General features: G+C 61.7%; 46 protein-coding genes and 1 tRNA gene (1 of these 47 running past the window's edge). 29 read left to right on the plus strand and 18 right to left on the minus strand.

The genetic code is table 11. From position 1 onward, the window contains the following. The first annotated feature begins 183 nt into the window (after positions 1-183). From ACLEJR_RS23390 to pgaD, 6 genes are all read left to right on the plus strand, one after another. Positions 184-819 carry an NADH:ubiquinone oxidoreductase subunit N gene (locus ACLEJR_RS23390; protein ID WP_440798954.1) on the plus strand — a complete coding sequence of 212 codons (636 nt, stop codon included), beginning with the start codon at positions 184-186 and terminating at the stop codon, positions 817-819. Positions 820-975: 156 nt separating this feature from the next. Then, on the plus strand, positions 976-2,481 hold the full coding sequence (locus ACLEJR_RS23395) for a YdgA family protein (protein ID WP_440816818.1): 1,506 nt from the start codon (positions 976-978) through the stop codon (positions 2,479-2,481). A gap of 241 nt (positions 2,482-2,722) precedes the next feature. After that, complete coding sequence (pgaA, locus tag ACLEJR_RS23400; RefSeq protein WP_440816820.1) at positions 2,723-5,203, plus strand: poly-beta-1,6 N-acetyl-D-glucosamine export porin PgaA; 2,481 nt, start codon at positions 2,723-2,725, stop codon at positions 5,201-5,203. A 12-nt stretch (positions 5,204-5,215) separates the two neighbouring features. Beyond that, positions 5,216-7,213 carry a poly-beta-1,6-N-acetyl-D-glucosamine N-deacetylase PgaB gene (gene pgaB, locus ACLEJR_RS23405; protein ID WP_440816822.1) on the plus strand — a complete coding sequence of 666 codons (1,998 nt, stop codon included), beginning with the start codon at positions 5,216-5,218 and terminating at the stop codon, positions 7,211-7,213. 1 nt (position 7,214) lies between these two features. Continuing rightward, positions 7,215-8,570, plus strand: a complete 1,356-nt coding sequence (pgaC, locus tag ACLEJR_RS23410) for a poly-beta-1,6-N-acetyl-D-glucosamine synthase (protein ID WP_440798962.1) — start codon at positions 7,215-7,217, stop codon at positions 8,568-8,570. Beyond that, a complete protein-coding gene (gene pgaD / locus ACLEJR_RS23415) occupies positions 8,567-9,070 on the plus strand; it encodes a poly-beta-1,6-N-acetyl-D-glucosamine biosynthesis protein PgaD (protein WP_440816824.1) in 504 nt (167 codons plus the stop codon). Before pgaC ends, pgaD begins: the two co-directional genes overlap by 4 nt. Before the next feature lie 144 nt (positions 9,071-9,214). On the opposite strand, the gene ACLEJR_RS23420 is transcribed toward pgaD, so the two are convergent. Next, entirely contained in the window at positions 9,215-10,750 is a 1,536-nt protein-coding gene (locus tag ACLEJR_RS23420; protein ID WP_440816826.1) for an FAD-dependent oxidoreductase, read from the minus strand. 138 nt (positions 10,751-10,888) lie between these two features. On the opposite strand from ACLEJR_RS23420, the gene ACLEJR_RS23425 reads away from it, so the two are divergent. The 3 genes from ACLEJR_RS23425 (at position 10,889) to ACLEJR_RS23435 (ending at position 13,135) form a co-directional block, all read left to right on the plus strand. After that, on the plus strand, positions 10,889-11,449 hold the full coding sequence (locus tag ACLEJR_RS23425) for a YbhB/YbcL family Raf kinase inhibitor-like protein (protein WP_440816828.1): 561 nt from the start codon (positions 10,889-10,891) through the stop codon (positions 11,447-11,449). Between the two features lie 162 nt (positions 11,450-11,611). Further along, positions 11,612-11,785: a hypothetical protein gene (locus tag ACLEJR_RS23430; RefSeq protein WP_440816829.1), complete on the plus strand. Its 174-nt coding sequence runs from the start codon at positions 11,612-11,614 to the stop codon at positions 11,783-11,785. 36 nt (positions 11,786-11,821) lie between these two features. Next, positions 11,822-13,135, plus strand: coding sequence for an MFS transporter (locus ACLEJR_RS23435; RefSeq protein ID WP_440816831.1), 1,314 nt, complete (start codon positions 11,822-11,824; stop codon positions 13,133-13,135). 25 nt (positions 13,136-13,160) lie between these two features. On the opposite strand, the gene ACLEJR_RS23440 is transcribed toward ACLEJR_RS23435, so the two are convergent. Next, complete coding sequence (locus ACLEJR_RS23440) at positions 13,161-14,051, minus strand: LysR family transcriptional regulator (protein ID WP_440816834.1); 891 nt, start codon at positions 14,049-14,051, stop codon at positions 13,161-13,163. Positions 14,052-14,158: 107 nt separating this feature from the next. On the opposite strand from ACLEJR_RS23440, the gene ACLEJR_RS23445 reads away from it, so the two are divergent. The 4 genes from ACLEJR_RS23445 to ACLEJR_RS23460 all read left to right on the plus strand — a co-directional run bounded on the left by ACLEJR_RS23445 (position 14,159) and on the right by ACLEJR_RS23460 (position 18,405). Next, positions 14,159-15,160 (plus strand): zinc-dependent alcohol dehydrogenase family protein, encoded by a 1,002-nt coding sequence (locus ACLEJR_RS23445; RefSeq protein ID WP_440816837.1) that lies wholly within the window; start codon positions 14,159-14,161, stop codon positions 15,158-15,160. Positions 15,161-15,361: 201 nt separating this feature from the next. Next, positions 15,362-17,032 carry a vWA domain-containing protein gene (locus ACLEJR_RS23450; RefSeq protein WP_440816838.1) on the plus strand — a complete coding sequence of 557 codons (1,671 nt, stop codon included), beginning with the start codon at positions 15,362-15,364 and terminating at the stop codon, positions 17,030-17,032. Positions 17,033-17,200: 168 nt separating this feature from the next. Then, positions 17,201-17,773 carry an RNA polymerase sigma factor gene (locus ACLEJR_RS23455; protein ID WP_440816841.1) on the plus strand — a complete coding sequence of 191 codons (573 nt, stop codon included), beginning with the start codon at positions 17,201-17,203 and terminating at the stop codon, positions 17,771-17,773. After that, positions 17,770-18,405 carry a hypothetical protein gene (locus tag ACLEJR_RS23460; protein WP_440816843.1) on the plus strand — a complete coding sequence of 212 codons (636 nt, stop codon included), beginning with the start codon at positions 17,770-17,772 and terminating at the stop codon, positions 18,403-18,405. The genes ACLEJR_RS23455 and ACLEJR_RS23460 overlap by 4 nt, the downstream gene beginning before the upstream one ends. Before the next feature lie 61 nt (positions 18,406-18,466). Here ACLEJR_RS23460 and ACLEJR_RS23465 read toward each other — a convergent pair. Further along, positions 18,467-18,543 (minus strand) — tRNA-Arg (locus tag ACLEJR_RS23465). Positions 18,544-18,892: 349 nt separating this feature from the next. Between ACLEJR_RS23465 and gabD the strand changes: the two genes are divergently transcribed. From gabD to ACLEJR_RS23480, 3 genes are all read left to right on the plus strand, one after another. Beyond that, positions 18,893-20,335, plus strand: a complete 1,443-nt coding sequence (gene gabD, locus ACLEJR_RS23470) for an NADP-dependent succinate-semialdehyde dehydrogenase (RefSeq protein WP_440798984.1) — start codon at positions 18,893-18,895, stop codon at positions 20,333-20,335. Between the two features lie 174 nt (positions 20,336-20,509). Continuing rightward, positions 20,510-21,787, plus strand: coding sequence for a 4-aminobutyrate--2-oxoglutarate transaminase (gene gabT, locus ACLEJR_RS23475; RefSeq protein WP_440798986.1), 1,278 nt, complete (start codon positions 20,510-20,512; stop codon positions 21,785-21,787). A 132-nt stretch (positions 21,788-21,919) separates the two neighbouring features. Further along, entirely contained in the window at positions 21,920-23,137 is a 1,218-nt protein-coding gene (locus tag ACLEJR_RS23480; RefSeq protein ID WP_440816846.1) for an HDOD domain-containing protein, read from the plus strand. A 137-nt stretch (positions 23,138-23,274) separates the two neighbouring features. Here the strand turns inward: ACLEJR_RS23480 and ACLEJR_RS23485 are convergent, their stop codons facing one another. Both ACLEJR_RS23485 and desA read right to left on the minus strand, forming a co-directional pair. Further along, positions 23,275-24,264, minus strand: coding sequence for a GGDEF domain-containing protein (locus ACLEJR_RS23485; RefSeq protein ID WP_440798990.1), 990 nt, complete (start codon positions 24,262-24,264; stop codon positions 23,275-23,277). A gap of 312 nt (positions 24,265-24,576) precedes the next feature. Next, on the minus strand, positions 24,577-25,761 hold the full coding sequence (desA, locus tag ACLEJR_RS23490; RefSeq protein ID WP_440816849.1) for a delta-9 fatty acid desaturase DesA: 1,185 nt from the start codon (positions 25,759-25,761) through the stop codon (positions 24,577-24,579). 146 nt (positions 25,762-25,907) lie between these two features. On the opposite strand from desA, the gene dibA reads away from it, so the two are divergent. Further along, entirely contained in the window at positions 25,908-27,815 is a 1,908-nt protein-coding gene (gene dibA / locus ACLEJR_RS23495) for a phosphodiesterase DibA (protein WP_440798994.1), read from the plus strand. Positions 27,816-27,916: 101 nt separating this feature from the next. Here dibA and ACLEJR_RS23500 read toward each other — a convergent pair whose 3' ends face one another. From ACLEJR_RS23500 to ACLEJR_RS23510, 3 genes are read right to left on the minus strand one after another with little or no spacing between them, the layout of a single operon-like run. Further along, a complete protein-coding gene (locus ACLEJR_RS23500) occupies positions 27,917-28,660 on the minus strand; it encodes a hypothetical protein (RefSeq protein ID WP_440816852.1) in 744 nt (247 codons plus the stop codon). Next, the gene (locus tag ACLEJR_RS23505) at positions 28,657-30,063 is read right to left on the minus strand and encodes a PAAR domain-containing protein (RefSeq protein WP_440816855.1); all 1,407 of its coding nucleotides are present in this window, start codon (positions 30,061-30,063) and stop codon (positions 28,657-28,659) included. The genes ACLEJR_RS23500 and ACLEJR_RS23505 overlap by 4 nt, the downstream gene beginning before the upstream one ends. Then, positions 30,060-30,593, minus strand: a complete 534-nt coding sequence (locus tag ACLEJR_RS23510) for a hypothetical protein (RefSeq protein WP_440799000.1) — start codon at positions 30,591-30,593, stop codon at positions 30,060-30,062. The genes ACLEJR_RS23505 and ACLEJR_RS23510 overlap by 4 nt, the downstream gene beginning before the upstream one ends. Positions 30,594-31,003: 410 nt before the next feature. Here ACLEJR_RS23510 and oscA point away from each other — a divergent pair, with 410 nt between their 5' ends. From oscA to ACLEJR_RS23550, 8 genes are all read left to right on the plus strand, one after another. Continuing rightward, positions 31,004-31,186: a sulfur starvation response protein OscA gene (gene oscA / locus ACLEJR_RS23515; RefSeq protein WP_042732574.1), complete on the plus strand. Its 183-nt coding sequence runs from the start codon at positions 31,004-31,006 to the stop codon at positions 31,184-31,186. A 170-nt stretch (positions 31,187-31,356) separates the two neighbouring features. After that, positions 31,357-32,370 (plus strand): sulfate ABC transporter substrate-binding protein, encoded by a 1,014-nt coding sequence (locus ACLEJR_RS23520; protein ID WP_440799003.1) that lies wholly within the window; start codon positions 31,357-31,359, stop codon positions 32,368-32,370. A 193-nt stretch (positions 32,371-32,563) separates the two neighbouring features. Further along, positions 32,564-33,382 carry a sulfate ABC transporter permease subunit CysT gene (cysT, locus tag ACLEJR_RS23525; RefSeq protein ID WP_003186964.1) on the plus strand — a complete coding sequence of 273 codons (819 nt, stop codon included), beginning with the start codon at positions 32,564-32,566 and terminating at the stop codon, positions 33,380-33,382. Positions 33,383-33,395: 13 nt separating this feature from the next. Beyond that, positions 33,396-34,265, plus strand: a complete 870-nt coding sequence (cysW, locus tag ACLEJR_RS23530) for a sulfate ABC transporter permease subunit CysW (RefSeq protein WP_440799005.1) — start codon at positions 33,396-33,398, stop codon at positions 34,263-34,265. Between the two features lie 3 nt (positions 34,266-34,268). Further along, positions 34,269-35,258, plus strand: coding sequence for a sulfate/molybdate ABC transporter ATP-binding protein (locus tag ACLEJR_RS23535; RefSeq protein WP_440799007.1), 990 nt, complete (start codon positions 34,269-34,271; stop codon positions 35,256-35,258). A gap of 283 nt (positions 35,259-35,541) precedes the next feature. Next, complete coding sequence (locus ACLEJR_RS23540) at positions 35,542-36,903, plus strand: cytochrome C (RefSeq protein ID WP_440816857.1); 1,362 nt, start codon at positions 35,542-35,544, stop codon at positions 36,901-36,903. Continuing rightward, on the plus strand, positions 36,900-37,412 hold the full coding sequence (locus ACLEJR_RS23545) for a sorbitol dehydrogenase (protein WP_440799011.1): 513 nt from the start codon (positions 36,900-36,902) through the stop codon (positions 37,410-37,412). The genes ACLEJR_RS23540 and ACLEJR_RS23545 overlap by 4 nt, the downstream gene beginning before the upstream one ends. Next, the gene (locus ACLEJR_RS23550; protein WP_440816858.1) at positions 37,409-39,628 is read left to right on the plus strand and encodes a GMC oxidoreductase; all 2,220 of its coding nucleotides are present in this window, start codon (positions 37,409-37,411) and stop codon (positions 39,626-39,628) included. Before ACLEJR_RS23545 ends, ACLEJR_RS23550 begins: the two co-directional genes overlap by 4 nt. Positions 39,629-39,791: 163 nt before the next feature. On the opposite strand, the gene ACLEJR_RS23555 is transcribed toward ACLEJR_RS23550, so the two are convergent. Beyond that, the gene (locus ACLEJR_RS23555) at positions 39,792-40,316 is read right to left on the minus strand and encodes an Mpo1 family 2-hydroxy fatty acid dioxygenase (RefSeq protein ID WP_440816861.1); all 525 of its coding nucleotides are present in this window, start codon (positions 40,314-40,316) and stop codon (positions 39,792-39,794) included. A gap of 86 nt (positions 40,317-40,402) precedes the next feature. Between ACLEJR_RS23555 and ACLEJR_RS23560 the strand changes: the two genes are divergently transcribed. Next, positions 40,403-41,089, plus strand: coding sequence for a Crp/Fnr family transcriptional regulator (locus ACLEJR_RS23560; RefSeq protein ID WP_440816863.1), 687 nt, complete (start codon positions 40,403-40,405; stop codon positions 41,087-41,089). A gap of 232 nt (positions 41,090-41,321) precedes the next feature. Here the strand turns inward: ACLEJR_RS23560 and ACLEJR_RS23565 are convergent, their stop codons facing one another. Continuing rightward, entirely contained in the window at positions 41,322-42,326 is a 1,005-nt protein-coding gene (locus ACLEJR_RS23565; protein WP_440799019.1) for an AraC family transcriptional regulator, read from the minus strand. Positions 42,327-42,426: 100 nt separating this feature from the next. Between ACLEJR_RS23565 and ACLEJR_RS23570 the strand changes: the two genes are divergently transcribed. Next, on the plus strand, positions 42,427-43,503 hold the full coding sequence (locus tag ACLEJR_RS23570; RefSeq protein ID WP_440816864.1) for a fatty acid desaturase: 1,077 nt from the start codon (positions 42,427-42,429) through the stop codon (positions 43,501-43,503). A 51-nt stretch (positions 43,504-43,554) separates the two neighbouring features. On the opposite strand, the gene ACLEJR_RS23575 is transcribed toward ACLEJR_RS23570, so the two are convergent. From ACLEJR_RS23575 to ACLEJR_RS23585, 3 genes are all read right to left on the minus strand, one after another. Next, positions 43,555-46,059, minus strand: a complete 2,505-nt coding sequence (locus tag ACLEJR_RS23575; RefSeq protein ID WP_440816867.1) for a TonB-dependent siderophore receptor — start codon at positions 46,057-46,059, stop codon at positions 43,555-43,557. Positions 46,060-46,144: 85 nt separating this feature from the next. Next, positions 46,145-47,146: a FecR domain-containing protein gene (locus tag ACLEJR_RS23580; protein WP_440816869.1), complete on the minus strand. Its 1,002-nt coding sequence runs from the start codon at positions 47,144-47,146 to the stop codon at positions 46,145-46,147. Next, positions 47,136-47,636: a sigma-70 family RNA polymerase sigma factor gene (locus ACLEJR_RS23585; protein ID WP_440816871.1), complete on the minus strand. Its 501-nt coding sequence runs from the start codon at positions 47,634-47,636 to the stop codon at positions 47,136-47,138. Before ACLEJR_RS23585 ends, ACLEJR_RS23580 begins: the two co-directional genes overlap by 11 nt. Before the next feature lie 250 nt (positions 47,637-47,886). Between ACLEJR_RS23585 and ACLEJR_RS23590 the strand changes: the two genes are divergently transcribed. After that, positions 47,887-49,767 carry a methyl-accepting chemotaxis protein gene (locus tag ACLEJR_RS23590; RefSeq protein WP_440816872.1) on the plus strand — a complete coding sequence of 627 codons (1,881 nt, stop codon included), beginning with the start codon at positions 47,887-47,889 and terminating at the stop codon, positions 49,765-49,767. Between the two features lie 375 nt (positions 49,768-50,142). Here the strand turns inward: ACLEJR_RS23590 and ACLEJR_RS23595 are convergent, their stop codons facing one another. The 5 genes from ACLEJR_RS23595 to ACLEJR_RS23615 form a co-directional block, all read right to left on the minus strand. Then, positions 50,143-50,607 (minus strand): SRPBCC family protein, encoded by a 465-nt coding sequence (locus tag ACLEJR_RS23595; protein WP_440799031.1) that lies wholly within the window; start codon positions 50,605-50,607, stop codon positions 50,143-50,145. A 32-nt stretch (positions 50,608-50,639) separates the two neighbouring features. Beyond that, on the minus strand, positions 50,640-54,164 hold the full coding sequence (locus ACLEJR_RS23600; protein ID WP_440816874.1) for an amino acid adenylation domain-containing protein: 3,525 nt from the start codon (positions 54,162-54,164) through the stop codon (positions 50,640-50,642). Positions 54,165-54,174: 10 nt separating this feature from the next. Next, positions 54,175-55,107, minus strand: a complete 933-nt coding sequence (locus ACLEJR_RS23605; protein ID WP_440816876.1) for a diiron oxygenase — start codon at positions 55,105-55,107, stop codon at positions 54,175-54,177. After that, positions 55,104-55,880, minus strand: coding sequence for a DUF3050 domain-containing protein (locus tag ACLEJR_RS23610; RefSeq protein WP_440799037.1), 777 nt, complete (start codon positions 55,878-55,880; stop codon positions 55,104-55,106). The genes ACLEJR_RS23605 and ACLEJR_RS23610 overlap by 4 nt, the downstream gene beginning before the upstream one ends. Positions 55,881-56,564: 684 nt before the next feature. Then, entirely contained in the window at positions 56,565-57,257 is a 693-nt protein-coding gene (locus ACLEJR_RS23615; RefSeq protein WP_440799039.1) for a GntR family transcriptional regulator, read from the minus strand. A 202-nt stretch (positions 57,258-57,459) separates the two neighbouring features. Here ACLEJR_RS23615 and lapG point away from each other — a divergent pair, with 202 nt between their 5' ends. Then, positions 57,460-57,671: the beginning of a cysteine protease LapG gene (gene lapG, locus ACLEJR_RS23620; RefSeq protein ID WP_440799041.1), read on the plus strand. The gene runs 481 nt beyond the window's last position; the window shows 212 of its 693 coding nt (coding positions 1-212); its start codon is at positions 57,460-57,462; its stop codon lies off the right edge, out of view.

Below are 57,671 nucleotides of genomic sequence, written 5' to 3' on the forward strand. Positions count from 1 at the left end.
GAATTCCCAGAACCCCTGTCTGCCTCAGCAGACAGGGGTTCTGTCGTTTTGGGCCGGTAATCGGATCGCTCCTCTGATTGATGGAACTCTGCGGCAAACCGTGACGCCATTGCTATGCTTTGGTAGTCGGGGCACTGGTGAACAGAGGAGCCTGCGACGTCACTGGTCATGGGGATTCCAATAATGAAAAACCCTTATGCTCCCGGCTTCTGGTGCGCCATTGCAGCGCTGATCTTGCTTTCGGCCACCTATTTCTACGGCGTGATGCTCACTCATCAGATCGACAGGGCGTTGCTGTTTCTGGACAGCGCAGCCGCCTTGATCGGTGTGATATCCATCGCGGTCGTGGCTTGCGCGACACTTCAAGGCCAACGCATCAAGAAAAAACACCTCGAACAAGGCAAGACCCTGGTGCTGATCTGGGATACCAAGGTGGCTTTGCGGAGGGTCGAAACAGTCTTTGATCGTTATTTCTGGGGCAGTTATTGGCAGCCGGGTCGTACGTTCCAGGAAGTCATGGGGGAACTCACCGGTACGCCGTTAGAAAAAAGCCTTGAGGCCCTGAAAACCCAATGTGCAGCCTTGGACAAGCAAGTAACCCAGGATGGTTGGCACTGGCTGAACAACGCTCGTGAGCTGTGCGATGTGGCTAATGCCATGGCCCGAGAGCGTTACCAACTGGACTTTTGCGATTCACGTGCGGATTCACCGGGTTCGGCGGTGATCAATCGTGATTTCGAGGTGCTGGTGTACACCTGGACCGCTCGACTCAAGACTTTCGACCACCAGCTCGATGAGATAGAAGTCGAATATTCGTAGACCACCTCTCAAGAAAACGTTTTCCCCCCTTTAAACATTGGGCGTGCGGGTGTGCCTGATGGTAATCTCGCCCCACTTCACGGCGTCGAGCCACACCCCTTGCGGGTCAGGGAAGACGACGGCTTTCTTCAACCATGGATATCAATCGGGTCACTCATGAATAAATCAGCAAGCGTACTCCTGGGAATCGTAGTGGCAGTCGGTGCAATCAGCGCGGGTGGCGCGTGGTACACCGGCACCAAACTCGAAGGAGTGTTGAAAGACGCTATTGCCGATAGCAACAAACAGATGCAAGTAGCCTTGGCCGGCTCCAACAGCACATCCAGCCTGGAGCTGATTTCCCTGGAGCGTGGCACGTTCAGCAGTACTGCTCACTACCGCCTCAAAGGTGAAGGCGAGATGTTCGGTGGCGAGCCGGTTGAGCTGCTGCTCGTTGACCGCATCGAGCACGGCCCGCTGCCGTTCTCGCGCTTGGTAACGCTCAAGTGGCTGCCAGTCATGGCAACCAGTCACACCGAGCTTGAGCGCAACCCGCTGACCGATAAATGGTTTGCCGCCACCGATGGCAAATCCCCGCTCAAAGGTATCACCAACCTGGGTTATGACGAATCCATCAATGGTACCTACGAGCTGCTGCCGCTGGACACCAAGCTGGATGAGCAATCCCAACTGACGTTCTCCGGCTTGAAAGTCGACCTGGCCGCCAGCGCCCAAGGGCAGAAGGTCAAGGCCGACGGCTATATGGACAGCTTCAAGATCACCACCGTTTCGGAAGAACAGACTCCAGTGCAGGTTGAAGTCAATGGCCTGACCCTGGCCAGCAACCTGAGCAAGAGCACCTATGGTTACTACATGGGTGATAACACCGTGCTGCTGAGCAATACCAAGGTCACGTTTGGTGAGCCCAAGTCGGTATTGAGCCTGAAGAACTTCGAGATGAAGAACAACAGCTCCGAGAACGGTACTAGCGCTTCGGGACGTGCCGACTACAAGATCGGTGAATTGGCGTTCAACGACAAAGTGATCGGTTCTGCGCAGATGGCGGTAAGCCTGAAAAATCTCGATATCCCTGCCACGATGTCGTTGATGCAAATTTACCAGACCAAACTGCAACCTTACGAAAAAGCCGCAGCCGAGGCCGCTGCCGCCGGCGAACCCGCTCCAGAGTTGAACCTGACCGAAGCCGAAGAAGCACAGGTCAAGGCTGATCTGGAAAAACTCCTGGCTGGCGCTCCTCAGATCGCCCTGGAAAATCTGTCGTTCAATACTGCCAACGGCGAAAGCCGCGCCAACCTGGTCGTTGACCTGGCCAAGCCGCAGTCCATGGACCTGCCGCCGGATGAGCTGGCCCGTCAGCTGCTCGCCCTGCTGGATTTCAACCTCAAGGTTTCCAAGCCGATGCTGGTGGACCTGATGACCGTGCAAGCACAGATGGAAGGCCAGACCGACGCCAAGCTGATCGCCGACCAGGCCACTGCCACCAGCGATATGTTCAGCGCCATGGCCGTCGGTACTCAGCTGGCGACCCTGGAAGGCAATGATGTTGTCACCAAATTGCATTACGCCAACAATCAGGTCGACTTCAATGGCCAGAAAATGACCGTCGAGCAATTCTCGCAGTTTGTGATGAACAAGCTGGGTGGGGGCGTCGCCATCCAGTAACTCGTCCAGGCAACACCCAAACCCGGTCCGTGCGATGCACTGGCCGGGTTTTTTTATGCCCGTCGTTTTTCCCCCCACCAAATCTGAAGAGATTCTGAAGAATTATTGCGTTCCGAAAGATGACCTGTCCGAGAGTGCAAGACTAAGCCCATTAGAGCTTGGCCGGACTCCATGATCCGGCTTCCTGTTTGATGGGCAAGGGGGCACTGCGACCCGGCTGGCCATGTAAGGATACTGACGAATGCCGCGTACTGTGGGTCCCTTTATTCAACGTGGTCTGCGCCCGCTGTTTCGCGCCGCGCTGTGCAGCCAATTGTGCTGGCCGGCGCTGGCGATGGCGGACACTGCTTATGACCAGATGGTGCTTGATGCCCGCGCTGGCCATTACACGCCGGCCTTGAGCGCACTGCGCAAAGTGCCGAGCGCTCAGGCGAGCGCTGCGCAGATCAGCGACCATTTGCAGATCGCCAGCTGGGCCGGCCTCGATGCCGAGGTGGTCCAAGTTTATGAAACCCAAGGACGCCATCGCGACCTGCCGGTGCAGGCATTGGCGGCAACGGCCCGCGCCTATCGCAACCTCAAGCGCTGGGATTCGGCAGCCGAACTGTATCGCCAGGCATTGCTGATCGATCCGCGAAATCCAGACCTGCAACTGGGCCTCGCCTTGACCCAGGCCGATGCCGGCAAGCCCGACGAAGCCGTCAGCCGCGCCCGAGCCCTGGTAGCCGCCAAGCCGGCAGATCCGATGCGGCGTATGGCGCTGGGCTACGCCCTGACCCGCGCCAACAGCCCTCACGAAGCGCTGTTCGAATATGACCAGGCGTTTTACCGCGCCGGCAATCAGCCTGAGGTGGCACGCGAATATGTCATCGCTCTGCAACGGGCCAGGTTGCCCGAGCCGGCGTTGCGCCTGGCGCGTCTACAGCCTGGGCTGATCGATCGTGGCGTACAACGACGATTGGAAGGCGACGTTGCCGCCGAACGAGTCCGTCTGTCGGACATGGCCAGCCGTAGCGAACAGGAGCGCTTCGTCATTGCCGACCGTGCCCTGGCCGATTACGACAAATTGCTCGCTACCTGGACGCCCGTGGAGGAGGCCCACGGCGACGTGCTGCGCTGGCGTATCGATCGCATGGGCGCCCTCAACGCCCGCGCGCGTCGGGCTGAGGTGATTGCCGAATACCAGAAACTGATCGCCGAAGGCGTGAGCATCCCGACCTATGCCCTGCGCTGGGTGGCGTCTTCCTACCTGGAGCAGCGGGAGCCGGAAATCGCTGTCGATCTGTACCGTCGGGTGTTGACGGCGCCGGATGCCGACCCGGCTGATCGCTTCGAAGACAACACCGCGCTCTACTACGCACTGCTGGAAAGCGAAAAGTCCGAAGAGGCACGAGCGCTGGCCGAAGACATGGCCAAGTCCCAGCGCCCGCGTATCGAACTCAAGGGCCTGCCGATCGGCAACCCCAACGATGAATGGATGGATGCCCAGCAGCTCGCCGCACAAGCCGGTACCTATGGCGCCGATCTGCCTTCTGCCGAGACTCGCCTGCAAGCGCTCGTCGCTCAAGGCCCCGGCAACACCGGCATGCGCCTGGCCCAGGCCGATCTCTACCAGGCCCGGGACTGGCCGCGCCGCTCGGAAAGCCTGCTCAAGGAAGTCGAGGCCACGATCCCGCGCAATCGCGACCTGGAAATTGCCCAGGCCCGTGCCGCGATGGACTTGCAGGAATGGCGGCAACTGGATGCCCTGACCGATGACGTGGTTGCCCGTTACCCGGAAAATGCCCATGTCAAACGCCTGCAACGCCAGCGCGACGTACACGATATGGCCGAACTGCGCATCGAAGCCTACACCGGGAAAAGCTATGGCGGCGGCAACGGCGACGCCGGCGCGGTCACTGGCAGCCGGGATTTCGGTATCGAAACGTTGCTCTACAGCCCGCCCGTCGATGAGGATTGGCGGCTGTTCGGCGGCGCAGGCTACGCCACCGGTGACTTTGAAGAGGGCACTGGCCATCACCGCTGGCAGCGCCTCGGGGTGGAGCGCCGTACGCGGGACATGACGCTGGAGGCCGAGGTCTCCAATCACGCTTACGGTTCCGGCGACAAGCAAGGCGCCCGCGTGGCCGTGGCCCGGGACATCAACGACCACTGGCAGTACGGCGGCAGCCTGGATTACCTCTCGGCCAACACCCCGTTGCGGGCACTCAACAGCGGCATCCGGGCCAATGGCGGTAGCGGTTTCGTGCGCTGGCGCGCCAACGAAAGTCGCGAGTGGCGGCTGGCCGTCAGCCCGTCCCATTTCAGCGACGGCAACAACCGCCTCGAGACCCTGCTGACGGGCCGTGAAGGCCTTTACAGCGCGCCGCGCCTGCAAGTGGAACTGGGTCTGGAAGTGGGCGCCAGTCGCAACAGCGGGTCCGACGAGGTGCCCTACTTCAATCCCAAGTCGGACTTCAGCGTCATGCCCACGGTTAGCGCGAACCACGTACTGCATCGCCGCTACGAAACCACCTGGAGCCAGCAATTCCAGATCGGTGCCGGCAGCTACAGCCAGCGCGACCACGGCACTGGCGCCATGGGGCTGTTCAGCTACGGGCAACGCGTCATCTGGAACGACGTCCTCGAGGCCGGCGCCGCGCTGAGTTGGCTCAACCGCCCTTACGACGGCGATCGCGAAAGCGATCTGCGCTTGCTTGTCGACCTCACCTACCGCTTCTAGAAGAGTTTGAAGATGCCCGTCATTTCGCGATTCATTCTGCTGCTGGGGGTCTTGCTGATCAGCGCGTGCGCCCAGCAAGCCCCGGCGTTCACGCCGCCCTCGGAGCGTCCTATAGCGGCCAACGAGGCACCGTGGCCGAAGAACCATGTACTCGGCATTGCCTACCACGATGTCGAAGATCTTGACCCGGACCAGGCACTGGTGGCCGTGCGCACCGAACGGCTGATCGAGCAATTGGCGTGGCTGCGGGAAAACCATTACCAGCCGGTCACCGTGGACCAGATCATCGCTGCCCGCAACGGTGGCCCGGATTTGCCGCCGCGCGCGGTGCTGTTGAGTTTCGACGACGGCTATTCAAGCTTTTACACCCGGGTGATGCCGATCTTGCGCGCCTATAACTGGCCGGCGATCCTGGCCCCGGTCGGCAGTTGGGTCGATACGCCGCAGAACCAGACCGTGGATTTCGCCGGTGTGCCGCGCAAACGCTCCGAGTTCCTGACCTGGGAGCAGGTTCGCGAGGTTGCCCACTCGGGCCTGGTGGAAATCGCCGCCCACACCGACGCCAACCACAAAGGCATACTCGCCAACCCCCAGGGCAACCAGCAGCCTGCAGCGACCACCCGGCGCTACGATCCGGCCACCGGCCGCTACGAAACCGAGGCGGATTTCCAAGCGCGCCTGCGCCAGGACGTCGTGGCGATTTCCGAGAAAATCCGCAAGGTCGCCGGCTACAGTCCGCGGGTCTGGGTCTGGCCTTACGGCGAAGCCGACGGCACGGCGTTGCAGGTCATCGGCAGCGAAGGCTACCAGATGGCCCTCACCCTGGAGGACGGCCTCGACAGCCTCGATAACCTGATGAGTGGCCCACGCTTTCTGGTGGCTTCCGATCCGGATGGCGCGCACTTCGCCGAGAGCATCGTCTCCGTGCAGACGATGGACCCGATGCGCGTCGTCCACGTCGATCTGGATTACGTCTATGATCCGGATCCGGCGCAGCAGGAAGCCAACGTCGGCAAGCTGATCCAGCGCATTTCCGACCTGGGCGCCAACACCGTGTTCCTGCAGGCCTTCGCTGATCCGCAAGGCGACGGCCTGGTGCATTCGCTGTACTTCCCCAACCGTCACCTGCCCGTTCGGGCCGATCTGTTCGACCGGGTGGCGTGGCAATTGCGCACCCGGGCCAACGCCAAGGTCTATGCCTGGATGCCGGTGCTCAGTTTCGCCCTCGACGCCAAGCTTTCACGGGTACAGCGTTGGGACCCTCGGACCGGCAAGATCGGTGTCGCCCCCGACCAATACGTGCGCCTGTCGCCGTTCGATCCGAACGTGCGCAAGGTCATCGGCGAAATCTACGAAGACCTGGCGCGGATGAGCTCGGTGGACGGCGTTCTCTATCATGACGACGCGGTGTTTTCCGACTTCGAGGACGCCAGTCCCGCCGCCCTGAAAGTCTATGCCGCCCACGGTCTGCCCACGTCCATTGCGGCCCTGCGCGACGACCCGGCGACGATGCAGCGCTGGACCCGTTTCAAGAGTCGCTACCTGATCGACTTCACCCATGAGCTGACCGCCAAGGTCAGGGCGATTCGCGGCCCGCAAGTGCTGACGGCGCGCAATATTTTCGCCGAGCCGATGCTCAATCCCGAAAGCGAAGCCTGGTTCGCCCAGAATCTCGACGACTTCCTCGGTGCCTACGACTGGACGGCACCGATGGCCATGCCGTTGATGGAAAAACAGCCTCTGGAGCAATCCGGCCCTTGGCTTGAGCGCCTGGTGGACACCGTCAAGGCTCGTCCCGGTGCGCTCAAGCGCACGGTGTTCGAATTGCAGGCGCGGGATTGGGACAGCCAACCGGCCCGCGACATCGACGGCGAACGACTGGCCGATTGGATGGGGCGCCTCAAGCGTAAGGGCGTGACCAGTTTCGGCTACTACCCGGACAACTTCATCGACGACCAGCCTGCCGTCAAGACCGTGCGGCCGGCGCTCTCCAACAAGTGGAATCCTTGACATGCTCGACAGACTGCTCGCCCTGCTGGTGCTGGCGATCGTCCTTGGGGTGCCCCTGGGTCTGATCTTCCTGGTCACTGGGCAATTCCTGATGGACTTCGTGTTCTTTTACCCGCTGTTCATGTCCGGGTTGTGGATCGCCGGTGGCCTGTATTTCTGGCTGCACTGGGAACGCCACTGGCCGTGGAAGGACGACACGCTGCCGCCGTCCCTGGCCGGCGAGCCGCTGATCAGTATCCTGGTCCCGTGTTTCAACGAGGGCGACAACGTCGCCGACACCATCCACGCAGCGCTGGGCCAGCATTACCCGAATATCGAAGTCATTGCGATCAATGATGGCTCCAAGGACAACACCGCCCAGGTGCTCGACCAGTTGGCGGCCCATGACCCACGCCTGCGCGTACTGCACCTCGCGGAAAATCAGGGCAAGGCGGTGGCCCTGCGCATGGGGGCCATCGCCGCACGCAGCGAATACCTGGTGTGCATCGACGGTGACGCGCTGCTGGCACCCAATACCTGCGCCTATCTGGTCGCCCCCATGCTCGACAACGCCCGCCTCGGCGCGGTGACCGGCAACCCGCGCATCCGCACCCGTTCGACGCTGGTGGGGCGGGTCCAGGTCGGCGAGTTTTCTTCGATCATCGGCCTAATCAAGCGCACCCAGCGGGTGTTCGGACGGATCTTCACCGTCTCCGGCGTGATCGTCGCGTTCCGCCGCACCGCCCTGCATCGGGTCGGCTACTGGAGCCCGGATATGATCACCGAAGACATCGACATCAGCTGGAAGCTGCAATTGGACCACTGGAGCATCTTCTACGAACCCCGGGCGTTGTGCTGGATCCTGATGCCCGAAACCCTGCGCGGCCTGTGGCGGCAGCGGCTGCGTTGGGCCCAGGGCGGCGCCGAAGTGTTGTTCAAGAACATCCGTGGCATCTGGCAATACCGCCATCGCTACCTGTGGCCGCTGTTGTTCGAGTACTGCCTGTCCACCGGTTGGGCGTTCACCTTCCTGTTGTCGGTGATTTTCTGGGGCACGGGCAAGTTCGTCGAGATGCCGGCGGCCATCGCGGTCGACCATCTGATGCCACCGGCCTTCACCGGATTGTTGTTGGCAGCGGTGTGCCTGATGCAGTTCGCGGTGAGCATCCTGATCGACCGTCGCTACGAAAAAGGCCTATGGCACATCATGTTCTGGGTGGTCTGGTATCCGCTGGTGTTCTGGCTGATCAGTCTGTTCACCACCCTGGTGAGCTTTCCCAAAGTGCTGTTCGGGCAGCATCAGAAACGGGCGCGTTGGATCAGCCCGGATCGCGGCATCAAGCCGATCGATGATCAGGAAGAGGAAGTGATCGGATGAAAATTATCAGGACCCGCCAACGACCTTTTCTGGTGGTCATCGATGTGCTGTTCACCGTGTTCGCGTGGATCGGCCTGTTGTACCTGCTGATCAACGGCTTGTGGCCGTTGTTCGATAGCCATGCCGGTCCGCGGCTCGGTGGCTCGGCGTTCGAGACCCTCGGCACCTTGCAGATCTACGGCTGGGTGGCACTGGTCAACGCAGTGGTACTGATTGCCTGGGCGCGTTATCAGCAACGCAAGAGCCGCAGCTTCGCCCAGCGCCGACTGCCCGCGCCGGTAGTGGACGACCAAGGCTTGAGCGAAAGCTTCAAATTGACCGACGGGCGCCTGGACACCTTGCGCCAACCCGGCTCGAAGATTATCCACAACAATCAGGAGGGTGACATCAGCCAGGTGGTGCCGCATTTCCATGTGCTCAGTCCTGAAATGCAGCCCCCGCCGCTGGCGCCGTTGGAGCGTCCACGAGTCATTCACCTGCCGGTCGATAACACCGTGTAAAAAAACTCGTCCAACTGTGGGAGCGAGCCTGCTCGCGATAGCGGTGTGTCAGGCAACATCGATTCAAGCTGTGCCGGCCAATCGCGAGCAGGCTCGCTCCCACATCCGATCCAGGTTGGCCTTGCCCTGTGTGGGGCTGTCTTGTCAGAAAGATGAGAAATCCCGAACCAAGCGCCACGCCTGATCCATCGGTAACGGCTGTTTCATGCGCTGGGCCAGTGCCGCCATGGCTCGGCCTTCATCGCAGGCCACGGCGGCCGCGACCAGGCCTTCTTTGCCCAACAGGGCGATAAAGGGTGGATGCTCGGGCGTGCCCTTGAACTCCACCTCGTCCCAGTGCTCGGCGTGACCGAGATAGTCATAGCGTTTGCCGAAGTGATAGGTCCAAAAAAACGGCACGTCCAGGTACTGCTCATCACCCCCGAGCATGTTCGCGGCGGCGATGCGCGCTTGCTGCTGGGCCAGGCGCCAGTGCTCGATTCGCCGAGGCTGGCCGTTGAGCGGGAAGGTCGCGATATCACCGACGGCCCATACACCATCGGTCACGCGCATGCCGGCGTCGGTCGCCAGCGATTCGTCCTGCTCCCGTGGCAAGTCCGCAAACGGCTCGGTGGCCGGGCGCACGCCAATGCCGACGATGACAAGGTCCGCAGCAAAGCGTTGGCCGTTATCCAGCACCACCGCTTCGACCTTGCCGGTGCCCTCGATCCGCGCCGCTTCACCGTCGGTGTGATAAACCACACCGTTGGCCCGATGCCGAGCCAGAATGGCCTGACCGACGTTCTCACCGAACTGGGCGGCGAACGGTACCGGATGGCGGGCCAGGACGGTCACGCTCAGATCGCGTTTGCGCAAGGCCGAGGCTGCTTCCATGGCGATGAAGCTGTCGCCGATGAGGACTGCCCGCTGCCCCGGTCGGGCCTTGGCAAGGATCCGCCGGGTGTGGGCGATCGAGCGCAGCACGAAGACCTGCGGCAAATCGATGCCAGGCAGGTCCGGCATCCTGGGCACTGCGCCGGTGGCGATGAGCAGTGCGTTGTAGCTCAGGTCCTGGCCGTCGGCGAGTCGGATTCGCCGGGCGTTGGGGTCCAGCCGCGTGACTTCGCCACGGACCCTTTCGATGCGTTGTCGGGTGAAATAACTTTCATCGCGCAGCGGCGGCGTCTCGTCGACCGCCATGTCGCCGGCCAACACATATTTGCTCAGCACCGTGCGGTCGTACCCGGCCTCGGTTTCGCGGTCGATCAGCTGGATCCGCCCGCCGAAGCCTTTATCCCGCAACGCCGCAGCACACGCGGTGCCGGCCGCGCCCGCCCCGATGATGACAAACGTGCGCGGATCGTCGGCCGGGGGGATTTTCTGCGCCGGGAGTGGTTGGTCATCGACCCAGACATCCTCGCCGCGCACCTCGACGTGATAGCGCTGCAGACTGTCGAGGGCCGGGGGCTCGCACAGGGCGCCGTCTTCGGCGCGGAAGCCGGCCTTGTGCCAAGGGCAGATCAGCCGTCCGTGACACACCGCGCCCTTGGCCAATGGCGCGCCGGCATGTGGGCACTTGCCCTGGAAGGCCCGCACTTGACCGCCTGCACGCAGCAGTACGATGGAGGTGTCGTTGATGCTCACTTCAAGGCCGCGGTCCTCGCGCACATCAGCGAAGCGGGCGACGTTATGCATAGGCATGGTCGATCTCCGTCAGGCGTTTCCCGTTGGAGTCGATGGTTCGGAACGAGGTTCAGCGTAATTGTCACTGCAACCGGGTGGGCGCTGCGGCTATAGTTCGCAGGCCGTCCATGGCCTGATCCACATAAGGTGCCCGGTATGACCCGATTGAACTCTCTCGCCCCCTGGCTGGCAGCCGTTGCCCTGGTGCTCTGTGCACAAGGGGCCGCCCGGGCCGAGGACCGTTTCACCCTCAACATTCCTGGCGTGTCGGACGACCGCCTGTTCACCGCGGCGGCTGCCAGTGACGCCAACAATTGTGGCGGCAAGAATATTTCCCCGGCGCTGAGCTGGAACGCCGGCCCGCCCGGTACGCTCAGTTATGCCATCGTCATGCTCGACCCGGACGGCCAGCGCGGTCAGGGTGTCGATCACTGGGTGCATTATGGGATCAAGGCCAGCACGCGGCAGATTCCGGCGGGGGCGGGCACCAAGTCCTCCCTGGAAGGCATGAGCGGCATCAATAGCAAGGACACCCACGGCTACATCGGGCCATGTCCGCCTATTGGTGACAGCGCCCATCACTACCTGATCCAGCTTTTCGCCCTGGACTTGCCGCCGGAAGCCTTGCCGGCCGGCCTGACCCGCGCCCAGCTGATGGAAAAGATCAAAGGCCACGTATTGCGCAACAGCAGCGTTGTTCGCCGCTACCACCGTTGAGAAGCCGGTGGGCAAGGGCTGGCGCGGACTCCTGCCCCCACAAATCCCCGTGGCGAGGAGCTTGCTCCCGCCAGGTTGCCCGGCAACCCCAACCACACCATTGGCATCACGCGTCAAAGCGAGCACTATCGAGCCCCTGTTCACTCATGCCGGAGGATGACGATGACGCAGAAATTCGACGGCATCGCCCGCCTCTTGAACTGCCCCACCAAGGGCGACGAAATCCGCCGGGCCATTGCCCGAAGCCGTAAGGACTACCTGCCTGCCGACGCGGCCGACGATGCCGCGCCAGGCCAACCACCGGCCGAGCCTGTGGATAACGACCGCGACGCCTGAGTCGTGGGCTTTTAAAACTCATCTGCATATGTGCCTATGACTGCCCAAACCCATCTGCCAGGCGACCGATTCAGCCGCTCCGATTACAAGACCTTGGGCCTCGCGGCCCTGGGCGGCGCGCTGGAGATCTACGATTTCATCATCTTCGTCTTCTTTGCCCTGACCCTCAGTCAGTTGTTCTTCCCCCCGGAAATGCCCGATTGGCTGCGCTTGCTGCAAAGCTTCGGGATTTTCGCCACCGGTTACCTGGCCCGGCCATTGGGCGGCATCCTCATGGCGCACTTCGCCGATCGCCTGGGGCGCAAACGGGTGTTCAGCCTGAGCATCCTGATGATGGCCTTGCCCTGCCTGCTCATCGGTGTAATGCCGACCTATGCCCAGATCGGCTATTTCGCCCCACTGCTGCTCTTGGCGTTGCGCATCCTCCAGGGCGCGGCGGTAGGCGGCGAGGTGCCCAGCGCCTGGGTATTCGTGGCTGAACATGCACCGTTGCATCACCGGGGCTACGCCCTGGGCTTTCTCCAGGCTGGCCTGACCTTCGGCTACTTGCTGGGCGCGCTGACCGCAACCGCGCTGGCGCGCATCTACACGCCTGAGGAAATCCTCGATTACGCCTGGCGCCTGCCGTTCCTGCTGGGCGGGGTATTTGGCGTGATTGGCGTCTGGCTGCGTCGCTGGTTGAGCGAAACGCCTATCTTCGTGGCCCTGCAAGCCAATCGCGAAGGTGCCGCTGAGCTGCCGTTGCGCACGGTTCTGCGCGACTACCGACACGCCTTGCTGCCGGCCGTCATCCTGACCTGCGTGCTGACCTCCGCGGTGGTGGTGTTCGTGGTCATCACTCCAACCGTGATGCAAAAAAGCTTCGGCATGAGCCCCGGCCACACCTTCGCCCTGAGCAGCCTGGGCATCGTCTTCCTGAACATCGGCTGCGTCCTGGCCGGCCTGGTCGTCGACCGCATCGGCGCATGGCGCACCGTCCTGCTCTACAGCCTGCTGCTGCCGGTGGGCATTGCGCTGCTCTATGCCAGCCTGATCAGCGGCGGCGCCTGGCTGGGCCTGGCCTACGCCGTGGCCGGCCTGGGCTGCGGCGTGGTCGGCGCGGTGCCGTCGGTGATGGTCAACCTGTTCCCGCCAAAGATCCGCGTGTCCGGCATCTCGTTCACCTACAACATTGCCTATGCACTGTGGGCGAGCATGACGCCGCTGGTGTTGATTGCGCTGGTGCCTTGGAGTCCGTGGGTATGCGTGGGGTATTGCGTGGTGATGGGGGCAGTCGGGGTAGGGGCGGCGCTGTATTTTCCAGTCCGCCACACAAAAGCAGCGCAGCCTTCATTGGCCTGCGAGTCTTGACCTGGCTGTATAGCCCCGTACCCGGTCAGGTCTGATGGGCCAGGCGTTCGCGCAGGAAGTCGACAAACGCACGGGTTCGGGCCGAGCGCCTTCGGTCGTGGTTGAACACCGCGCTGATGGGCAGGGCCGCCGGCTGGTAATCGAGCAGCAGGGCGGATACGGCTCCCTGGCGCAGATCGGCGGCGAACAACCACTGCGGCGAGAGTGAAATCCCCAGCCCGCTGAGCACCATCTCCCGGATGGCCTCGCTGCTGTTGCTGGTGACATTACCCTTGATGTTCACCCGATGCTGAGCGCCCTCGCGCTCAAATCGCCAGACGTCGTAATGCTCCAACAACGTGAAGCCCAGGCAGTTATGCCCGGCCAGATCGGCCGGCTCAAGCGGCGTGCCGTGTTGTTGCAGGTAAACCGGGGAGGCATATACCTGGCGAGGGCTGTCGCCGAGGGAAACAGCCACCAGCCCTTCGTTTTTCACCGCGCCGATACGAATGGCGACGTCGATGTTTTCCTTGAGTAGATCCTCATTGTGATCGCCCAGCCTCAGGTCGATCAGGACCTTCGGGTGGCGCGCCAGGAAATCACCGATCAACGGTGCGATGCACAATCGCCCGAAACTCACGGGCGCCGCAACGCGCAGGGGCCCGGCAATCGCTTCCTGGCCGCTGGCAAAATTGAGCCGGGCGCTGTCCAGGCTGGCGAGGATTTCCTTGCTTTCGACGTAGAAGCGCTGGCCTTGGTCGGTCAACGCGAGTTGCCGGGTGCTACGGACAAGCAATGCTCCGCCAAGTTGTCGCTCCAATGCGCGGATCTGCTTGCTCACCGCCGGTTGGCCCAGGTTCATCTCCCTGGCGACAGCCGAGAACGAGCCACGCTCGACCACCCGCACGAATATCTGCATTGCCTCGAACAGATCCATAGGGATTTGGCCTTCGTTTGGAATAAATCCTATCCATTGTTGCTTACTTATCGGAATGCGCCATGACTCGCAATATGAACCTACCCACTCATTGGAGATTTGCCGTCATGACCCACACTATGTTCGCCGCCGTTGCCGAGACCGCCCAGGCTCCGCTGGTTATCCGCCATCTCTCAAGACCTGTTCCCGGTCAAGGGCAGGTCCTGATCAAGGTGCATGCCGCTGGCATCAATCCGCTTGATACCAAGATCGCGACCGGAGGCGGCGCCCATGCCCGCCAGCCGCTACCGGCAGTGCTGGGTATCGATCTGGCCGGGACGGTGGTCGAGTTGGGCAAAGGGGTAGACGACTTCGCCCCAGGCGATGAGGTATTTGGCATGGCCGGCGGGATCGGCGGGGCTCAAGGCGCCCTGGCCGAATACATCGCCGTCGATGCGCGTTTGATCGCGCTCAAGCCCCGCTCCTTGAGCATGCGCGAAGCAGCGGCGTTGCCGCTGGTGTTCATTACGGCCTGGGAAGGTTTGGTGGATCGCGCCAACGTACGAGCTGACCAGCAAGTGCTGATCCACGGCGGCGCCGGCGGTGTCGGCCAGATGGCCGTGCAGATCGCCAAGGCTCGTGGTGCCGATGTGTATGCCACGGGTTCGGCCACCAGCCTGGACTTCATCCGTGAACTGGGGGCGATCGCCATCGATTACCGGGCCCAGGATGTCGAGAGCTACGTGCGCCTGCACACCGCTGGCGAGGGTTTCGACATTGTCTATGACACCGTAGGCGGTTCGACCCTGGATGCTTCATTCAATGCGGTGAAGACCTATACCGGTCACGTCTTGAGTTGCCTTGGCTGGGGCCAGCACAGCCTGGCGCCATTGTCGTTCCGGGGCGCGAGTTATTCCGGGGTGTTTACCTTGATGCCACTGTTGACCGGCAAGGGCCGCGAGCACCACGGCCAGATCTTGCGGGAGGCGGCGACTCTGGTCGAAGCCGGGCAATTACGGATCAAGGTCGACCGGCACCGGTTTGGTCTGGCAGACGTCAACGAGGCGTTCGACCTGGTAGCCAAGGGGCGTGGCGAAGGAAAAACGGTGGTGGAAATCGTTGGGTCGTGAGTTGCGATGATTGCCTGGCCATTGCCGATGATCTGCGGACCATTCCGTCCCGCTAGTCTACCTGCCTGAACCGCCTGGCCTCCTTGAGTGGCCAGGCTCGGTTTTTCAAGTCCATGAAAAAAAGTTCCGGTCGTTAACCCGAACCATGAAAGTCTCTCGTCCAAGCTTGTGAACGGATCATCCACTCACGAGGTTCAGCCCATGTCCCGCCCGCTTCCATTCCTACGCCCCGCTGCCCAGGGCTTCGCCGCGACCCTGCTGGTGGCGCTGGCCGGTTGTAGCCAGCCGTACGGGGAAACCGCCAAGCCGGGCGAGCCGGTAGCTGCGGCGCCCAGCTCTGAGCTTAAGGGCGAGGTAGCTTATATGGCCCAGCCTGCGGTACAGCGCATGAGTGCGCCGGCACCGATGGCCTCCTCGAAGATGATGAACGACTCGATCATTGGGGACTATCGCTCCGAGCCGCGGGAGCAATACGAAAAACTACCGGACAACCCCATCCACAGCGTGGCCGAAACGCCGGTCTCCACCTTCAGCGTCGATGTCGACACCGGCAGCTACGCCAATGTGCGACGTTTCCTCAACCAGGGTAGCCTGCCGCCCGAAGGCGCTGTACGACTGGAGGAAATGGTCAATTACTTTCCTTACAACTACGCGTTGCCCACCGACGGATCGCCGTTCGGCGTGACCACCGAACTGGCTCCGTCGCCATGGAACCCGCACACCCGCCTGCTGCGCATCGGTATCAAGGCGTCCGACCGTGCGGTGGCGGACCTGGCGCCGGCCAACCTGGTTTTCTTGGTGGACGTGTCCGGGTCCATGAATCGCCGTGAAGGCTTGCCGCTGGTCCAAAGCACGCTGAAGTTGTTGGTGGACCAATTGCGCGACCAGGACCGGGTGTCCCTGGTGGTTTATGCCGGCGAATCACGGGTAGTGCTCAAGCCCACCTCGGGTCGTGACAAGGAGAAGATCCGCAACGCCATCGATCAACTGACCGCTGGGGGGGCTACGGCCGGTGCCTCGGGCATCGAGCTGGCGTACCAGATGGCCCGGGAAAGCTATATCGACAAGGGCATCAACCGCATCCTGCTGGCCACCGACGGCGATTTCAACGTCGGCATCAGTGACTTCGACAGCCTCAAGCAAATGGCAGCGGACCAACGTAAAAGCGGCGTGTCGCTGACGACGTTAGGCTTCGGTGTGGACAACTACAATGAACACCTGATGGAACAACTGGCCGACGCAGGCGACGGCAACTATGCCTACATCGATAATCTGCTCGAAGCGCGCAAGGTGCTGGTCGACCAACTCAGCTCGACCCTGGCGGTGGTGGCGCGGGATGTGAAGTTGCAAGTGGAGTTCAATCCCACCGAAGTCAGTGAGTATCGCCTGCTGGGGTACGAAAATCGTGCGCTGAAGCGTGAGGATTTCAACAACGACAAGGTCGACGCGGGCGAAATCGGCGCCGGGCATACGGTGACGGCGTTGTACGAAGTTGTTCCCAAGGGCGAAAAAGGTTGGCTGGAGCCGTTGCGCTACACCAGCACGCCCAAGCAGGACGGCAAGGCCGGGGAGCTGGCGATGTTGCGGGTGCGCTACAAGCCTGCCGAGGGCGGCAGCAGCCGGCTGATCGAGCATCCGATCAGCAGCGCGCAGAGCGAAGGCAAGGCCAGCGACGACCTGCGCTTCTCGGCTGCCGTCGCCGCGTTCGCCCAGCAGCTCAAGGGCGATGGGCGCTACACTGGCGAGATGACCCTGAAGGACACTGCCCAATTGGCCCGCTCCGCCCGCGGCGAAGACCCGTTCGGGCTGCGCGCCGAGTTTGTGCAGATGGTCGAGCTGGCCCAGAGCCTCAAGCCTGTGGCCAAGCACTGATCCCAAGCACAACGGGGATTAACTGTGGGAGCGAGCCTGCTCGCGATAGCGTCGGATCAGTCGACGACACTGTTGGCTGATCCATCGCCATCGCGAGCAGGCTCGCTCCCACAGTGGGCCCTTGTTGTTTGCAAGACCGTGTTCACACGAAAGGAGTTCGTCCCCCAAATGCCCGCGCCGATGGATCCCCCCTGCGACGAATCATTGCTGGCCCGTTATCGCCACGGCGACGGTGCTGCCTTTGAAGCCCTGTACGCCCGTCATCGGCAAGGGCTTTACCGCTTCCTGCTGTCGCTGAGCAACAAGGCTGAGCTGGCTGAGGAAATCTTCCAGGACACCTGGCTCAGCCTGATCCGCAGCGCCAGCCAGCCACAAGGACGGGCGAGTTTTCGTACGTGGCTGTTCCAGATTGCCCGCAATCGTTTGATCGATCACTGGCGCAAACACCGTGTCCACAACCCGTTGCATGACAGCTACGACGAGCAGCTTCACGTCCAGCCCGATGACCGTGGCAGCCCCGAGCAGCAGTTGAGCCTGAGTCGCGACCAGGCGCGCCTGGACGCTGCGTTGCAGGCGTTGCCCGAGGACCAGCGGGAGGTTTTCCTGCTGCGCCTGCACGGCGATCTTGAGCTGCCGCAGATCGCTGCCCTGACTGGCGTCCCACTGGAAACAGTGAAAAGCCGCTTGCGTTACGCCCAGCAGAAATTGCACCGCCTGCTGGCCGAGGAGGTACCCGCATGATCGACTCCCAACACAATTCGGATCCGGCGGACGACGCGGTGATCGAACATTTCCGTCAACATGCCCATGGCGAACCGCCCGCGTCGCTGGACGCCTTCATCCTGGCTACCGCACAGCGCGAAGCCCCGGCGCCCGAACCAAGTCTGTGGCAACGCTGGCTTCAGGCCTGCCAACGGCCGCGTTGGCAAGTGGCATTCGCCACGGTGGCGGGTGTGGCACTGATGATCGGCCTGGTGCTGCGCTCACCACTGCCCCACGATGAGTCGCCCCGCGACGAGCTGGCCGCGCCGGCCTCGCTGGATTATTCCGCCGACCGCCAGGCGCCGGTCATTGTCGCCGCGCCAGCACCCGCCACGCCGGCGCCCGCGCCGATGGCCCGTATGGCGCCCCAGGCTGAGATGGCCTTTGCTCCGGATAACCTCGCCGGCCAAATCCAGGCGGATAAGCCTGCTGCGAAAATGAGCAAACGCACACCCGTCGCGCAGCCGTCGTTGGAGGAAGAATTATCGGATGTCCTGCGCCTGCGCCAAGCGGGGGAGGCCCGGGCGGCAGATGAAAAGCTGCTGGCGCTGCACAAGCGTTTTCCCAAGGAGGATTTGCCAGCGCGGTTGGAGGCGTTGCGCAAGCGTTGAGAAAAAACATCGCCCACAAAAAAGCCCCAGGTCTTACGACTCGGGGCTTTTCGACTGTATATGGCGCACCAGGCGGGATTCGAACCCACGACCCCTGCCTTCGGAGGGCAGTACTCTATCCAGCTGAGCTACTGGTGCAACGCGGGCGCCATGATACTCATAAGCATAGCGGGCGTCCATGCTGCTGATTCGCCGGTGTTTTCCTGACCTTGGGCGGGCATGGGCTACGCTGATCAGGAAAAACGGGCAAATACGGGTTTTTCGTTCTTTTTTTCGAACAGCCTATTGTCCTTCACCCCCATCGGCCCTAGGATTCGTTTGAGATTTCAAACGCTCTTGTCTGGGTGCTGAACCGCACGTCTATGCTTATGTGCGTTATTTCTGTGCTTCAGCCCGGTGAATGATTTCCCTGACGGCAGCCCATAAGGCGCCTTTCTACAACTCTAATTCGCTCCGCGTGCGCGCGGTGCTGTTAAGGAAAGCCGACATGCAGCTTAAAGACACCCAGTTGTTCCGCCAGCAAGCCTTTATCGATGGCGCTTGGGTCGATGCGGACAACGGTCAGACGATCAAGGTCACCAACCCGGCAACGGGCGAAGTGCTGGGCACCGTGCCGAAAATGGGCGCTGCCGAAACCCGTCGTGCAATCGAAGCCGCTGACAAGGCGCTGCCGGCCTGGCGTGCGTTGACCGCCAAGGAGCGCGCCAACAAGCTGCGCCGCTGGTACGAATTGCTGATCGAGAACCAGGACGACCTGGGTCGCCTGATGACCCTGGAACAGGGCAAGCCGCTGGCCGAAGCCAAGGGCGAGATCGCCTACGCCGCATCGTTCATCGAGTGGTTCGCCGAAGAAGCCAAGCGCATCTACGGCGACGTGATCCCCGGCCACCAGCCCGACAAGCGCCTGATCGTGATCAAGCAGCCGATCGGCGTGACCGCAGCCATTACCCCATGGAACTTCCCGGCGGCGATGATTACTCGCAAGGCCGGCCCGGCCCTGGCCGCCGGTTGCACCATGGTCATCAAGCCGGCGTCGCAAACCCCCTTCTCGGCCCTGGCCCTGGTGGAACTGGCGCACCGTGCCGGTATTCCTCAAGGCGTGCTGAGCGTGGTCACCGGCAGCGCCGGCGATATCGGCGGCGAGCTGACCAGCAACCCGATCGTGCGCAAGTTGTCGTTCACCGGCTCCACCGAGATCGGTCGCCAGTTGATGGCCGAATGCGCCAAGGACATCAAGAAAGTCTCCCTGGAACTGGGCGGCAACGCGCCGTTCATCGTGTTCGACGACGCGGACCTGGATAAGGCCGTCGAGGGTGCGATCATCTCCAAGTACCGTAATAACGGCCAGACCTGCGTCTGTGCCAACCGCCTGTACATCCAGGATTCGGTGTATGACGCCTTCGCCGAGAAACTCAAGGCGGCGGTGGCCAAGCTCAAGATCGGCAACGGTCTGGAAGAGGGCACCACCACCGGTCCGCTGATCGATGAGAAAGCCGTGGCCAAGGTCCAGGAGCACATCGCCGATGCGGTCGGCAAAGGGGCGACCGTGCTGACCGGTGGCAAGCCGATGGAAGGCAACTTCTTCGAGCCGACCATCCTGACCAACGTGCCGAAAGACGCCGCTGTGGCGAAGGAAGAAACCTTCGGCCCGCTGGCGCCGCTGTTCCGCTTCAAAGACGAAGCCGAAGTGATCGCGATGTCCAACGACACCGAGTTCGGCCTGGCCTCGTACTTCTATGCCCGCGATCTGGGCCGTGTGTTCCGCGTGGCCGAAGCCCTGGAATACGGCATGGTCGGCGTCAACACCGGGTTGATTTCCAACGAGGTCGCGCCGTTCGGCGGCATCAAGGCTTCGGGCCTGGGCCGTGAGGGCTCCAAGTACGGCATCGAGGATTACCTGGAAATCAAATACCTCTGCCTGGGTATCTGATCCTGCTGCAAGCGCGAAGGGCACGAGAGCGCTGTCCCTTTGCGCCGTTTCAAAACGTAATTTCTTTGCGGCCGGGAACGCCGTGGCAGTCGATCATCGCATGCTGCCGCCGTTGACTTCCCGCCGTGTAATCCTTGACCCACGCCGACCGATGAGCGGCGAATGAGGACTGTAATGAGCAAGACTAACGCTGATCTGATGGCCCGCCGTACCGCCGCTGTTCCACGCGGTGTTGGCCAGATTCACCCGATCTTCGCCGAGTCGGCGAAGAACGCCACGGTAACCGACGTCGAAGGTCGTGAATTCATCGACTTCGCGGGCGGCATCGCCGTGCTGAACACCGGCCACGTGCATCCGAAAATCATCGCGGCCGTGACCGAACAGTTGAACAAGCTGACTCACACCTGCTTCCAGGTCCTGGCCTATGAGCCCTACGTGGAACTGTGCGAAAAAATCAACGCCAAGGTGCCGGGCGATTTCGCCAAGAAAACCCTGCTGGTCACCACCGGTTCCGAAGCGGTGGAAAACGCCGTGAAGATCGCTCGCGCCGCCACTGGCCGTGCTGGTGTGATTGCCTTCACCGGTGCCTACCACGGCCGCACCATGATGACCCTGGGCCTGACCGGCAAGGTCGTGCCGTACTCGGCGGGCATGGGCTTGATGCCGGGTGGCATCTTCCGTGCGCTGTACCCGAACGAACTGCATGGCGTGAGCATCGATGATTCGATCGCCAGCATCGAGCGCATCTTCAAGAACGACGCCGAGCCGCGTGACATCGCCGCGATCATCATCGAGCCGGTGCAGGGCGAGGGTGGTTTCTACGTAGCGCCGAAGGAGTTCATGAAACGCCTGCGTGCCCTGTGCGACCAGCACGGGATTCTGCTGATCGCTGACGAAGTACAGACCGGCGCCGGCCGTACCGGCACCTTCTTCGCCATGGAGCAGATGGGTGTCGCCCCCGACCTGACCACGTTCGCCAAGTCCATTGCCGGCGGCTTCCCGCTGGCTGGTGTGTGCGGCAAGGCCGAGTACATGGACGCTATCGCGCCGGGTGGCCTGGGCGGCACCTACGCCGGCAGCCCGATCGCTTGCGCTGCTGCGCTGGCGGTAATGGAAGTGTTCGAAGAAGAACACCTGCTGGATCGTTGCAAGGCCGTCGGCGAGCGGCTGGTCACGGGCCTCAAGGCCATCCAGAAGAAATACCCGGTGATCGGTGAAGTCCGTGCCCTGGGGGCGATGATCGCCGTGGAGTTGTTCGAGAATGGCGATTCCCATAAGCCGAACGCCGCTGCGGTCGCTCAGGTCGTGGCCAAGGCGCGTGACAAGGGCTTGATCCTGTTGTCCTGCGGCACCTACGGCAACGTCTTGCGGGTGCTGGTGCCGCTGACCTCTCCGGACGAGCAACTGGACAAAGGCCTGGCGATCATCGAAGAGTGCTTCTCCGAACTCTGATACTGCGAGCTGATTCACAGAAAACCCGCTTCGGCGGGTTTTTTGTTGTTCGCCTGTTTTCTCGTCGGTTTTGAACTGTCTGGATCGGCCCGCATTGTCTAAGGTGCAAGTATGGCAAGGGAGTGATGCTGTATGACCGCTGTGGATTTACCCGCTGTACCCCGTGTGTTGATCGCCGAGTCCGACCCGGCATCCCGAGAGTTGCTTGAACAGGTGGTGTCGAGCCTGCGCTGTGACGCCCGGGTGGATAGCTGTGGCGAGGGCCGACAGGCTCTGGATCTGCTTGCACAAAATTCCTACGACCTGGTGATTGCCGATTGGGAGCTGCCGGGAGTCAATGGCTTGAGCATCCTGCGAGGCCTGCGCCAGCAGTCTCGGACCCCGGCTTTGCCGTTCATCCTGGTGAGTCGACGCAACGACAGTGCCAGCGTGCGTGAGGTCTTGCCGTTGGCGCCGACGGCCTATCTGACCAAGCCGCTGGACCGTGAAAACCTCATCCAGCGTCTGCAAGGTTTATTGCTGGGTAGCGTTGAGGAAGCCATCAACGATGCGCCGGTTCCAGCGCCGGGGCTGAGCCTGTCGGCGTTTCTCGAGCGTCGGCGTGGTGTGTCCGAGGGCGCACCGTTGATGACCGATGTACAAGTGGCGGTCAAACGGGCTCTCAACCCCGGTGGCCTGGACCTGAAACTGCTGGAAGAAGAATTGCGTACCGACCCGCAGGTCACTGCCGTGCTGATCGCGGCGGCCAACAGCGCCGCTCAGCATCAGGGTGGCGGGCGCGTGCAGACCGTGGCTCAGGCCCTTCATCATCTCGGCGCGGGGCAGAGCATGAACCTGATTCTCGGCCTGACACTCAAGCGCTGCGCCCGGCTGAGCGTCCCGTGCCTGGCGGACTATGCCGAACGTTACTGGGAGTTGTCGCTGCACACGGCTGAATACGCCCGGACCATGGCGCGTTTGCTGGATCTGGAGCAGGAGCGTTGCTACTGCGCCGGGCTCCTGCATCGCCTGGGCGACCTGGCGTTGCTACGCTGCCTGGAAGAGTGGAAGCAGGCCGGCGGTGAACTGGATGAACCAGAGGAGGTGGGCAATTCGCTTGAGCGGTACGGCGCTGGTTTCGGCTCGGCATTGCGCACGCGCTGGCGGTTGCCGCTGGAGTTGCGCGAGCTGATTGCGGCGGTCTATAGCCTGGGTGGTGGGGTTTATTCCCGTGAAGCGCTGGTGATGAACATGGCCGCGCAAATGGCACACCTGCCCGCTTATGAAGGTCTGGAGGAACTGGCGCGTGGGCGCACGGCGCGCTTGTTGAAGATCGGGTTGCCGGAATTGACGCGCTTGCGCAGGAAGTGAAGCGACCACCCAGCCCCCTGTGGGAGCGGGCTTGCTCGCGAAGGCGGTGCGCCAGTCTACTCAGCTGTTGAATGTAAGACCGCTTTCGCGAGCAAGCCCGCTCCCACAGGGGGGCGGTGTGTCTTCAGTGCTGATCTTCAAGCCGCAATAATACGATTCTTACCTTGGCGCTTGGCTTCATACATCGCGGCATCGGCGCGGGCGAACAGGCTGTCGAGGTTCTGGTCGTCGGCGGTGATGCCGGTCAGGCCTTGGCTGACTGTAATGCCGTAGCCCTGCTCGCCGCAGCGGAACGCCAGGCGCTGGATTTCCCGCTGCAACCGTTCGGCCACCTGTAGGGCCATGTCCGGGGCGCAGCCGGGGAAAACCGCCGCGAATTCCTCGCCACCAATCCGCCCGAACAGATCACCACGCCTGAGTACCGAACGGCCGCTTTCGGCGATTTTCTGCAACACGTTATCGCCTTCCTGATGACCGTAGGTGTCGTTGATTACCTTGAAATCATCGATGTCCAGCAATAGGAACGCCATGGGCGTGCCCTGTAAACGTGCCTGTTCGAATTCACGATGGGCGCATTCGAAAAAGTGCCGGCGGTTGCTGCTCTGGGTGAGCACGTCCGTGGTCGCCAGCCGCTGCAGTTCGCTTTCCAGGCGCTTCTTTTCAGTGATGTCCTCGGCAATGCCGACCACGATCACCGGTTGCCCTGGCTCGTCCTTGCGGTTGATGAAGCATTTGTCGCTCAGCCAGCGGATCTGCCCGTCGGCGGCGATGATGCGGTATTCCCGGTCCTCGACCGCGCCTTTGACCAACACTTCGGCCAGGCTGCGTTCGGCGTATTCCAGGTCGTCAGGATAGATTGCGTCGCGCCACTCGTTGAAGTCGGCCAGGACCAGACCGGCCGGGCGGCCGAAGATTCGCTCATAGGCGGGGCTGACATACAGCACCTGCCGGGTTTCCCAGTTGAATGCCCACAGCACCGCATTGACGCTGACCAGTAAGGAACTGAACAACTGCTCGCGTTCGCTCAGGCGCGCCACTTCGCCTTGGGCGTGCATCAGCGCCATGAGCGTCTGGGCCGCTTCAGGCCAGTGAGGTTGGGATGAATCCTGTAGGTTCTTGTCGACCATCGGCACAAATCTCAAAGAGCGTGCGCTGTTGTGGGTTCGCACGCGCTTTCTCCAAAAACCGCCTGGATGGCGAAGTGCTCTTTGAGATAAAGGATCGCGGGCGAAGTTCCTTTTCAGGCGACGAAGGGCGCGGTCGGATAGTTCCTCAGGGGGAGGCCCGGTCGATGAACCCAGTGGCGAGGGAGCTTGCTCCCGCTGGGCCGCGAAGCGGCTCCAGGATTTTGCGGTTGCTGCGCAACCGAGCGGGAGCAAGCTCCCTCGCCACAAAAAATGCCACTCCATAGCAAGTTGGTTTGCCATGGAGTTCTGCTGTCAGGCAGTAGCAGGCCGCAGCGAGTAGGTCTTGAGCTGATCAGCGAAGTCGCGCAGGGACTGGATGCCGCTGGCCTCGGCTTCGTGGACCCATTCCTTGATGGCGGCGAGCATGTCGTGGCCGTTGCTGCTGGTCTTGACCCAGATCTGCTGCAACGCCAGACGTTTTTCGTAGATCACTTTCAGGGCCTGGCTGTGTTCCAGCATGTTCTGGATGCGCAGGTGATGACGGTCGTCCAGCAGGCTGGTTTCCCGTGACAGCAGACGTTTGGCCCGGTGGAACTGGTGGCGCACCGAGTGATCGACCTTTTCCAGCTCCTGCTTGACCAGCGGCGCGATGACCAGCCGGCGATACTGGGCCATGATCTGGAAACGGTTGTTGAGGATCGCCATGGCGGTGTCCATGTCCAGGTGGCCCTTGCCGGCGACCCGGTGGGCAATCGGTGCGACGCGCTGGACCTTGGCCAGGCGCAGGAAGCTGAACACCCGGATCCAGGCCCAGCCCAGGTCGAACTCCCACTTGCGCACCGACAGCTTGGCCGAGTTGGGATAGGTGTGGTGGTTGTTGTGCAGCTCTTCGCCGCCGATCAGGATGCCCCAGGGCACCAGGTTGGTCGCCGCGTCGCGGCATTCGAAGTTGCGATAGCCCACGGCATGGCCCAGGCCGTTGACCACGCCGGCGGCCCAGACCGGGATCCACATCATCTGGATGGCCCAGATGGTGATGCCGATGGTGCCGAACAGCAGCAGGTCGACCACGCCCATGATCGCTACGCCCAGCAGCGGGAAGCGGCTGTAGAGGTTGCGTTCGATCCAGTCTTCTGGGCAGTTCTTGCCATAGATGCGCAGGGTTTCCGGGTTTTCCGCTTCGGCGCGATACAGCTCGGCGCCTTTGCGCAGCACGGTGGACAAGCCCTTGATGACCGGGCTGTGGGGGTCATCGACGGTTTCGCACTTGGCGTGGTGCTTGCGGTGGATGGCGGTCCACTCGCGGGTATTCTGCGCCGTGGTCAGCCACAGCCAGAAACGGAAGAAATGCTTGAGGCCGGCGTTGAGCTCCAGGGAGCGGTGGGCCGAGTAACGGTGTAGGTAGACTGTGACGGCAATGATCGTGACGTGGGTCATCAGCAGGGTGACTGCCACCAGCGACCAGGCTGACAAGCCAAGAAAACCTTCGTACCACATAGGCTGTTGGGCCCTCGATAAAGATAGAAACTGCCGTTGCATTATCACCGGCCCCACAGATAAAACCAGTCGGCCTTTCAGATAAGAGTGGCAGGATGTTTCTTCCTCTATAATCCCGGCCTCTCTGTAGGGACATGGAAGACCGAATGACTGCCCATCAACGCGGCGCGCTGCGTGCGGCGCTGCTTTATCTCTTGTTTTCAGTCATCTGGTTGCAGCTGGTTGGTTATTTATTGAGCAGTTTCTTCGATAAATTCATCGACCAGCAGCACTGGCTCCTGATCAACGGTTACGCCTGGGTGCTGGTCAGCGCCGGGTTGATGTTCCTGGCGCGGGTGCGCATTGCGCGCTGTTTTGCAAAGACCGGGCACGGTGCCGACCGCGAACGTTTGCGCCAGGCCGCCGCGGTATTCGATTGCACCCGCGAAGGGGTGCTGGTGACGGACCGTAACGGCCTGATCGTGCACGTGAACCGCGCCTTCATGACGATTACCGGCTATGAAGAGCACGAGGTGCTGGGTCAGCGTCCCAATCTGTTCAAATCCGGGCGCCATGGCATCGATTTCTACCGCGCCATGTTCACTGCCTTGGCCGAGCTGGGCGAATGGAGCGGTGAGATCTGGAATCGGCGCAAAAGCGGCGAAATCTACCCACAATGGCAGACAATCCGCGTCATTCGCGACGACGATGCAAAGGTCAGCCATTACGTCGCGGTATTTTCGGACATCAGTGCGATCAAGGATTCCGAACACGAACTGGCGCACCTGGCCCATCACGACCCGCTGACCGGCTTGCCCAACCGCCTGTTGTTTTCCGATCGCGCGGAACAGGCCCTGGCCTCGGCGCAGCTCCACAAGCGCGGTTGCGCCCTGCTTTTGGTGGACCTGGATCACTTCAAGAACATCAACGACAGCCTGGGTCACAACGTCGGCGATGACTTGCTCAAAAGCGTGGCCGAGCGCTTTCGCGGGCTCTTCGCGCCGGGCGTGACCCTGGCCCGGCTCGGCGGTGACGAGTTTGCAGTGCTGGTGGAAAACTGCTCCCAGCCGGGCCAGGCGGCGGTGCTGGCGCAGCGTATCCTTGATGCGTTGAAAGAGCCGTTGCGTCTGGACGGCCATGCGCTGTTCATCAATGCCAGCATCGGCATCAGTCTGTTCCCCGGCGACGCCCGCAGCGCCGGGCAACTGCTGCGCAACGCCGACTCGGCCCTGTTCAAGGCCAAGAGCACCGGCCGCGACGGCTACGCGTTGTACACCGAAGAACTCACTGCCCACGCCCAGCAGCGGGTCGAGATTGCCTTTGAATTACGCCAGGCCCTCCAGCAACAGGAATTGCGCGTCCATTACCAGCCGGTACACGACCTGGCGACCAGCCGCCTGATCGGTGTCGAGGCGCTGGTGCGCTGGGAGCACCCCACGCGCGGGCTGGTTTCACCGGCCGAGTTCATTCCCATTGCCGAGCGCACCGGGCTGATCGCCCAGATCGATGCCTGGGTCATGGACCAGGCGTGCCGCCAGATGTGCCGATGGCAAGAGGCCGGCGTGTCGTTGTCGTTCGTCGCGGTCAATGTCTCCAGCCGGCTGTTCGCCCATCGCGAGTTATACGATCAGGTCGCCCGTGTGCTGCACGACACCGGCCTGGCCCCGGCATGCCTGGAACTGGAAGTCACCGAAAGCGCGGTGATGGAAGACCCGGAGGTGGCGCTGGAACAGATGCATCGCCTGCGAGAATTGGGCGTGCGCCTGGCCATCGACGATTTCGGCACCGGCTATTCCTCACTGCTGCGGCTCAAGCGCCTGCCGGTGCAAAAACTCAAGATCGACCAGGGCTTCGTCGCCGGCCTGCCGTGGGACGAGGACGACGTGGCGATCGTCCGCGTGATCGTAGCCCTGGCCCGCAGCATGAGCATGCAGGTACATGCCGAGGGTATCGAACAGCGGGAGCAGGCGGCGTTTTTGCGGGAGCAGGGTTGTGAGTTAGGGCAGGGGTATTGGTTTGGGCGGCCGGTTGCGGCGGGGCAGTTGGACTGGAATTGTGCGCCGGCTATTGTTTGATGTCGGAACGTCTAACAGGTTCTTGAGTCTCGTGGTATTGGTTGATACCTAACGCCCCGGCATTCAAAGCGCAGCATCGCGTCCCCCCGTGACCGAACCGTTCAATGGGACAAATAAAGTAGAAGCAAACTCAAAATCAAGATGCACCCCGCCCAGAACATAAGGGAGAGTTTAACCTTCAGCGAGTTGGACAGGTTGTTTAGCTCCGTAGGGTCGAGGGTGCCGCGCCTTACAAAAATTCGGCCGCATGTGACGATAATAAGTATGGCTATCATGAAGGTCAGCTTCCCGAAGCGACCACCCTTACTGAGCCTTGCCCTAATGTTTATGGCTGAGCTGTTTTTAAAGTTGCTGATTATGGTGTCAGTGTTTTTTTGTCCTAACCACAAGCATAGAGCCACCCACCCGGGTATCGCAGCGGTTAATAGCAAGGCGGTTGTGAGACGCGCAGGCCCCATGGCCCACCAGTCGATACAGAAAATGAACCAGCAGAGTATAAGAATCCAAGAGAAGTAACCGCCGAACCGGTAAAGGGCGATTAATTTTTTCTTTAACGATTCGGGAAAACTCACCAAGTCTTGGTTGCTGGCGCCGCCATCAGATGTATATAGTCCAGGGGACTTTATTACACTGACAATACTGCCCAAAAGAAATAGCTTACCCCATGGACCTCCATGTCTGAATGAAGCTCGATTCATAACGAAAGGGCTATTCTTTAAATGGCTCAATATTTCATCCATCTTGGTATAAGCGATGTACAGCGCGAGCGCAAGAAAAACGAGCACACCACCGAAACCAGTCAAGCTAACACTGAGGAATATCTTTTCAACGACACTCAAACTCATTTCATACCCTCATACATTAGTTCTCCGATTTTTTCGCCGGCTTTACCAAGGGCTGCCCCAGCGGTCATAGAACCCACTCCTACTACCACCAGGCCACAAACCAGGGTGCCTGTACCAGCGGTCGGAACACCCAATGCGAGGCAAATGGCTCCAGCAGTTGAGGTGGTCAGTACTGACCCAACAACCGCCCCACCCGCCACGCCTCCAATAAAGCCTCCTCCTTCAGTAAATTTCACTTTTTTGCAGGCTTCTGTCTTACCCGCCGCGCAAACACCCTGAACTTTCATATACGAAGCGCCGCCACCAACAGCCGTACCAACCCAGCCCCCGTATTTCACAATTTTGGCCGCTTTGGAAACACCCTCGATGTGGGTCGCATAGCCAGGAATCTGGCCGGCGCCACCGGCCTTGGTCCAGCGGTGAACCAGACTGCGACTCGATATGCCCAAGGCGCTTTTCAAGTTTGGATGATCCGGCAGCCCTATGCCTTTTCGCGTCATGCTGGTCAGGTGGATGTCGAGCTTTGAGAGCAGCTGTTTCCGTTCGGCAAAAAACATCGGCGAGCGCAGGTGTCCGTCGCGCTGGAAAGTTCGTTGGTGTAGGGCCTCTATGTCATTTAGAAGGTTTTTAACGTCCTTCAGGTTTTTGGAGAAAATGGCCTCGCCGACCCCGATAGCAACTGAGCCATGGGTCAGGAAGGTTTCGATTTCGTCGCGATGCCGGGCCATGAAGTCGGCCTCGTCGGCGCTAAGGGGGTCAAGGGCGGCATTGATCCAGCTCGCGGTTTCCATCAGCAGCGCCTCCTCCCGGCTGCATTGCAGATTGTTCGGATCGCTCAACACGATCATCGACCCCGCCTTGACCACATCCTGATGCGGGTTCAATGCCCGGAATTTACGCATCACCGCCGGGTCTGGCGTGGGGAATAGCGTGGCCTCCAGCGCTTCGCGGCTCACGCTTTTAGGAACGACATAGAAGCCAGGCTCCTGAGGTTCCACGCGATTGAATACCACCGGCGGCGGGCTGTTCGCTGGAGCAAAGCCGGATGGGCGTGGCGTCGCGGGTGTGCGGGTTGCCGGTGCGGAGGTTGGCGGGACCGCTCGGGTGGTTGGCACGGCGGGGGCCGAATTCCTGTAGGTGGCCGAGAACACCGAAGGGAGCAACTGGGCGTTACAGGGGCATCCGCTGCGACTGTCCAGCGTACCCGCCATCAGCCGGCCGTTGCTGATCATGTGGGAAATGCCGCCCAGGATCCGGTAGGTTTCCCCGTCTTTTCCACAAGTGACGCGATCACCTTCGCAGGCGTGAAGAAGGCCATCCAGGCTGATCCCCGGATCGCCATCGATGACTGTTCCGCCGCAAGTGGTTCCGTCGCCCAGGCCGATGTAGTAACCCACGCTCATCCTGCGTTCTCCTTGCGCGCAACCAGGCGCAGGCGGCGGCCCTCTACGGGCTCGATGGCGGGCAGGAAATCCTCCGCCATCGGCACGCCTTCACGCTGGACGACAATCAGGGTTTTCTGCAGCGTGTTGATGATCTCGTCACCATTGCTGAGACGGCTGCCGACCAGGGCAAAATGGTTATTGCGTTTACCGGCCCCGGTGACGATGCGCGCCATGCTGCCGTCGGGATACACGACCTTGTCGCCTCTCAGTGCGGCGCGTAGTTTGCGGCCCTCCAAGGTGAGTTCCAGCCCTGATGAAGCCTGCTGGATGGTTCCGCCGTCACGGGTCTGGCTACCCTCGGTGGCCACTCGGTAGAGGGCGATAGGTGGATGGGCTTTGGCGTAGGCCTGGTGCCGTTTGAGCAGTTCCGCGATTTCTTCGTCACACCCCTCCAGCAGGCGCTCCGGCTCGAAGTAAAGATCGTCCATGTGGCTCAGGCGTTCAGCGCTGGCTTCGTTGGTGTAGCGGGGCAGTGAGGGTTCGGTCATTTTCATGGCTCTTATTCAGGGAAGTCGTCCGCAGGGTCCGGGCTGCGTTGCCCTGTTCCCGGGATGCGATGAATAAAACGATGAGCCGCTGATGGGGAGCAATCCCGGCGCGGGAGCCTTTGCAACGAATAGGAAAGTTCGTAGGTCGAGTTGCGCTTTTTCCTACGCCACAATGCATTTGTTGGGCGATTTTTCGGGCGTCGGTGACAGGAGGGCATCAGCCGACATCACTGCCAACCTCAAGACCGTGCACCGACGACTCCTCGCGTGTTCATAATCCAGGTTTATATTTTTGGTTATATAAAAATTCTCAAATAGTCTTTTTAAGAATATCTCGCTTTATCTAGTATGGCTCCCACGCCGCAAGCAGTGCCGCCCACTGCCAGGCATTCATCCAAAGGAGCAACAGCATGAGCGCATCCCTACGAAGCGTTGACGGCCAGGACGAAGCAACCATCTTGCGCGAGATCCAGAGCGCGTTACGCGATCTACGTTTCGGGGCAGTGGAAATCACCGTGCACAACGCGCAAGTGGTCCAGATTGAACGCAAGGAAAAATTCCGTTTGCAGCAGCCGAGTCATAAGCCGGGCTGAAACAGTCTGGTTGTGGGAGCAAAGCCTGCTTGCGAAAACAGGCGCCTCGATTTCTGGGGAACTGCGGCGCGCCTTCATCTCGAACAAGCTTTGCTCCCACAGCGTTCGGTCTTTAAACCACACGATTTATAAGCCATAAGAAAAAACCAGAATTCCAGGAGCTTTCACCCATGTCGTCAATTCGTCGTTATGCCCTGGCCGCCCTGGCCAGCGCTGTTTTTGCCGGTTCCGCCGTCGCCAAGGATTACGAGCTGCTCAACGTGTCCTACGACCCGACCCGCGAGCTGTATCAGGACTACAACGCCGAATTCGCCAGTTTCTGGAAGAAAGCGCACCCGGATGACAGCGTGAAGATCCAGCAGTCCCACGGTGGCTCGGGCAAGCAAGGTCGGGCGGTGATCGATGGGCTGCGGGCCGATGTGGTAACCCTGGCGCTGGCCGGTGACATCGACGAAATCGCCAAGTTGGGTAAAACCCTGCCGGCCGATTGGCAGACACGCCTGCCGCAGGCCAGCACGCCCTACACCTCGACCATCGTGTTCCTGGTGCGCAAGGGCAATCCAAAAGGCATCAAGGATTGGGGCGACCTGATCAAGAACGATGTGTCGGTCATCACCCCCAACCCCAAGACTTCCGGCGGTGCGCGCTGGAACTTCCTCGCGGCCTGGGCCTATGGCTTGAAAGCCAACGGCGGTGACGAAGGCAAGGCCAAGGAATATGTGCAGACATTGTTCAAGCACGTGCCGATCCTCGACACCGGCGCCCGCGGTTCGACCATTACCTTCGTCAACAACGGCCAGGGCGACGTGTTGCTGGCCTGGGAAAACGAAGCGTTCCTGGCCCTGAAGGAAGACGGTGGCGCTGACAAGTTCGACATCGTCGTGCCGTCGCTGTCGATCCTCGCCGAGCCGCCGGTAGCGGTGGTGGACAAGAACGCCGAGAAAAAGGGCAACCTCGAAATCGCCGAAGCGTACCTCAAGCACCTGTACAGCCCGGCCGGCCAGGAAATCGCTGCCAAGAACTTCTATCGTCCACGGGATAAGGACGTGGCGGCCAAGTACGCCCAGCAATTCCCGAAACTGGAGCTGGTGACCATCGATAAAGACTTCGGCGGCTGGAAAACTGCCCAACCGAAATTCTTCAACGATGGTGGGGTGTTCGACCAGATCTATCAGGCGCAGTAAGCTGCTCCGATCAAGCCTCAACAGGATTTATCGTGGCGAGCGAGCTTGTTGTGGTGAGGGAGCTTGCTCCCGCTGGAGCGGGCTGGCGCACCAGTGCGAAGCGCTCCCAGAATTCCTGGGGCTACTTCGTAGCCCAGCGGGAGCAAGCTCCCTCGCCACAACAGCTCGCTCTCACAGTTAACCAAGGACTCTTATGTCGCGTCGCATCTCACCCGTCATACCCGGCTTCGGGCTGACGCTGGGCTACACCCTGGTGTATCTCAGTCTGATTGTGCTCATACCGCTGGCGGCGATGTTCGTGCATGCCGCTCAACTCACCTGGGAGCAGTTCTGGGCGATCATTTCGGCGCCACGGGTACTGGCTGCCTTGAAGCTCAGCTTTGGTACCGCGCTGTACGCCGCGGTCATCAATGGCGTGATCGGTACGCTGCTGGCTTGGGTGTTGGTGCGCTACACCTTTCCCGGACGCAAGATCATCGACGCGATGATCGACCTGCCGTTTGCCCTGCCCACTGCCGTCGCCGGTATCGCCTTGACGGCCCTGTATGCGCCGACCGGCCTGGTCGGCCAGTTCGCCACCGACCTGGGTTTCAAGATCGCCTACACTCCGCTGGGTATCACCCTGGCGCTGACCTTCGTGACACTACCGTTCGTGGTGCGCACGGTGCAGCCTGTGCTGGCCGACATTCCCCGTGAAGTCGAAGAGGCCGCTGCCTGTCTCGGTGCCAAGCCGTGGCAAGTGTTCCGCCACATCCTCGTCCCGGCACTGCTGCCGGCGTGGCTGACCGGCTTCGCCCTGGCGTTTGCCCGTGGCGTCGGCGAATACGGCTCGGTGATTTTCATCGCCGGCAACATGCCGATGAAAACCGAGATCCTGCCGCTGCTGATCATGGTCAAGCTCGACCAATACGACTACACCGGCGCCACCTCCATCGGTGTGCTGATGCTGGTGGTTTCCTTCGTCCTGTTGCTGCTGATCAACTTGCTGCAGCGGCGCATCGAAACCCCATAAGGAGGCGCGAAAAATGTCCCAATCGTCTATTTCCGCAGCCTCCACCAATGCGGCCCGGCGCGGCAGCGCAGCGTCGCGGCGGGTGCTGATCGGCCTCGGCTGGCTGATTTTCGCGCTGTTCTTGCTGCTGCCCTTGTTCATCGTCGTGTCCCAGGGCCTGAAGCTTGGCCTGGGGGCGTTCTTCAGCGCGATCTTCGAACCCGATGCGTTGTCGGCCCTCAAGCTCACGGTAATCGCGGTGCTGATCTCGGTGCCGCTGAACCTGGTGTTCGGGGTCAGCGCGGCATGGTGCGTGAGCAAATATTCATTCCGTGGCAAGAGCATGCTGGTGACGCTGATCGACCTGCCATTCTCGGTCTCGCCGGTGATCGCCGGTCTGGTCTATGTGCTGATGTTCGGCGCCCAGGGCTTGTTCGGGCCGTGGCTGTCGGACCATGACATCCAGATCGTCTTCGCGCTGCCCGGCATCGTGCTGGCGACGATTTTCGTCACCGTACCGTTCGTGGCCCGGGAGTTGATCCCGTTGATGCAGGAACAGGGCACCCAGGAAGAAGAAGCCGCGCGCCTGCTGGGCGCCAATGGCTGGCAGATGTTCTGGCATGTCACCGTGCCGAACATCAAGTGGGGGCTGATCTATGGTGTGGTGCTGTGTACCGCCCGGGCCATGGGCGAGTTCGGCGCGGTGTCGGTGGTGTCCGGGCACATTCGTGGGGTGACCAACACCCTGCCGCTGCACGTCGAGATCCTCTACAACGAATACAACCATGTGGCCGCGTTCGCCGTGGCGAGCCTGTTGCTGATCCTGGCGCTCTTGATCCTGCTGCTCAAGCAGTGGAGCGAAAACCGAATCAACCGCCTGCGCGCCAGCGCCGCGGAGGAATGAGTCATGTCGATCGAAGTCCGTAACGTCAGCAAGAACTTCAACGCTTTCAAGGCCCTGGACAACATCAGCCTGGACATCCAGAGCGGCGAGCTGGTGGCGCTGCTGGGCCCGTCGGGTTGCGGCAAGACTACGTTGCTGCGGATCATCGCCGGCCTCGAAACGCCGGATCAGGGCAATATCGTGTTCCACGGCGAGGACGTGTCCGGTCATGACGTGCGTGATCGCAACGTCGGTTTTGTGTTCCAGCACTACGCCTTGTTCCGCCACATGACGGTGTTCGACAACGTCGCCTTCGGCCTGCGCATGAAGCCCAAGGGCCAGCGTCCGAACGAAAGCCAGATCGCGACCAAGGTCCATGAGCTATTGAACATGGTGCAACTGGACTGGCTCGCCGACCGCTACCCCGAGCAGCTTTCCGGCGGCCAGCGCCAGCGTATCGCCCTGGCCCGTGCGCTGGCCGTGGAGCCCAAGGTGCTGTTGCTGGACGAACCCTTCGGCGCCCTCGACGCCAAGGTGCGCAAGGAGCTGCGTCGCTGGCTGGCAAGGCTGCACGAGGACATCAACCTGACGTCGGTGTTCGTCACCCACGATCAGGAAGAGGCGATGGAGGTCGCCGACCGGATCGTGGTGATGAACAAGGGCGTGATCGAGCAGATCGGCTCGCCGGGCGATGTCTACGAAAACCCGGCCAGCGACTTCGTGTACCACTTCCTGGGCGACTCGAACCGCCTGCACCTGGGTGAAGACCGGCATGTGCTGTTCCGTCCCCATGAAGTTTCGCTGTCACGCGCGGAGCTCGAAGACCACCATGCCGCCGAAGTGCGCGACATCCGGCCACTGGGCGCCACCACTCGGGTCACCCTGAAAGTGGAAGGCCAGAGCGAGTTGATCGAGGCCGAAGTGGTAAAGGACCACGACAGCCTGGTGGGCCTGGCGAAGGGCGAGACGCTGTTCTTCAAGCCGAAGGTCTGGCAGAAGGTCTCCAGTCTCTAAGGGCAAAAGCATCGCGAGCAGGCTCGCTCCCACAGTGGTCTGGTGGTGGCGCCTACTCCCAGGCATACCTCGAACCCTGTGGGAGCGAGCCTTCGCGATGACGTCTTCACTGCCCAACGCTGTCCAAATCCGAATAACACCGCCTCACCTTGCTTCGATCGGTTCTACGCGTTCGCCTTTTACCAGCCAAAACTCTACCTAGACTCTGAGTTGCCAGGAGGCGAGTAAGAGTCCAATGACGGACCGGTGGTCTCTCCTGCGCCTGATGCCAAGGAGAGAAAGCATGAGAATGGAAGTCAGCCGGCATGGCCCGTGGGGCTGTGCGTTGTTAGGCGTGCTGCTGGCGCCGTCCGCCGGTGCCGCCCCTTCGTTGTCACCGCAGATACCCTTCGATGTCACTGTCACCCAACCGGTCTCCCTGTCCAGTCTGCAAGCCAATTTCGATGACTTGTCGTGGCAGACCTTCATTGCCCTGAGCTGGCCGGCGACGGACACCGGCAATCCAGACACCGGCACCTCGATCGGCAAGCAGGACGCGGCGACCGTATGGGAAAGCTGGAAGGAGAGCTACCAGATTTTCCGTGCCAAGGGCCAGGCGCCGCTGCCCTGGGGCGACCCGGCGACCCTTCCCGAGGCCTGCAAGTCGCTCAAGCCTGGCCGTCTGTTGCAGCAGATGGGCAAGGTGCCCGATGTGCTGGATGAATTCATCCAGCCCTTCGAAAGCGGTCCGCTGGTGGATCAGAACGGCAGCTACACGCGCAACGAAATCGTGGTCAACCAATCGATGTTCAACGACATCGTCGACAACGGCTTGTACAGCATCGAAGGCCAGCAGGCGTTCTTTGCCGCGAAGCCGACCAACGGCGTGGCGTTCAGTTGTGGCATCGCCGAAAAGAAACAGGTTGGTGCGCTGATGGTCAAGGCGTCGTGGAAAGTGCTCGGCCCCAATGACCGGGCGCAGGATTTCCACACCGTCGATGCGCTGGTCTACACCCCGGGCAACAACGATCCGAGCCATGGGCCGATTGTCGAGGAATCGTGCAGGGCCGAGCCGGTGGGGCTGGTGGGCCTGCACATCGTGCATAAGACCAACAGTGCGGCACAGTGGGTCTGGTCGACTTTCGAGCATGTGAACAATGTGCCGGAAAAAACCACGCCCCTGGCCCAGCGCACGGGCCCGTATCTGTTCTACAACGCGGCCAGCAAAAGCGACATCAACCAACCGCCGCCACGCCCATGGAACCCGGCCGTGAAGGCGACGCCCTCGCAAATCTTGCGGGACATACCGCTGACCGACGCGACCAAAACCTTGAACGCCAGCTATCAGGCGCTGTTGCGTACGGTCAATCCTAAGAGCGTGTGGGCGAACTATCAGTTGATCAGCACTCAATGGCCGTCGGACCCACAACCGAACTGCCAGATTTCGGCCGCCAATCCCCTGGGCAAGCCGGCGCCCCTGTTCCTGGCCAACGCCACCCTGGAAACCTACATCCAGGGCACCACGCCGCAGGCGTCGTCCAGTTGCATGGCCTGTCACGGCAACGCCGCCACCCATGTCACCGAGTCCCCGCGTACCAGTTTCGCGGATTTCACCTATTTGCTCGAACGCGCACAGTCCACAGGCGCGACAAGGAGTCAGCCATGAGCAGTGATCTGGATAATTTCGTTGGCCTGTCATCGGCCCTGACCGGCATTCCCGCTGATCGGCTGGCGCCTGCCATCGACCAGGTGGGGTTGCCGCCAATCTTCCTCGAATTCATCACCCCGCGGATCACGCCTGATGTACTCAACGCGCTGCTGACCCAGTACGCCACGTTGGCGGCCGACCACGTACCGCCGGACCAGATTGCCCAGGCGGTGTTGATGAACGGGTCAAGGCCAGCCGTCACCCAGGCTGCCCAGGCGGCGCGCTCGATCATGAAACTCTGGCTGCTGGGTGTCTGGTATCAGCCTTATGCCACTGGGAATTTCAAGTCGACCGATTCGACGGTGGTGTCCGACCAGGCGTATATCCAGAGTTGGGCCTGGAAAATCGCCCAGGCTCACCCCATGGGCTACAGCGAGATGTTCTTCGGCTACTGGAACAGCCCGCCGCCCAGTCTTGAGGATTACACCGGGGTACCCGCGAACACGCAGCAAGGAGCCTCGTCATGAGCACTGAACAAGCCGAGGTGATCATCGTTGGCGCGGGGCTGGCCGGCAGCATCATCGCTTATCAATTGGGCATGGCCGGGATCGACGTGCTGGTGCTCGAATCCGGACCGGAAATCCCGGCCAACCGCGCCCAGTACCTGGAGCGTTTCTACACGACCACGTTGAAAACCCCGGAATCGCCGTATCCGCCGGTTTCGACCCTGGACACGCCGCGGGACCCGAGCCAGGAAAATGCCCCTCGGGCAACCATCGCCGACCTGATCCTCGGCTGGAACGATCCCAAGGTCAGCTACCTGGTCCAAAAAGGTCCGCTGCCCTTCAACAGCACCTACGAGCGGGTGGGCGGCGGGACGACCTGGCATTGGGTCGGGACATGCCTGCGCATGGTGCCGAACGACTTTCGCCTGAAGTCCAAGTATGGCGTCGGCGTGGACTGGCCCATTGGCTATGACGACCTGCAAAGCGCCTACTGCCGGGCCGAGGCGGAAATCGGTGTGTCGGCCAATGTCGCCGACCAGGCCTATCTGGGCATGACCTTTCCTGAGGGCTATGCCTTCCCGATGCACAGCATTCCCTTGTCGCTGGTCGATGGCAGTTTCGTCACGGCGGTGGCGGGGCAGACCTTCGACGGTCTGCCGCTGGTGGTCAGCCCGACGCCGGCCGGGCGCAACTCGCAACCTTATGCGGGGCGCCGGGTGTGCGCCGGCAATACCAACTGCACGCCGATCTGCCCGATCCAGGCCAAGTACGACGCGACCGTGACCATGAACAAGGCGTTGGAGACGGGCAAGGTCCGGGTGCTGTACCGGACGGTCGCCAGCAAGGTGACCGTCGGGGCGGACAGCAACATCAGTGGGGTGCAATTCATTCAGTATCAGCTGGGCGACGGCCCGGCCACCGGCACCGGCGTGGCCGTGGGGCAGCGATATGTGATCGCCGCCCATGCCATCGAAACTCCCAAGCTATTGCTCAATTCCACCACCACGGCCTGGCCCAAGGGCGTTGCCAACAGCAGCGGGCAGGTGGGGCGCGGCCTGTCCGATCACCCTATTTACCTGGCCTGGGGATTGATGCCCGAAGGCAAGACGATATTCCCCTACCGCGGCCCTCTGTCCACTGCGGGCATCGAGAGCCTGCGCGACGGTGACTTTCGTCACCAGCGGGCGGCGTGGCGCATCGAAATCGGCAACGAGGGCTGGAACTGGCCGGTGGGCGATCCCTATGTCACGGTGGCCGATTTCATCGACGGCGCGAATAACAGCAGCACTAATCCACTGCCCTCGAAACGGACGCCCCCGCCGCCCAATCAGGTTCTTTACGGAACGGCGCTGATTCAAAAACTCAATCTGTTGTTCACCCGCCAGTTCAGGATTGCGTTTCTGGTGGAGCAGGTGGAGGACGATCCTGATAACGCCACGTGCTACATCGTGCCGTCGGCCTATTACAAGGATCGGCTGGGCATTGCCCGGCCGGAAATCCACTATGACCTGTCCGAATACACCAAGAAGGGATTCCAGCAGGCCAAACGCTTGGCTACCCACATCATCGAGGATCTGCTCGGCGCGGCGGAACTGACCAAACCCCTCCCGCCCGGAACGTTCACCTATGACAATGAGCCCTACAGTTTCCAGGGTGCCGGGCACCTGATGGGCACCTATCGCATGGGGGACGATCCGACGAAATCGGTGGTCGACAAGTTCCAGCGCAGTTGGGACCACAAGAACCTGTTCCTGGTGGGCGACGGTGTTTTCCCCAGCACCGGGACCTCGAACCCGAGCCTGACGATTGCGGCGTTGTCGTTCCAGGCCGGGGATACACTGTCCAATGACCTGCGGGCCGTGACGATGCAAGTCGCGGCGAACAAGGCCTGGCAGGGCACCGGCGTGCAGCTCGGCGGGCCGGTGCCGCGCCTGGTGCGCTACGTCAGTGGGTTGTGGTGCGCCAGCCCGCAAGGCGGCAATGTGGATGGCAACGGTGGTTCGAGGCACATCGACTATGCCTCTTACGCGCTGCCCGGTGCTGCGGAAGGTGCGCTGGTCGGGCGTATCGGCAACAACGGCACGCCGTTTTTGGTCGGCGATCTGCGCCAGCTTCCGGAAAACCAGTCAGGGGAACTGCAACTGTGCATCAACGATGACCTGACCGGCGCTTATGGGAAGGGGCTGACCGACAACACCGGGGCGCTGACGGTGCGGGTCGAGTTCGGCACGGTGTGAAGCCCGGTAGGTAAAGGTCGGGCTCTTGTGGGATGTATGTGAGGCTGGCGACTGGCACCTGCCCTGTGGGAGCGGGCTTGCCCGCGAAGGCGTCTGATCGGCCGACATCGATGTTGACTGATCCACCGCTTTCGCGAGCAAGCCCGCTCCCACAAATGTGCCCTCAGACCGTCGAACGCACTCCGCGCAACGCCACCGGTCCGGCACGCTCTTCGATGGCGCGCTTGAGCTCGCCTCGCAGCCCCAGCAGGAATCCGGCTTCGACCACCACGAACAATGGCCCGACAATCAACCCGGTAAGGTCGTCGACGAACGCCGGTTTGCGGCCCTCGTAATAGTGCCCGACGAACTGGATCACCCAACCCACCACAAACATGCCCAGGCCGCTGCCAATCCATATCAAGGTGCTTTGCGCCGCCAGTACCTGGCCCAGCCAGACCGCCAGGCCCAGCAGCACCGTCATCAGAACGCCCAGGCGCAGCTCCAGGCGCAGGTAGAACCAGGCACTGGCCACCGCCGCCAGCAGCGCCGGCGAGACCAGGACCGCGCCCACTGGCCAGCCCGGGCGGGACAGCAATACCGCGACCGCGACGAAGATCAGCGGAATACCAATGAAATGGCTGGCGATGTTGCGGGGGTCGCGATGGTAGGCCGCGTATTGACTGAGATGATCAACGAGGTTTTTCATTGTTGTTCCTCCTGAGGTGATACCTGCATGATGCCCAGGTTCCACCAGGCGCTCTGTCAGTTAGCCGACACTTGTCCGGAGTTTCCATGAATTTTCATCCCTGGCAGGCACACCTGATGGCCGGTCACTGGTTCAGCCATTTGCCCGCCGAGCTACAGGATAGCCTGCTGGCAATGTCGCGGGTGCGCCGCCTGTTGCCCGGGCATCGGCTGTTCCAGCGCGGCGATCAACCCTGTGGGATGTATGCCGTGCTGGAGGGCGCGGTGCGGATCGGCGCGGTGAGCGAACAAGGCAAGGAGGCGCTGCTGAGTGTGGTGGAGGCGCCCCACTGGTTCGGCGAGATCTGCCTGTTCGATGGGCAACCGCGTACCCACGATGCAGTGGGTGTCGGCCAGTGCACACTGTTGCATCTGCCCCAGGCGCCGTTGTTGCAATTGCTGGAAACACAACCGGTGTACTGGCGGCACCTGGCGTTGCTGATGAGCCAGAAACTGCGCCTGGCCTTCATCAACCTCGAACACCAGAGCCTGATGCCCGCCCCGGCCCGCGTCGCCCACCGCCTGCTGCTGATTGCCGAAGGCTACGGCGAAATCGAACCGGCCCGGCGTGTCCTGCAACTGCCCCAGGAACAACTGGCGCTGATGCTTTCGCTGTCACGCCAGACCACCAACCAGATCCTCAAGGATTTCCAGGCCCAGGGCATTGTCCACCTGGGGTATGGCGAGATCGAAATCCTCGACATCAAGCGGTTGCGGGCGTTGAGCACGGCTTGAACCAGACAACCCAAAACCCGTGGCGAGGGAGCTTGCTCCCGCTCGGCTGCGTAGCAGTCGCAAAACCGACACATGCGGTCTGCCTGGAAAAATGCAGGGGCGTGCTTCGCAGGCCAGCGGGAGCGAGCTCCCTCGCCACGGTGGGGTTGTGTGGCACCGAATAGGGATCGACCCTGGTTTCCTGTGGGAGCGAGCGTGCTCCGGGCGGCGATCCGACAATGAAACGGTCCAGCTAGCGCACCCCATCGCGAAACTGCCCCGGCGTCATGCCGGTCCAGCGCTTGAATGCTCGGCTGAAGCTGCTGGTGTCGGCAAAACCCAGCAGGTAGCTGACTTCGCTCAGCGAGCAATTCGGGTCGCGCAGGTGCAGCAGCGCCAGGTTTTCCCTGCACTCATTGAGCAGCGCGTCGAAGCGGCAGCCTTCGTCGGCCAGGTGCCGTTGCAGGCTGCGCAGGCTCAGGTGCATAGCCTTGGCGATGTGCTCGGCGCTGGGTTCGCCTTCCGGGAGCTGGGCCTCGATGGCCGCACGCACCTTGCGCTCCCAGGTCAGCGGCTGGAGCTGGGCGAGGGTGCGCTTGAGCACCGTTTCGTTGTGTTCGGCCAGTTCCGGGTTGGCGTCGTCCAAATGCCGGTCGAAGTCATCGAGACCGAACTCCAGGTAATCCTGCTCGGCTGCAAAGTGCACCGGCGAACGGAACACTTTGTGCCACGGGCTGGGGTCCGCCGGCTCCGGGCGTCGCAGGTACACCGCCAATGGCGCATAGTCGCGGCCCAGCCGATTGCGACAGGTGCGCACGTAGATCGCGGCGAAGGCGTCGATGGCTTCGAAGGCTGGCGCCGGCCGGTCCTTGGGTGCGTCGAGCATGAAGCGGTAGCGGTCTTTGCCACGGCTCAATTGCAGCGTCAGCGCGTCACTGACCACCGGGTGATAACGCACGATCCGCTCGAACACTTCCCGCAGGCTGCCGCTGGCGACCAGGGCATAACCCAGCGCATGAAAGGTGGTGGGGCTGACGAAGCGCGAGACCCGCAACCCGATCGCCGGATCGCCGCTGGCCTGCACCGCCAGAGTCCACAGGCGCGTAGTGGCCGAGAGCGGATAGCGGGCGTTCGGGTCGTCCATCAACTGCGGGTCGAGGCCGGCCTCCACGCACAGGGCATGGCTGTCCACGCCCAGCGCATCCAGCTGTTTGCGCAGGGCTCGGGTCCAGCTGGCGAGAGAGGTCGGTTCCGTCATGACGATTGGCGCTTGCGGTCAACAGGTTGGCGTTTACGGCTACCACCCTGGGAGATCAGGCCCGGCAGGATGAGCGCGTCGATAACAGAGGATTTAAGCCATGCACGGCACTTGCGCAAGCCCCGAGCGATTGAATGCACAACAGCGATCCGCCCATATTCGCCAAGTGGTCCTGGCCCGGGGCGAACAATTGCGCCGGCGGTATCCGATCCTCAGGCACCAGGACGCCTTGGGGGCGGGCATCCTGGCGTTCGCCCTGGCCGGGATGATCGGTTCGGCGCTGCTCTACATCAATGGTCATCTGGCCGGTTGGGCGTGCCTGCTGCTCAACGCTTTCTTTGCGTCCCTGACCCATGAACTGGAACATGACCTGATCCATAGCATGTACTTTCGCAAGCAACGCCTGCCCCATAACCTGATGATGGGCCTGGTGTGGCTGGCGCGGCCGAGCACCATCAACCCGTGGATCCGCCGTCACTTGCACCTCAACCATCACAAGGTCTCCGGCAGCGAGGCCGACCTGGAGGAACGCGCCATTACCAACGGCGAGCCCTGGGGACTGGCGCGGTTGCTGATGGTCGGCGACAACGTGATGTCGGCGCTCATCCGGTTGTTGCGGGCCAGGACCTGGGCGCACAAGCGCAGCATTCTCAAGCGCACCCTCAAGGTGTATTTCCCGCTGGCGTTGCTGCACTGGGGCGCCTGGTATGTGTTCCTCGGTTTTCACGGTGCCAATGGCATCGCCGGGTTGCTCGGCACGTCGATTGATTGGTCGACGAACACCCTGGCGGTGATGCAGGTGATCGACATCGCCGTGGTGGTGATCATCGGCCCGAACGTGCTGCGGACCTTCTGCCTGCATTTCATCAGCTCGAACATGCACTACTACGGCGACATCGAACCGGGCAATGTCATTCAGCAGACCCAGGTGCTCAACCCATGGTGGTTATGGCCGTTGCAGGCGTTCTGCTTCAACTTCGGCAGCAGCCACGGGATCCATCATTTCGTGGTGAAGGAGCCGTTCTACATTCGTCAATTGACGGTACCTGTGGCCCACAAGGTGATGCGTGAGATGGGCGTGCGCTTCAATGATTTCGGCACTTTTGGCCGGGCGAACCGGTTTGTGGGCGAGGGGCAGGCGATGCCGGAAGGGGCTGGCGTAGCCCGAGGTCGATGAGCCGGCGTTCGTGGCGAGGGCGCTTGTTCCCTCGCCACGAACGGGTTGCGATCAGAACTGATAGCTCACGGTGGCCGCCACATTGCGCTCTTCGCCCATGTAGCAATAACTCAAGCTGGCGCACGAGGCGATGTAGCTTTCGTTCGTCAGGTTGTTCGCGTTCAGGCGAACGTCGACGCCTTTCAAGCCGACCTTGCCCAGGTCATACCCCACCGAGGCATCGAACAGTGTGTAGGACGGCACCTTCATGGTGTTCTCCGCGTCCGCCCAGCTATAGCCGACGTAACGCACGCCGCCGCCCAGGCGCAGACCATCGAGCGCGCCGCTGTCGAACTTGTAGTCGGCCCAGACCGAGGCCATGTGACGCGGCGCCTGGGTCGGTGAGTTGCCCTTGTTTTCAATGATATCGGTGGTGGTGCTCAGGGTGCTGATCATCGATTTCGAATACTCGATATCGGTGAAGGTGTAGCTGCCCAGTAATTTCAATTGTTCGCTCAGTTGCAGGTGCGCCTCCAGTTCCAGGCCTTGGGAGCGCACGGCCCCGACGGCGCGATAGAAGTTTTCCTGGGGCAGCTTGGTCGCCAGGTTCTCCTGGTCGATGCGGAACAGCGAGGCCGTGTACAGGTCGTCGGTGCCCGGTGGCTGGTACTTCAGGCCCAGTTCCCACTGCTTGCCGTCGGTGGGTGCCAGCGGGTTGCCGGCGGCGTCGGCGTAGGAGTTGGGGTTGAACGACTCGGAGTAGCTGATGTACGGCGCCAGGCCGTTGTCGAACAGGTACAGGGCGCCGGCGCGACCGGTGAGCTTGGTGCGCTTGTCGCTGATCTCGGTGCCTTGCGGGCGACCGGCTTCGGCGATGCGGTTTTCGTCGGACGTTTCGACCCAGTCCTGCCGCAGGCCCAGAGAGAAGCGCCATTGGTCCATCTCGATCAGGTCTTGCAGGTAGACGCCGGTCTGCTCCAGGCGCCGCAGGTAGCTGGTGGGGCTGTAATAGGTGATGGCCGAGTTGCCGTAGACCGGGTCGAAGGCATTGATCGGCGCAAGGCTGCCACTGGTCCAATCGACCACCGTCTTGCGCCGTTGATAGTCGGCGCCCATCAGCACGGTGTGCTTGGTCGCGCCGGTAAAGAACTCGGCTTGCAGCATGTTATCGATAATGAAAGCGTGGAGCTTTTCTTCGGCGCCGGTGTAATAGCGGTTCAGCTCATTGCTGGTGGGGGTGGTCCAATCGTAGGCGTAGACCTGGTCGTTCTTGACCGCCGAATCCAGGTAGCGGAAGTTCTGTCGGGCCGTGAAGACATCGTTGAAGCGGTGTTCGAACTGGTAGCCGAACGACTGCTGGTCACGTTCATACCCGTCGATGCCGGGCTCGCCTTCGAAGAAGTGTTCGGAAATGCGCCGGCCATTGCGCGAGTGCAACGTGCCGGCCGCCGGCATGCCACCGTGATAGCCGCCATCGGGGTCATGTTGCAGATAAGCCTGGAGCGTCAGCGAGGTATCTTCGCTGAAGTCGATGTTCACCGTGGGCGCGAGGGCGAAGCGCTTTTCCTTGTTGTGGTCGAACTGGGTGTCGGAGGTGTCCGCCAGGCCGATCAAGCGATAGGTGATGCGTTTGTCATCATCCACCGGCCCTGTGAAGTCGAAACCCATGCCGCGCTGGCCTTGGGTGCCGACCGTGGCCTGGATCTGGCGATAGGCCTCGTACAAGGGTTTTTTGCTGGTGAGCGCCACCAGGCCACCCGGAGAACTGCGGCCATAGAGCACCGACGACGGACCCTTGAGGATATCGACCCGCTCCAGGAAGTACGGGTCGACCTGAATCGAGCTGTAGGTCCCGCTGTCCCCCATGGACTTGAGGCCGTCGAGGTAGATGTTGTCCACCGAGCCGTCGTTGAAGCCGCGCATCGCCACGTAGTCGTAGCGGTGGGTCGCGCCGTAGGGGTTGGTCAGTACACCAGGGGTATAGCGCATGGCCTGGGACACGGTTTGCGCGCCTTGGTCGTCCATTTGCTCGCGGGTGACCACGGACACGCTTTGCGAGGTTTCCCGTAGCGCGGTGCTGGTTTTGGTGGCGACCTGGCTGTGGGTGGCGTTGTAGCCCTCCATGCTGCCCAGGGCGTTACCGAGTGCAAAACCCCGGATGTCGGTGGCCGCCAGCTCCAGGCTGTTGCTCGCGGGTGCGGTTTGCAGCACGTAACTGTTGCCGTCCTGGCTCACGGCTTCCAGTCCCGAGCCGCTGAGCAGGTGGCTCAGGGCCTGGTCAGGTGAATAATCGCCCTTGAGCCCCGGTGACTGGACACCACGGGTTTGTTCCGGAGTGCTGGCCAGGGTGATGCCGGCCTGGCGGGCGAATTGATTCAGAACCTCGCTCAGCGGGCCGGCGGCGATGTTGTAGCTCTGACGGCTGGCCGTCACGCCATTGTCTGCGGCAACCACCCACGCCGGGATGGCGCCGACACCCAGCACGGTGGAGAACAGCGCCGCGTGGACCGCCTGGCGTAGCCGGCCCGGTTGCGCGTATGTGATGCGGGAATTGTTGTGAGGTGAGCGCTCAGTCATTGTAGGTTCCGTTGGAGTCGCTGAAGGCAGATAAGCGTTGCTTACTGTCCTAGCCGGACATCGGCCTGAAACCCGCCAAAAAAAATCACGCCAGGCGTTCCACCGTGACCCACCATCGGGTGCGATAGCGAATCCGCACCGCGAGCGTGCGAGGCAGGATGGCCAGCAATTTGTCGGTGTCCTCCAGGCGAAACACCCCCGACAAGCGCAGGTCGGCGATGGCTGCCGCGCATTTCAGATAACCCTGACGGTAGCGGCCTACCTCATTGAGGAAGTCCTGCAGACGCATGTTGCGGGTGACGATCAGCCCGTCCACCCAGGCGTCGGCATCCATGTCCAGGGAGGGCGACAGCGTCGCGGTCGACGAAGTGACCCGATAGCTTTGCCCCGCCGTCACCTGGATGGGCGCGCCGTTGCTGCCGGGATGGGAGCGGATCGCCACGCTGCCACTGGTAACGCTCAAGCGCGTGCAGTCGCTGTCCTGGCGCACGACAAAACGTCCTTCGAGCCCTTCGAACAGGCCATGTCGGCTTTGGACCCGCAGCGGGCGCCCCGGGTCGCGGTGGCAGGTGAGCATGATTTCACCCCGGACCAAGGTAATCAGACGCTGTTCGGCGCTGAAATCCAGGTCGGCGGCGCTGTGAGTATTGAGTTCAAGCCGCGTGCCGTCCGGCAATTGGAAGCCGCGTCGTTCACCCGTGGCAGTGGCGAAATCGGCGTTCCACGTTTGCCAGCCCAGGTCTTTGCCCAGCCAGGCAGCACCGCCCACCAAAACAACGCCCGACAAGAGTTTCAGGGCCTGGCGACGACCGAGGCGCTGGGCACTGTTTTCCAAGGTGTCGAGGGCGATGTGGGCACCGGGCACGGCCCGCAGGTTCGCACTCAGTTCGCTGTGCAGCGATTGCACTCGCTGCCAGGCCAGTTCGTGCTCAGGGTGCGCCGCGCGCCATAGGTCGCACTGTCGCCGCAGCGTCGGGGCGCTGGCATGATTGCGCAAGCGCAGCAACCAGTGGATCGCTTGCCTGACCACCTGCTGCGACGGGCGACTGGGATGGGCCTGAGGGTTTTCCAACGGCTCAGCTTTCATAGCGCAGCACATAACAGTGGTACAGCGCATCGGCGACATAGCGTTCCACCGACCGCAACGAGATGCCCATCTGTTCGGCAATCTGTTTATAGGTCAGTCCTTCGCACTGAGCCAGCAGGAAGGCCTTGCGTACTTTCGGCTTGAGGCCTTCGAGCATCCGCGCAATGGCTTCGAGCAATTCCAGAATCAGGGCTTGTGCTTCCGCCCCCGGGGTTTCGGCCTCCGGGAGATGAGCGATGGTTTCCAGATAAGCGCGTTTGATTTCTTCGCGCCGCCAGTGATCGATCACCAGGCCTTGGGCGATGGTCCGCAGAAAAGCCCGTGGGGCTTTGAGCTCCAGGCGTTCGCTGCGCTGCAGCAATCGGACAAAGGTGTCCTGCGCGAGGTCTGCGGCATCGGCGGCATTGCCCAATCGAGTGCGCAGCCAGGTGTTGAGCCAGCCGTGGTGATTGCTGTAGAGCGTCTGTACTGCTAGCTGGGGAGATGACATGAACACGACGGCCTGGGTATCACAAATGATAATAGGTCGCATTGTCATCATGCCCCGGTGAATTTGCAACCACCGTCGGACTGCCGTGTCCTCTTGTCGCCTGTTTCTTTTAACGACTAATTTTTTTCAGTGGCTTGCCGACAGCTTGGTGAGCGTGCACCAAAGTGGAGCGAGGTCAAAAGCCCCGTCTACGCTTTACCTGCAACCGCAACCGGAATGCACCCCCACTCCTGCATAAGAAGCCCCATCGATGAATCTGAAGTTCAGTCACAAAATCCTCCTGGCCGCCTCTGGTGTCGTGGTCCTGGCGTTTGCCCTGTTCACGCTCTACAACGACTATTTGCAGCGCAGCACCATCGGCAGCAGCCTCGAATCTTCCATCGAGCAGTCCGGTGACCTGACAGCCAGCAGTATCCAGAACTGGATGAGTGGCCGCGTGCTGGTGCTGGAAAACCTTGGCCAGAACATCGCACACCAGGGCGCCAATGCGGATCTGGCGGGGCTGGTGGATCAGCCGGCGCTGACTTCTAACTTTCAATTCACCTATGTGGGCCAGGCCAACGGGACGTTCACCCAGCGCCCGGACGCCAAGATGCCTGACGGCTACGACCCGCGTCAGCGACCCTGGTACAAACAGGCCGTGAGCATTGACAAGACTATGCTGACCCCGCCCTATTCGGCGGCCGTCGGCGGTCTGGTGGTGACCATTGCCTTGCCGGTCAAGAAGAACGGCGAACTGCTCGGTGTCGTGGGCGGTGACCTGAGCCTGGAAACCCTGGTGAAAATCATCAACTCGGTGGACTTCGGTGGGATTGGCCATGCGTTCCTGGTCAGCGGCGACGGTCAGGTGATCGTCAGCCCGGACAAAGACCAGGTGATGAAGAACCTCAAGGACATCTACCCCAACACGCCGGTGCGCATCGCCAAGGGCATCCAGGAAGTCGAGCTGAACGGGCAGGATCGGATCCTTTCGTTCACCCCGGTGACCGGCCTGCCGAACGCCGAATGGTATATCGGCCTGTCCATCGACAAGGCCAAGGCCTACGCGCCGCTGAGCCAGTTCCGTACGTCCGCGCTGATCGCGATGTTCATTGCGGTGGCTGCCATTGCATTGCTGTTGAGTATGCTGATTCAGGTGCTGATGCGTCCGCTGACCACCATGGGCCGCGCCATGCAGGACATCGCCCAGGGCGAAGGCGACCTGACCCGGCGCCTGGTGGTGCAGGGCAAGGACGAGTTCGCGGTGCTGGGCGGCTCGTTCAACCAGTTCGTGGAGCGGATCCACGCGTCGATTTGCGAAGTGTCTTCCGCCACCCGGCAGGTGCATGACCTGTCGCAGCGGGTGATGACCTCATCCAACGCTTCGCTGGTCGATTCGGATGAGCAGAGCGCGCGGACCAACAGTGTGGCGGCGGCCATCAACCAACTGGGCGCAGCGACCCAGGAAATCGCCCGCAATGCCGCCGACGCTTCGCAACACGCCAGTGGCGCCAGCGAGCAGGCCGATGACGGTCGTCAGGTGGTGGAGAAAACCATCCAGGCCATGACCGAGCTGTCGCAGAAGATCAGCCTGTCGTGCACCCAGATCGAAACCCTGAACGCCAGCACCGACAACATCGGGCATATCCTGGACGTGATCAAGGGTATTTCCCAGCAGACCAACCTGCTGGCCCTCAACGCGGCGATCGAAGCGGCCCGCGCCGGTGAGGCCGGGCGTGGTTTTGCGGTGGTGGCCGATGAAGTGCGCAACCTGGCGCATCGTACCCAGGAGTCGGCGGAAGAAATCCACAAGATGATCACCTCGCTGCAGGTCGGTTCGCGCGAGGCGGTGACCACCATGAACGCCAGCCAGGTTTCCAGCGAAGAAAGCGTGGAAGTGGCGAACCAGGCCGGCCTGCGGCTGGTCAGCGTGACCCAACGCATCGGCGAGATCGACGGCATGAACCAGTCCGTGGCGGCAGCGACCGAAGAACAGACCGCCGTGGTGGAAACCCTCAACATGGACGTCAGCCACATCAACCTGCTGAACCAGCAAAGCGTCGCCAACCTCAATGAAACCTTGAAGGATTGCGACGCCCTGTCACAACAGGCCAAACGGCTGAAGCAGTTGGTGGATAGCTTCAAGATCTGAACCTCACGAAAGCGGTCAGTCAGCCAGCATCACTGCAAGCTGAACGACCGCTTTCGCGAGCAAGCCCGCTCCCACAGGGGACTGGTGGTGCTCCCGGATCTCGAGTCCAACCTGGAACCCATTGTGGGAGCGGGCTTGCTCGCGAAGGCGTCCGTCCAGCCACCATCGCCATCAACTGACCCACCGCCATCGCGAGCAGGCTCGCTCCCACAGGGGACTGGTGATGCTCCCGGATCTCGAGTCCACCGGTGAACCTTTGTGGGAGCGAGCCTGCTCGCGATGGCGTCAGCCCAGGCCACATCTCTATCAGCTGACCGACCGTCATCGTCGGATCGCCGCCCGGAGCAAGCCCGCTCCCACAGGGATTGGGGATGGTCAGGTGAACATCGCCTGTACGTTCCCCATCGCCTCGTCGGCGAAGCCTTGCAGGAAGTCTCTGAAGCCTGACGGGGTGTGGGCGTCGGTGTGGTCGGCGATGATGGTCCAGGTGGCGCGGCAGCGGTTGGCGGCCAGGGGTTCGACGCGCATTGCCGCCCACAGGTTGTCGATGCCCAGGGTGTTGTAGATCAGGGTCCAGGTCATGTGCATGGCCTGGTCGTCACGGCTGTTGAGCTGTTCCACCACCAGGTTTTGTCCATCGGCGAAGAATTTCTTGCGCAGCGACCGCACGCCCTCGCCGGTCATTTCGATGCGCTCAAGGGCCGGGATGAAGCGGTTGAATCCGCCAAAGTCGCCCACCAGTTCCCAGGCACGAGCAGCATCGGTCGATATCTCCACCGAGGTTTCGACCTGGCAGGCGTGGGGGTTCTTGATCAGGGTATCGGGTTGAAAGGTACTCATGGTCTTGCTCCTTGCTTTGCGGTTGAGGTGCTTCAAATGAAGTCGATGGCTTTGAGGTAGTCGGCGCCGCGACGCAGCAGGGCCGGGGATTTTTCCGGGTAGCGGGCACCCATCTGCCGGACCCCGGTGCGGGCGTTGTCGTGGCGGATCAGCGAGATATCGCCGATGTCCTCCTCGAACCCGTTGAGGTAAAACCCCAGCACGCCAAACAGCGCGTTGTCGGCATCGACCCGGCCCAACTGCCGTTGCCAGTCGGCGACGCTCACCAGGGAAAACTCCCGGCCGCTTTCACGGAACGACGCGACATAGGCGTCCCAACTCAGGGGTTCGGGGTTGTGCAGGTTGAACACCGCCTGTGTCGGCTGGTAGCGGCTGGCATGGAAGGCAATGAAACGGGCGAGGAAATCCACCGGCATCAAGTCGAAATTGAGCGACAGGTCCGGCACCTGGCCAAGCTGGATCGAGCCCTTGAGCATCAGCATCAAACGGTTCTTGTGGGGCTGGCAGACCCCGGTCAGGCTGTTGAAACTGATGTTGCCGGGGCGGAACAGGTTGACCCACACCCCACGTTCCCGTGCCCGCTGCAGGATCCGCTCGCCCACCCATTTGGACAGGTTGTAGCCGTTCTTGATGTAGATCGGCGGCGTTGGCGCGGCGGGTTGTTCCAGCACCTGCCCATCGGCATCCAGGGCACTGGACGCCGACAGCGTGGAGACGAAGTTGAAGATTTTCTTGGTGCGCCCTTCACACAAACGCAGGCATTCGAAGATCGGCTCCACGTTATCCCCCGCCAGGGACTCGTAGTCGAGCACGTGGTTGACGTGGGCGGCGTTGTGCACCAGTGCGCCGAAGGTACTGTCGATGCGGGCGTAGATCTCGTCCGGCAAACCCAGTTGAGGCTGGGTGATATCGGCGGCATAGACGCTGACCCGATTCAGGTCCAGCTGAGTCAGGCGGTTGTCCTGCAGGGCCTGGGAAAACCGCTCTGCCGCGCTTTGCCCGCCGGATGCGCGTACCAGGCATGCGACTTCGGTGGCCCCCCAGGCCAGCAGCGCTTCGACGATGTGCACCCCGAGAAAACTGTTCGCACCGGTCACCACCACTTTGTGCACATCGCCGCACTGGCTGATGGGCAGCGGCTCGATATTGAGCGGCGCCTGCGCATCGATAAAGGCTTGGGGGCTCAACACCGGGGCATTGTCTTGCTCCGGGCCGTCGAGCAACTTCGCCAGGGTCAGCAACGTGGGTGCCTCGATGAAGCGATTGATCGACAGGCTGCGCCCGAAGCTCTGGCGCAGGCTCAGCAGCAGTTGCGACAGCAGGATCGAATGCCCACCGAGATTAAAAAAACTTTCGTCGGTGGCGATGTCTTCCGGCGGCAACTCCAGCAGCTCCGCCCAGAGGGTTTGCAGTTGGGTTTCCAGCGGGGTTTGCGGCTGGCGTCGCTGGCTGGCGCTGTGCATCTGCACCGCAGTCTCCAGCAAAGCCCGGCGATCGACTTTGCCATTGCTGGTGTAAGGCAGGCTGGGCAACTCGACGTAGGCCGCGGGGTGCATGTAGCTGGGCAGGGTCTTCTGCACGTGCTCGCGCAGGGCCTGAAGGGCAGCCTGTTGCTGCGGATGAACCAGGAACGCCAGGATCCGCCGACGTTCGTCCACGCCCACCGCCACCTGGCGAAACAATTGGCTTTCGCGCAGGCAATGCTCGATCTCTTCGGGCTCGACCCGGAAACCACGGATCTTCACCTGGTTGTCGCGCCGCCCGCTCAGCTCGATGCCGTTATCCGTCCACTGGCCGATGTCGCCGGTGCGATAGACCCGCAACGCCTGCCCGTCGGGTAGCGTCAGGTCGAGATAGCGGCGGGCGCTGAGCAACGGGTCGTTCAGATAACCCAGGCCAACACCCGGCCCAGCGATGTACAACTCGCCGGGTATGCCCTGGGGCACCGGTTGCAGTTGTTCGTCGAGGATGAGCACCCGGCAATTGGCGATGGGCACGCCGAGGTTGCGGTTGTTGTCGCCGACGCCGAACTGCCGGGTGGTCGCCAGCACTGTGGTTTCGGTCGGGCCGTAGATGTTGTGGAACTGGCACTGTGGCGCGAGCCGCTCGATCACGAATGGCTCGCAGACATCGCCGCCGGTGATCAGGTGCGTCAGGCCCAGCGGTTTTTCCAGCGGCATGACGCTGAGCAGCGCCGGCGGCAGAAAGGCGTGGGTGATCTGCTGCTGGTGAATCAGCGCGACCAGTTGCTGTGGATCGCGGCGCTGGTCTTCATCGGGCGCCACCAGCAGGGCGCCGTGGATGAAGGTCGGCAGGATATCCAGCAGCGACGCGTCAAAGTTGATGGTGGAAAACTGCAGTGCCCGGCTGTCGCGCCGCAAGCCGACGTAGTCGCCGTACCAGGCGCAGAAATGACTCAGGTTGCGATGGCTGAGCAGCACGCCTTTGGGCTGGCCGGTAGTGCCGGAGGTGTAGATCGCCACCGCCGGCTCGTCGATCTCCACGGTGCGGCGGATCAACGAGGCCGGAATATCCGGTGTGGTTGCAGGCAGTCGACGCACATCCAGGGTCGGCAGCGAAAGAGTGCCCAAGTCGCTGGTGCCATCGTGCACCAACAGGCTGGCCTTGGCGTTCTCCAGGATAAAGCGCCGGCGTTGCGCCGGATGTTGCGGGTCCAGCGGCAGGTACACCGCCCCGCAACCTAGTACCGCCAGGATAGCCGCATACAACGGCGCGGATTTGGGCAGGCACACCGCAATCACCGGTCGAGAACTGGGCCTGTGGGAGCCGGGCTCGCCCGCGATGAACGATGACTCGGTCTGGTTGGGTAGCGCTGTGTCTGCATCGCGGGCGAGCCTTGCTCCCACCAGCGTCGCTTCCACTGAGCCGACGCGTTCCAGCTGCCCCAACACCGCTTGCTGCACCCTGAGCGCCAGGCGGCGCAGGGATTTGTAATCGACAAATTGCCCATCGACCCACAGGGCCGGGCGCTTCGCGTCATCGAGCATGCGCTGTTCGATGCTGTGCATCACCGGTACCTGGGCGGCGGCCAGCAGCCAGGGCACGGCTGGCCGATTGAGACGATGCTCGAACGCCAGCGGCTCCAGCGCATCGAGCGCCAGCAACGGGGTATCGACAGGCTCGGCTTGCATCGCAAGCGCTTGATCGAAGCAGCTATCGTCCCGTGACAACTGGCTGACCAGCCGCGCGCCGCTCTCGACCACCGCGGCCACGACCCGCAGGCGCAACGACTGACCATTGCCGTCGTTTTGGGTGGCGATGAGCTCTTGGGCCAGCAGGTGCTGTGCGGCGTTGCGCAAAATCACTATCGGTTGTGGCAAACGCTCGCCAGGCACGCTGCGCAGTGCCACGCGTATCTCAAGGCGGGAACGGGCTTCAATGGCGCAGGCAACCGTGCCGTCATCGATCACCAGGTCGACGGCCGGGTTGATCGGCGATTGGAGGCCCACGACAACGTGGCCATGCAGTTCAAGCTCCCGGGCCAGTTCGGCGATCGCCTGGCTGGTGCCAGGCACTGCAATTTCGAGGCGTCTCATTGAAAGCTCCTCATGGGGTCAGGTAGTCGGCGAGGGCGTCGCGTACGCAAGGGGAGGCGAGCATGGAGCTGCCGCGGAAGAAACGCATGATGTTGCCCACCAGGGGATGGAAGCGATTGATCGGGTAGGCCAGCGCACTGGCGTCCTCACGCAGCGCCTGGCGCACCGATTCGTCGACCGGCAGGTGGGCGATCAACTCGAAGTCGAACGCCTGTTGCAGATCGCTCGCCAGGTACTGGGCGATGAATCCGGGCATCAAGCGCGCAATCGCCTCACGATCCGCTTCGGGCGCGCTGCGCCAGTACATCTGCACCAGCCGCGTCCAGAATCCGGAGTGCCGCCCTTCGTCGAGCAGATGGTCGGCCATCAGGCCCTTGATCGACGCCTTGACCGAGTCGTCCCGAGCGAAGGCCGCCACTTCGTTGGTCACGGTGTTCTCGGCGATGGCGATGCAGATCAGCTCCACCGCGCTGAGCAAATGCTCTGGCGTGCGTGCCAGGGTCGCCGGTATCGCCCGGCTGAGTTCGATCTGTTGCGGCAACGGGATTGGCTCGATGCCGGTCATGTCGATGGTCTGCTGCATGAAATCCATCGCCACCAGGGCGTGATAATCCTCGTCCACCACCACCGTCATTGCGTCGTAGCGGCAGGCGAACGGGAACTCGATGCCGAAGCGGTTCTTGGCGATGCGGCGGGCGGTGTGGTCCACCAGTTCGGTCTCGAAAATCACCACGTCGTTGATGAACTTGTAGAGGCTTTGCACCAGGGCAAAATCGCGCAGCTGCGGGCAGTGCGTGAGGAACGTCTGGCTGTGCACCATGGGCTGGCGGCTCATGGGGAAGATCAGCTTGTCGTCATCCTCGACCCGGCGCCGTGGCCGGGTGCGGATGGTGGCGCGGCTTTCCCATGTGTCGGCGAAAGACTGGTAGGGGATGGCGTTCATGGCATCACCTGCGCGACGGGTTGAGTCATGCTCTGACGCAGGCCATCCCACAGCGCTGCGCGGCTGTGCACGGCAGCGAGGGCCGCAGCGAGTACTTCGGCTTCGCGCTGCGGGTCGCCATCGATCAGCCGGGCCAGCAGTTTCTCCGCCGCCGGGCCGTGGTCTTCGGAATCGACCTCGATGTGCCGCTGCAGGTAGTAGCGAAAGGTCGGCGCCTGGTCCAGGCCAATGCCCCAGGCGTCCAGCATGCGCTGGAACATCTGCGGGATGACGCTCTCGCGACCGTGCACGAATGCGGCGGCGACGCTGTGGGCCGGTGCGTGCAGGGCGGTGTGCAGGGTCTGGCGAACGAAGCGCGCCGCGGCTGGCTCGACCTCGACACTGTCCAGCGCGGTCTCGGGGCTGACGCCCTCTTGCTGTAAGGTGATGAACTGCTCGATGGCACGGGTGTCCGCACCCACCTCGCGCATCGCGTCCAGGTACAGTTCGAAGTGGCTGCAATAGCCTGCGCCGGGACGATCATCGGACTCTTCGCCGAGCACGATTTCATTGATCAGGCGTGCCGCATGCGGGTCGGCTGGCGGCAGCCAGGGCAGGTGCACACAGGTGAGTTCGCGTTGCAGGCGCTTGGTCAGGGACATGAAGTCCCATACGGCAAACACGTGGCTTTCCATGAAACGGCGTAACAGATCAATTGATGTTATTTCGGAAAAAACCGGGTGTTGGCCTAGTTCGTGTTTTTTCAAAAATAGTTGTTCTTTGGTTGGCTGCATTGGAACGTCCTCATCAATGATTTTTTGTTCGGAAAGTTGCCCGTTCTTGATCGGGGCGAACGGGCGCCTGAACCGAAGTCCATAAATTTTCCAGAATGAATCAGCTGTTCGCTTGGGTAGCGGGTGTCGGTCTGTAGCGCTTGGATACAGGGCTTCATCGGCGGCGAGTGCGCTCGATAACAATTCGACGCATAAAAAACTAATACACAAAACAAGTAGGCGGCAAGTGGATTTTTAATTATTTAAATCGCAACTTTTATTAGGTGCGAAGTTGCTTATTAAAACTTGTCTGATAAGTTTTATTCGGGCGAAGAAGCTCCTTCCGATTTATAAGTATCAGAATCGAACAGTACGAGTGAATGCCTCACTCGGAGCACTTCAAGGGACTGGGGAATCAGGACATTTATGTTTTAGGGGAGACGTCGGTCGGACCTCCGAACATCCCGCCGGTTGGACGACGCTCCTTGCGTGTTGGCTTCGATTCGCCTGGTAGCATCCAGGCGCTGACTTCTTCAGGTCTGTTTTTTTATCGACAAACGCAAGAGTGAGCCCAAATCGATGGCAGTGCCATGGACCTGAGTGAACGCCGAATCGCGGTCACGGCCGGGCCGCGCCAGGGAGGCGAGAAAGGGCTGGGAAGGATGTGTAAGAAGTTTTTACGCCGACCGGATCGTCGGCGTGCGCTCAACGATTCGATTGCTGTTCCAGATACCGGCGCATGGTGACCGAGGCTTTTTCCAGATGCAGTTCCAACAAGCCAACGGCCTTGTCGATGTCTTTGTCCGCAGTAGCCTGGAGCAGGGCGCGATGATCGTCTTGACTCAACTTGCCCAGGCCCATGGAGGACAGGTGAAAGCGCAGGAAACGCTCTTCTTCGTTGAGTTCGCGTTCGATCAGGTCCAGCAGCTTGCTATTGGGTGCTCTGTGATAAAGCGACATATGGAACAGCCGGTTGAGCTTGCCAATTTCGGCGTGTTCGGTTTGCGCTTCCAGTTGTTCGATGTAGCGGGCGGCCTGCGTCAGGTCATCGGCATCGAGCAGCGGGATCGACAAGCGCAGGGCGAAGGATTCCAGGACCGTTCGTAGCTGGTACGTTTCCACGGCATTGTTGGTGATCAGCGGAGCGACCACGGCACCCTTGTGCTGGACCACGTTTAACAATGACTGGGCCTCGAGCTGGCGCAATGCCTCGCGCACCGGCATGCGGCTCACCCCGAACAGGTCGGCCAGTTCCTGCTGGCGCAGGGCAGTACCGCTAGGCAGGCGTCCATCGAGGATGGCCTCGCGCAGCGCCCCTTCAATGATCGAACGTGCTTGATCGGCCGCAATGGGCCCATCGACCTGGATAGTGCTGAGCGGCTTAGGCTTCTGTGTCACGACAACGCACCTTGGCTGAACATCCTGGATTGGATCCATGCCAACATTAGTGACAGATGACCCGGTCGTCAAAATCTCGCGGGTCCGGTTCCTGAACTAGAGTTTAGCGTGCCTTCGGTGATTGCACCTTGCCATTGTCTTTTCCCGGGCCAGGCTTCACCATCCAACGAATTTCCAACGGCCCCTTTTGGACGTACTTCCCTTGGCTGCACCTTACCCTGTCTTCAGGTCCTTGCGTTGGCTGTGTTCAGCATTATTGCTGGCCGGACTCATGCTGGGCGGGTTGCGGGCGGACTGGGATTTCGGGCAGATCAGCCGGCGGGCGCAAGCCTTGTACGGGCCGCTGGGCGAAGGGCAGCAACGGATCGACGCCTGGCAACAGCTGTTGGCGACTCGCAAACAGCTCCCGGAACT

The organism is Pseudomonas sp. SMN5 (genome assembly GCF_052041925.1).
Taxonomy (GTDB): Bacteria; Pseudomonadota; Gammaproteobacteria; order Pseudomonadales; family Pseudomonadaceae; genus Aquipseudomonas.

Coding starts and splice junctions, on each gene's coding strand:
- ACLEJR_RS23390 (WP_440798954.1), top strand. CDS start 184: ATGAAAAACCCTTATGCTCCCGGCTTCTGGTGCGCCATTGCAGCGCTG.
- ACLEJR_RS23395 (WP_440816818.1), top strand. CDS start 976: ATGAATAAATCAGCAAGCGTACTCCTGGGAATCGTAGTGGCAGTCGGT.
- pgaA (WP_440816820.1), top strand. CDS start 2,723: ATGCCGCGTACTGTGGGTCCCTTTATTCAACGTGGTCTGCGCCCGCTG.
- pgaB (WP_440816822.1), top strand. CDS start 5,216: ATGCCCGTCATTTCGCGATTCATTCTGCTGCTGGGGGTCTTGCTGATC.
- pgaC (WP_440798962.1), top strand. CDS start 7,215: ATGCTCGACAGACTGCTCGCCCTGCTGGTGCTGGCGATCGTCCTTGGG.
- pgaD (WP_440816824.1), top strand. CDS start 8,567: ATGAAAATTATCAGGACCCGCCAACGACCTTTTCTGGTGGTCATCGAT.
- ACLEJR_RS23420 (WP_440816826.1), bottom strand. CDS start 10,750: ATGCCTATGCATAACGTCGCCCGCTTCGCTGATGTGCGCGAGGACCGC.
- ACLEJR_RS23425 (WP_440816828.1), top strand. CDS start 10,889: ATGACCCGATTGAACTCTCTCGCCCCCTGGCTGGCAGCCGTTGCCCTG.
- ACLEJR_RS23430 (WP_440816829.1), top strand. CDS start 11,612: ATGACGCAGAAATTCGACGGCATCGCCCGCCTCTTGAACTGCCCCACC.
- ACLEJR_RS23435 (WP_440816831.1), top strand. CDS start 11,822: ATGACTGCCCAAACCCATCTGCCAGGCGACCGATTCAGCCGCTCCGAT.
- ACLEJR_RS23440 (WP_440816834.1), bottom strand. CDS start 14,051: ATGGATCTGTTCGAGGCAATGCAGATATTCGTGCGGGTGGTCGAGCGT.
- ACLEJR_RS23445 (WP_440816837.1), top strand. CDS start 14,159: ATGACCCACACTATGTTCGCCGCCGTTGCCGAGACCGCCCAGGCTCCG.
- ACLEJR_RS23450 (WP_440816838.1), top strand. CDS start 15,362: ATGTCCCGCCCGCTTCCATTCCTACGCCCCGCTGCCCAGGGCTTCGCC.
- ACLEJR_RS23455 (WP_440816841.1), top strand. CDS start 17,201: ATGCCCGCGCCGATGGATCCCCCCTGCGACGAATCATTGCTGGCCCGT.
- ACLEJR_RS23460 (WP_440816843.1), top strand. CDS start 17,770: ATGATCGACTCCCAACACAATTCGGATCCGGCGGACGACGCGGTGATC.
- gabD (WP_440798984.1), top strand. CDS start 18,893: ATGCAGCTTAAAGACACCCAGTTGTTCCGCCAGCAAGCCTTTATCGAT.
- gabT (WP_440798986.1), top strand. CDS start 20,510: ATGAGCAAGACTAACGCTGATCTGATGGCCCGCCGTACCGCCGCTGTT.
- ACLEJR_RS23480 (WP_440816846.1), top strand. CDS start 21,920: ATGACCGCTGTGGATTTACCCGCTGTACCCCGTGTGTTGATCGCCGAG.
- ACLEJR_RS23485 (WP_440798990.1), bottom strand. CDS start 24,264: ATGGTCGACAAGAACCTACAGGATTCATCCCAACCTCACTGGCCTGAA.
- desA (WP_440816849.1), bottom strand. CDS start 25,761: ATGTGGTACGAAGGTTTTCTTGGCTTGTCAGCCTGGTCGCTGGTGGCA.
- dibA (WP_440798994.1), top strand. CDS start 25,908: ATGACTGCCCATCAACGCGGCGCGCTGCGTGCGGCGCTGCTTTATCTC.
- ACLEJR_RS23500 (WP_440816852.1), bottom strand. CDS start 28,660: ATGAGTTTGAGTGTCGTTGAAAAGATATTCCTCAGTGTTAGCTTGACT.
- ACLEJR_RS23505 (WP_440816855.1), bottom strand. CDS start 30,063: ATGAGCGTGGGTTACTACATCGGCCTGGGCGACGGAACCACTTGCGGC.
- ACLEJR_RS23510 (WP_440799000.1), bottom strand. CDS start 30,593: ATGACCGAACCCTCACTGCCCCGCTACACCAACGAAGCCAGCGCTGAA.
- oscA (WP_042732574.1), top strand. CDS start 31,004: ATGAGCGCATCCCTACGAAGCGTTGACGGCCAGGACGAAGCAACCATC.
- ACLEJR_RS23520 (WP_440799003.1), top strand. CDS start 31,357: ATGTCGTCAATTCGTCGTTATGCCCTGGCCGCCCTGGCCAGCGCTGTT.
- cysT (WP_003186964.1), top strand. CDS start 32,564: ATGTCGCGTCGCATCTCACCCGTCATACCCGGCTTCGGGCTGACGCTG.
- cysW (WP_440799005.1), top strand. CDS start 33,396: ATGTCCCAATCGTCTATTTCCGCAGCCTCCACCAATGCGGCCCGGCGC.
- ACLEJR_RS23535 (WP_440799007.1), top strand. CDS start 34,269: ATGTCGATCGAAGTCCGTAACGTCAGCAAGAACTTCAACGCTTTCAAG.
- ACLEJR_RS23540 (WP_440816857.1), top strand. CDS start 35,542: ATGAGAATGGAAGTCAGCCGGCATGGCCCGTGGGGCTGTGCGTTGTTA.
- ACLEJR_RS23545 (WP_440799011.1), top strand. CDS start 36,900: ATGAGCAGTGATCTGGATAATTTCGTTGGCCTGTCATCGGCCCTGACC.
- ACLEJR_RS23550 (WP_440816858.1), top strand. CDS start 37,409: ATGAGCACTGAACAAGCCGAGGTGATCATCGTTGGCGCGGGGCTGGCC.
- ACLEJR_RS23555 (WP_440816861.1), bottom strand. CDS start 40,316: ATGAAAAACCTCGTTGATCATCTCAGTCAATACGCGGCCTACCATCGC.
- ACLEJR_RS23560 (WP_440816863.1), top strand. CDS start 40,403: ATGAATTTTCATCCCTGGCAGGCACACCTGATGGCCGGTCACTGGTTC.
- ACLEJR_RS23565 (WP_440799019.1), bottom strand. CDS start 42,326: ATGACGGAACCGACCTCTCTCGCCAGCTGGACCCGAGCCCTGCGCAAA.
- ACLEJR_RS23570 (WP_440816864.1), top strand. CDS start 42,427: ATGCACGGCACTTGCGCAAGCCCCGAGCGATTGAATGCACAACAGCGA.
- ACLEJR_RS23575 (WP_440816867.1), bottom strand. CDS start 46,059: ATGACTGAGCGCTCACCTCACAACAATTCCCGCATCACATACGCGCAA.
- ACLEJR_RS23580 (WP_440816869.1), bottom strand. CDS start 47,146: ATGAAAGCTGAGCCGTTGGAAAACCCTCAGGCCCATCCCAGTCGCCCG.
- ACLEJR_RS23585 (WP_440816871.1), bottom strand. CDS start 47,636: ATGTCATCTCCCCAGCTAGCAGTACAGACGCTCTACAGCAATCACCAC.
- ACLEJR_RS23590 (WP_440816872.1), top strand. CDS start 47,887: ATGAATCTGAAGTTCAGTCACAAAATCCTCCTGGCCGCCTCTGGTGTC.
- ACLEJR_RS23595 (WP_440799031.1), bottom strand. CDS start 50,607: ATGAGTACCTTTCAACCCGATACCCTGATCAAGAACCCCCACGCCTGC.
- ACLEJR_RS23600 (WP_440816874.1), bottom strand. CDS start 54,164: ATGAGACGCCTCGAAATTGCAGTGCCTGGCACCAGCCAGGCGATCGCC.
- ACLEJR_RS23605 (WP_440816876.1), bottom strand. CDS start 55,107: ATGAACGCCATCCCCTACCAGTCTTTCGCCGACACATGGGAAAGCCGC.
- ACLEJR_RS23610 (WP_440799037.1), bottom strand. CDS start 55,880: ATGCAGCCAACCAAAGAACAACTATTTTTGAAAAAACACGAACTAGGC.